This window comes from Pseudomonas sp. B10(2017), assembly GCF_002113295.1.
Classification (GTDB): Bacteria; Pseudomonadota; Gammaproteobacteria; order Pseudomonadales; family Pseudomonadaceae; genus Aquipseudomonas; species Aquipseudomonas pudica.
In genome coordinates, this window is record NZ_NEJU01000010.1 from 111652 (window position 1) to 167303 (window position 55652).

Annotated in this window: 55 protein-coding genes and 1 other RNA gene (2 of these 56 only partly in view); 42 read left to right on the forward strand and 14 right to left on the reverse strand. The window is 63.0% G+C overall.

Annotated features, from left to right (window positions below; translation table 11 throughout):
* Window positions 1–961, reverse strand: the 5' portion of a protein-coding gene (locus CAF92_RS14365) for an NADP(H)-dependent aldo-keto reductase (RefSeq protein ID WP_046616510.1). The gene continues 80 nt to the left of window position 1, outside the view; the window shows 961 of its 1041 coding nt (coding positions 1–961); it begins with the start codon at window positions 959–961; its stop codon lies beyond the left edge, outside the window.
* Window positions 962–1218: 257 nt separating this feature from the next.
* Between CAF92_RS14365 and rplM the strand changes: the two genes are divergently transcribed.
* The 7 genes from rplM (at window position 1219) to CAF92_RS14400 (ending at window position 6085) form a co-directional block, all read left to right on the forward strand.
* Window positions 1219–1647, forward strand: coding sequence for a 50S ribosomal protein L13 (gene rplM, locus CAF92_RS14370; protein WP_003260798.1), 429 nt, complete (start codon window positions 1219–1221; stop codon window positions 1645–1647).
* Between the two features lie 14 nt (window positions 1648–1661).
* Complete coding sequence (gene rpsI / locus CAF92_RS14375) at window positions 1662–2054, forward strand: 30S ribosomal protein S9 (protein ID WP_003260797.1); 393 nt, start codon at window positions 1662–1664, stop codon at window positions 2052–2054.
* Between the two features lie 264 nt (window positions 2055–2318).
* Window positions 2319–2912 (forward strand): ubiquinol-cytochrome c reductase iron-sulfur subunit, encoded by a 594-nt coding sequence (gene petA / locus CAF92_RS14380; protein WP_015271723.1) that lies wholly within the window; start codon window positions 2319–2321, stop codon window positions 2910–2912.
* Window positions 2912–4123 carry a cytochrome bc complex cytochrome b subunit gene (locus tag CAF92_RS14385; protein WP_046616511.1) on the forward strand — a complete coding sequence of 404 codons (1212 nt, stop codon included), beginning with the start codon at window positions 2912–2914 and terminating at the stop codon, window positions 4121–4123. Before petA ends, CAF92_RS14385 begins: the two co-directional genes overlap by 1 nt.
* Window positions 4123–4902: a cytochrome c1 gene (locus CAF92_RS14390; protein ID WP_046616512.1), complete on the forward strand. Its 780-nt coding sequence runs from the start codon at window positions 4123–4125 to the stop codon at window positions 4900–4902. The genes CAF92_RS14385 and CAF92_RS14390 overlap by 1 nt, the downstream gene beginning before the upstream one ends.
* Window positions 4903–5019: 117 nt before the next feature.
* On the forward strand, window positions 5020–5643 hold the full coding sequence (locus CAF92_RS14395; RefSeq protein WP_085601202.1) for a glutathione S-transferase N-terminal domain-containing protein: 624 nt from the start codon (window positions 5020–5022) through the stop codon (window positions 5641–5643).
* Window positions 5644–5653: 10 nt separating this feature from the next.
* Window positions 5654–6085 (forward strand): ClpXP protease specificity-enhancing factor, encoded by a 432-nt coding sequence (locus CAF92_RS14400; protein WP_046616515.1) that lies wholly within the window; start codon window positions 5654–5656, stop codon window positions 6083–6085.
* 51 nt (window positions 6086–6136) lie between these two features.
* Here the strand turns inward: CAF92_RS14400 and CAF92_RS14405 are convergent, their stop codons facing one another.
* The 5 genes from CAF92_RS14405 to CAF92_RS14425 all read right to left on the reverse strand — a co-directional run bounded on the left by CAF92_RS14405 (window position 6137) and on the right by CAF92_RS14425 (window position 9963).
* Window positions 6137–6355 (reverse strand): YgdI/YgdR family lipoprotein, encoded by a 219-nt coding sequence (locus CAF92_RS14405; protein WP_046616516.1) that lies wholly within the window; start codon window positions 6353–6355, stop codon window positions 6137–6139.
* Between the two features lie 165 nt (window positions 6356–6520).
* On the reverse strand, window positions 6521–7099 hold the full coding sequence (locus tag CAF92_RS14410) for a BON domain-containing protein (protein ID WP_063913315.1): 579 nt from the start codon (window positions 7097–7099) through the stop codon (window positions 6521–6523).
* On the reverse strand, window positions 7096–7689 hold the full coding sequence (locus CAF92_RS14415; RefSeq protein ID WP_012274070.1) for a phosphoheptose isomerase: 594 nt from the start codon (window positions 7687–7689) through the stop codon (window positions 7096–7098). Before CAF92_RS14415 ends, CAF92_RS14410 begins: the two co-directional genes overlap by 4 nt.
* 85 nt (window positions 7690–7774) lie before the next feature.
* Window positions 7775–8146, reverse strand: a complete 372-nt coding sequence (locus CAF92_RS14420; protein ID WP_013974121.1) for a YraN family protein — start codon at window positions 8144–8146, stop codon at window positions 7775–7777.
* A complete protein-coding gene (locus CAF92_RS14425) occupies window positions 8146–9963 on the reverse strand; it encodes a penicillin-binding protein activator (RefSeq protein WP_046616518.1) in 1818 nt (605 codons plus the stop codon). The genes CAF92_RS14420 and CAF92_RS14425 overlap by 1 nt, the downstream gene beginning before the upstream one ends.
* Window positions 9964–10149: 186 nt before the next feature.
* Between CAF92_RS14425 and rsmI the strand changes: the two genes are divergently transcribed.
* The 18 genes from rsmI to lpxC all read left to right on the forward strand — a co-directional run bounded on the left by rsmI (window position 10150) and on the right by lpxC (window position 29571).
* The gene (gene rsmI, locus CAF92_RS14430) at window positions 10150–11025 is read left to right on the forward strand and encodes a 16S rRNA (cytidine(1402)-2'-O)-methyltransferase (protein ID WP_043935900.1); all 876 of its coding nucleotides are present in this window, start codon (window positions 10150–10152) and stop codon (window positions 11023–11025) included.
* A gap of 67 nt (window positions 11026–11092) precedes the next feature.
* Window positions 11093–11453: RNase P RNA component class A (gene rnpB / locus CAF92_RS14435), an RNA gene on the forward strand.
* Between the two features lie 308 nt (window positions 11454–11761).
* Window positions 11762–12217: a division/cell wall cluster transcriptional repressor MraZ gene (gene mraZ, locus CAF92_RS14440; protein WP_004575120.1), complete on the forward strand. Its 456-nt coding sequence runs from the start codon at window positions 11762–11764 to the stop codon at window positions 12215–12217.
* Window positions 12214–13161 (forward strand): 16S rRNA (cytosine(1402)-N(4))-methyltransferase RsmH, encoded by a 948-nt coding sequence (gene rsmH / locus CAF92_RS14445; protein WP_046616520.1) that lies wholly within the window; start codon window positions 12214–12216, stop codon window positions 13159–13161. Before mraZ ends, rsmH begins: the two co-directional genes overlap by 4 nt.
* Window positions 13158–13451: a cell division protein FtsL gene (gene ftsL / locus CAF92_RS14450; protein WP_025340552.1), complete on the forward strand. Its 294-nt coding sequence runs from the start codon at window positions 13158–13160 to the stop codon at window positions 13449–13451. Before rsmH ends, ftsL begins: the two co-directional genes overlap by 4 nt.
* The gene (locus tag CAF92_RS14455) at window positions 13451–15193 is read left to right on the forward strand and encodes a penicillin-binding protein 2 (protein WP_161797638.1); all 1743 of its coding nucleotides are present in this window, start codon (window positions 13451–13453) and stop codon (window positions 15191–15193) included. Before ftsL ends, CAF92_RS14455 begins: the two co-directional genes overlap by 1 nt.
* The gene (murE, locus tag CAF92_RS14460) at window positions 15190–16680 is read left to right on the forward strand and encodes a UDP-N-acetylmuramoyl-L-alanyl-D-glutamate--2,6-diaminopimelate ligase (RefSeq protein ID WP_178081792.1); all 1491 of its coding nucleotides are present in this window, start codon (window positions 15190–15192) and stop codon (window positions 16678–16680) included. The genes CAF92_RS14455 and murE overlap by 4 nt, the downstream gene beginning before the upstream one ends.
* Complete coding sequence (gene murF, locus CAF92_RS14465) at window positions 16673–18040, forward strand: UDP-N-acetylmuramoyl-tripeptide--D-alanyl-D-alanine ligase (RefSeq protein ID WP_085601203.1); 1368 nt, start codon at window positions 16673–16675, stop codon at window positions 18038–18040. The genes murE and murF overlap by 8 nt, the downstream gene beginning before the upstream one ends.
* A complete protein-coding gene (gene mraY / locus CAF92_RS14470; RefSeq protein ID WP_025340548.1) occupies window positions 18040–19122 on the forward strand; it encodes a phospho-N-acetylmuramoyl-pentapeptide-transferase in 1083 nt (360 codons plus the stop codon). Before murF ends, mraY begins: the two co-directional genes overlap by 1 nt.
* 6 nt (window positions 19123–19128) lie before the next feature.
* Window positions 19129–20475, forward strand: a complete 1347-nt coding sequence (gene murD / locus CAF92_RS14475) for a UDP-N-acetylmuramoyl-L-alanine--D-glutamate ligase (protein ID WP_085601226.1) — start codon at window positions 19129–19131, stop codon at window positions 20473–20475.
* Complete coding sequence (gene ftsW / locus CAF92_RS14480) at window positions 20472–21686, forward strand: putative lipid II flippase FtsW (RefSeq protein WP_046616524.1); 1215 nt, start codon at window positions 20472–20474, stop codon at window positions 21684–21686. The genes murD and ftsW overlap by 4 nt, the downstream gene beginning before the upstream one ends.
* Entirely contained in the window at window positions 21676–22755 is a 1080-nt protein-coding gene (murG, locus tag CAF92_RS14485) for an undecaprenyldiphospho-muramoylpentapeptide beta-N-acetylglucosaminyltransferase (protein ID WP_046616525.1), read from the forward strand. Before ftsW ends, murG begins: the two co-directional genes overlap by 11 nt.
* Complete coding sequence (gene murC / locus CAF92_RS14490) at window positions 22748–24196, forward strand: UDP-N-acetylmuramate--L-alanine ligase (protein ID WP_046616527.1); 1449 nt, start codon at window positions 22748–22750, stop codon at window positions 24194–24196. The genes murG and murC overlap by 8 nt, the downstream gene beginning before the upstream one ends.
* Window positions 24193–25149, forward strand: coding sequence for a D-alanine--D-alanine ligase (locus CAF92_RS14495; protein ID WP_085601204.1), 957 nt, complete (start codon window positions 24193–24195; stop codon window positions 25147–25149). The genes murC and CAF92_RS14495 overlap by 4 nt, the downstream gene beginning before the upstream one ends.
* A 5-nt stretch (window positions 25150–25154) precedes the next feature.
* A complete protein-coding gene (locus CAF92_RS14500) occupies window positions 25155–26024 on the forward strand; it encodes a cell division protein FtsQ/DivIB (protein ID WP_046616529.1) in 870 nt (289 codons plus the stop codon).
* A 14-nt stretch (window positions 26025–26038) separates the two neighbouring features.
* On the forward strand, window positions 26039–27295 hold the full coding sequence (gene ftsA, locus CAF92_RS14505) for a cell division protein FtsA (protein WP_015271706.1): 1257 nt from the start codon (window positions 26039–26041) through the stop codon (window positions 27293–27295).
* 55 nt (window positions 27296–27350) lie between these two features.
* Window positions 27351–28547: a cell division protein FtsZ gene (gene ftsZ / locus CAF92_RS14510; protein WP_003251871.1), complete on the forward strand. Its 1197-nt coding sequence runs from the start codon at window positions 27351–27353 to the stop codon at window positions 28545–28547.
* Window positions 28548–28659: 112 nt separating this feature from the next.
* Window positions 28660–29571, forward strand: a complete 912-nt coding sequence (lpxC, locus tag CAF92_RS14515; protein ID WP_003260771.1) for a UDP-3-O-acyl-N-acetylglucosamine deacetylase — start codon at window positions 28660–28662, stop codon at window positions 29569–29571.
* A 47-nt stretch (window positions 29572–29618) separates the two neighbouring features.
* Here the strand turns inward: lpxC and CAF92_RS14520 are convergent, their stop codons facing one another.
* Window positions 29619–30074, reverse strand: coding sequence for a DUF721 domain-containing protein (locus CAF92_RS14520; protein WP_085601205.1), 456 nt, complete (start codon window positions 30072–30074; stop codon window positions 29619–29621).
* A gap of 388 nt (window positions 30075–30462) precedes the next feature.
* Here CAF92_RS14520 and secA point away from each other — a divergent pair, with 388 nt between their 5' ends.
* From secA to CAF92_RS14545, 4 genes are all read left to right on the forward strand, one after another.
* Complete coding sequence (secA, locus tag CAF92_RS14530) at window positions 30463–33198, forward strand: preprotein translocase subunit SecA (RefSeq protein ID WP_046616531.1); 2736 nt, start codon at window positions 30463–30465, stop codon at window positions 33196–33198.
* Between the two features lie 173 nt (window positions 33199–33371).
* Window positions 33372–34589 (forward strand): bifunctional glutamate N-acetyltransferase/amino-acid acetyltransferase ArgJ, encoded by a 1218-nt coding sequence (gene argJ / locus CAF92_RS14535; protein ID WP_046616532.1) that lies wholly within the window; start codon window positions 33372–33374, stop codon window positions 34587–34589.
* Between the two features lie 144 nt (window positions 34590–34733).
* A complete protein-coding gene (locus tag CAF92_RS14540; RefSeq protein WP_046616533.1) occupies window positions 34734–35366 on the forward strand; it encodes a glutathione S-transferase family protein in 633 nt (210 codons plus the stop codon).
* The gene (locus CAF92_RS14545) at window positions 35363–36307 is read left to right on the forward strand and encodes a Nudix family hydrolase (RefSeq protein ID WP_046616535.1); all 945 of its coding nucleotides are present in this window, start codon (window positions 35363–35365) and stop codon (window positions 36305–36307) included. Before CAF92_RS14540 ends, CAF92_RS14545 begins: the two co-directional genes overlap by 4 nt.
* 77 nt (window positions 36308–36384) lie before the next feature.
* Here CAF92_RS14545 and CAF92_RS14550 read toward each other — a convergent pair whose 3' ends face one another.
* Genes CAF92_RS14550 through CAF92_RS14560 form a run of 3 tightly spaced genes read right to left on the reverse strand, consistent with a single transcriptional unit; the run spans window position 36385 to window position 39939 of the window.
* A complete protein-coding gene (locus CAF92_RS14550) occupies window positions 36385–36951 on the reverse strand; it encodes a cob(I)yrinic acid a,c-diamide adenosyltransferase (protein ID WP_085601207.1) in 567 nt (188 codons plus the stop codon).
* A gap of 1 nt (window position 36952) precedes the next feature.
* Window positions 36953–38983 carry an ATP-binding protein gene (locus CAF92_RS14555; RefSeq protein WP_046616537.1) on the reverse strand — a complete coding sequence of 677 codons (2031 nt, stop codon included), beginning with the start codon at window positions 38981–38983 and terminating at the stop codon, window positions 36953–36955.
* A 38-nt stretch (window positions 38984–39021) separates the two neighbouring features.
* Complete coding sequence (locus tag CAF92_RS14560) at window positions 39022–39939, reverse strand: putative 2-dehydropantoate 2-reductase (RefSeq protein ID WP_046616539.1); 918 nt, start codon at window positions 39937–39939, stop codon at window positions 39022–39024.
* Window positions 39940–40039: 100 nt separating this feature from the next.
* Between CAF92_RS14560 and CAF92_RS14565 the strand changes: the two genes are divergently transcribed.
* From CAF92_RS14565 to CAF92_RS14575, 3 genes are all read left to right on the forward strand, one after another.
* Entirely contained in the window at window positions 40040–40525 is a 486-nt protein-coding gene (locus CAF92_RS14565) for a YajQ family cyclic di-GMP-binding protein (protein WP_013974099.1), read from the forward strand.
* A 113-nt stretch (window positions 40526–40638) separates the two neighbouring features.
* Window positions 40639–41481 (forward strand): mechanosensitive ion channel family protein, encoded by an 843-nt coding sequence (locus CAF92_RS14570; protein ID WP_046616540.1) that lies wholly within the window; start codon window positions 40639–40641, stop codon window positions 41479–41481.
* Window positions 41482–41695: 214 nt separating this feature from the next.
* A complete protein-coding gene (locus CAF92_RS14575; RefSeq protein WP_085601208.1) occupies window positions 41696–42940 on the forward strand; it encodes an MFS transporter in 1245 nt (414 codons plus the stop codon).
* Window positions 42941–43055: 115 nt separating this feature from the next.
* On the opposite strand, the gene CAF92_RS14580 is transcribed toward CAF92_RS14575, so the two are convergent.
* Both CAF92_RS14580 and CAF92_RS14585 read right to left on the reverse strand, forming a co-directional pair.
* Entirely contained in the window at window positions 43056–44603 is a 1548-nt protein-coding gene (locus tag CAF92_RS14580; RefSeq protein ID WP_046616544.1) for an AmpG family muropeptide MFS transporter, read from the reverse strand.
* 43 nt (window positions 44604–44646) lie between these two features.
* Window positions 44647–45000: an MGMT family protein gene (locus CAF92_RS14585; RefSeq protein ID WP_080958524.1), complete on the reverse strand. Its 354-nt coding sequence runs from the start codon at window positions 44998–45000 to the stop codon at window positions 44647–44649.
* A 166-nt stretch (window positions 45001–45166) separates the two neighbouring features.
* On the opposite strand from CAF92_RS14585, the gene CAF92_RS14590 reads away from it, so the two are divergent.
* The 5 genes from CAF92_RS14590 to groL all read left to right on the forward strand — a co-directional run bounded on the left by CAF92_RS14590 (window position 45167) and on the right by groL (window position 49919).
* The gene (locus CAF92_RS14590; RefSeq protein ID WP_085601209.1) at window positions 45167–46177 is read left to right on the forward strand and encodes a DUF481 domain-containing protein; all 1011 of its coding nucleotides are present in this window, start codon (window positions 45167–45169) and stop codon (window positions 46175–46177) included.
* Window positions 46178–46352: 175 nt separating this feature from the next.
* Window positions 46353–47084, forward strand: coding sequence for a HugZ family protein (locus CAF92_RS14595; RefSeq protein WP_085601210.1), 732 nt, complete (start codon window positions 46353–46355; stop codon window positions 47082–47084).
* A gap of 67 nt (window positions 47085–47151) precedes the next feature.
* On the forward strand, window positions 47152–47613 hold the full coding sequence (locus tag CAF92_RS14600; RefSeq protein WP_046616551.1) for an FxsA family protein: 462 nt from the start codon (window positions 47152–47154) through the stop codon (window positions 47611–47613).
* A 322-nt stretch (window positions 47614–47935) separates the two neighbouring features.
* Complete coding sequence (locus CAF92_RS14605) at window positions 47936–48229, forward strand: co-chaperone GroES (protein WP_003260750.1); 294 nt, start codon at window positions 47936–47938, stop codon at window positions 48227–48229.
* A gap of 49 nt (window positions 48230–48278) precedes the next feature.
* Window positions 48279–49919 carry a chaperonin GroEL gene (groL, locus tag CAF92_RS14610; protein ID WP_013974091.1) on the forward strand — a complete coding sequence of 547 codons (1641 nt, stop codon included), beginning with the start codon at window positions 48279–48281 and terminating at the stop codon, window positions 49917–49919.
* A gap of 436 nt (window positions 49920–50355) precedes the next feature.
* On the opposite strand, the gene CAF92_RS14615 is transcribed toward groL, so the two are convergent.
* Window positions 50356–51084, reverse strand: a complete 729-nt coding sequence (locus CAF92_RS14615; protein ID WP_046616956.1) for a phosphatase PAP2 family protein — start codon at window positions 51082–51084, stop codon at window positions 50356–50358.
* Window positions 51085–51267: 183 nt separating this feature from the next.
* Between CAF92_RS14615 and colR the strand changes: the two genes are divergently transcribed.
* The 5 genes from colR to CAF92_RS14640 all read left to right on the forward strand — a co-directional run bounded on the left by colR (window position 51268) and on the right by CAF92_RS14640 (window position 54980).
* Complete coding sequence (colR, locus tag CAF92_RS14620; RefSeq protein ID WP_003255215.1) at window positions 51268–51951, forward strand: two-component system response regulator ColR; 684 nt, start codon at window positions 51268–51270, stop codon at window positions 51949–51951.
* Window positions 51941–53251: a HAMP domain-containing sensor histidine kinase gene (locus tag CAF92_RS14625; RefSeq protein WP_046616955.1), complete on the forward strand. Its 1311-nt coding sequence runs from the start codon at window positions 51941–51943 to the stop codon at window positions 53249–53251. The genes colR and CAF92_RS14625 overlap by 11 nt, the downstream gene beginning before the upstream one ends.
* A 107-nt stretch (window positions 53252–53358) precedes the next feature.
* Entirely contained in the window at window positions 53359–54042 is a 684-nt protein-coding gene (locus CAF92_RS14630) for a class I SAM-dependent methyltransferase (protein ID WP_046616953.1), read from the forward strand.
* Window positions 54043–54048: 6 nt separating this feature from the next.
* Window positions 54049–54747, forward strand: coding sequence for a lipopolysaccharide kinase InaA family protein (locus tag CAF92_RS14635; protein ID WP_085601211.1), 699 nt, complete (start codon window positions 54049–54051; stop codon window positions 54745–54747).
* Window positions 54747–54980 (forward strand): hypothetical protein, encoded by a 234-nt coding sequence (locus CAF92_RS14640; RefSeq protein ID WP_046616951.1) that lies wholly within the window; start codon window positions 54747–54749, stop codon window positions 54978–54980. The genes CAF92_RS14635 and CAF92_RS14640 overlap by 1 nt, the downstream gene beginning before the upstream one ends.
* A 168-nt stretch (window positions 54981–55148) precedes the next feature.
* Here CAF92_RS14640 and CAF92_RS14645 read toward each other — a convergent pair whose 3' ends face one another.
* A protein-coding gene (locus tag CAF92_RS14645; protein WP_085601212.1) for a multidrug efflux RND transporter permease subunit crosses the window boundary here: on the reverse strand, window positions 55149–55652 show its final stretch. 2541 nt of this gene lie beyond the right edge of the window; only the last 504 of its 3045 coding nucleotides appear in the window; its start codon lies off the right edge, out of view; its stop codon occupies window positions 55149–55151.

Here is a 55652-nt window from a genome sequence, read left to right on the forward strand (position 1 = left end):
TGGCAAGGTTGCTGTCCAGTTGCTCGAGGCTGGTCGCACCAATGATGTTGCTGGTCACGAACGGCTGCCGGGTGACGAATGCCAGAGCCATCTGCGCCGGATCCAGGCCGTGCTCGCGGGCTAGTCGCACATAGCGGCTGCAGGCAGCCACGGTCTGTGGGTTGGAGTAGCGGGCAAAGCGGCTGAACAAGGTCAGGCGCGCGTTTTCCGGGCGTGCGCCGTTCTCGTATTTGCCGGAAAGCATGCCGAACGCCAGCGGCGAATAGGCCAGCAGGCCGCACTGTTCGCGGATGGCCACTTCTGCAAGGCCTACCTCGAAGCTGCGGTTGAGCAGGTTGTACGGGTTCTGGATCGACACCGCTCGCGGCCAGCCGCGGCTTTCGGCCAGTTGCAGGAACTTCATGGTGCCCCATGGCGTTTCGTTGGACAGGCCGATGTGGCGGATCTTGCCCGCGCGCACCTGCTCGTCGAGCACTTCGAGGGTTTCTTCCAGCGGGGTGAAGTGGTCCTGTGGCAGGTGCTGGTAGCCCAGCTTGCCGAAGAAGTTGGTGCTGCGCTCGGGCCAGTGCAGCTGGTACAGGTCGATGCGGTCGGTCTGCAGGCGCTTTAGGCTCTCGTCCAGCGCGGAGACGATGTGCTGGCGGTTGTGCTTGAGCTGGCCGTCGCGGATGTGGCTGATGCCATTGCCGGGACCGGCGACCTTGCTGGCCAGCACCCAGGCGTCGCGATCGCCATTGTCACGGAACCAGTTGCCGATGATGCGCTCGGTGGCGGCGTAGGTTTCGGGGCGGGGCGGCACCGGGTACATCTCGGCGGTGTCTATGAAGTTGACCCCGGCGGCCTTGGCTCGGGCAATCTGTTCGAAGGCCTCGGGCTGGACGTTCTGCTCGCCCCAGGTCATGGTGCCCAGGCACAGGGCGCTGACATTGAGGTCGGTACGGCCGAGCTGGCGGTATTCCATCGGATAGACACTCCTTGACAAAGAAGCCCATCAAAGCAGGTTGAAATTTTTCGCGCAATCTGGATAATTCGGCCCCTCTCCGTGTGGCGGAAGTGATGCACCACCACACAGGAAGAACCCCGTCGAACATTGGCGTGCCTGACCCGAGCCCCCAAAAGCGTCAGCGTTCGGCTGCGCGCTTGCCCTTGGCAAGCTGTGCACTATCCAGTAAGATTCGCCGTCTATTTTTCGCTGGGCGGCCTCTGAGGCTTTAGAGAATGAAAACTTTTACTGCTAAACCGGAAACAGTAAAGCGCGAGTGGTTCGTAGTCGACGCCGCTGGCCAGACCCTGGGTCGTCTGGCTACCGAAATCGCTAGCCGTCTGCGTGGCAAACACAAGCCAGAATACACCCCTCACGTTGACACCGGCGACTACATCGTCGTCATCAACGCCGAGCAGGTTCGTGTGACTGGTGCCAAGTCTTCCGACAAGATGTACTACTCCCACTCCGGTTTCCCGGGCGGTATCAAGGAAATCAACTTCGAGAAGTTGATCGCCAAGGCCCCTGAGCGTGTTATCGAAACTGCGGTCAAAGGCATGCTGCCGAAGAACCCGCTGGGTCGCGACATGTACCGCAAGCTGAAAGTGTACGCGGGTGCTGCTCACCCACACACTGCTCAGCAGCCTCAAGAACTGAAGATCTAACGGGATAGTTCATTATGTCGGCGACTCAAAACTACGGCACTGGCCGTCGCAAGACCGCAACCGCTCGCGTATTCCTGCGTCCGGGTACTGGTAACATTTCCATCAACAACCGTTCTCTGGACGTGTTCTTCGGTCGCGAAACCGCTCGCATGGTTGTTCGTCAGCCACTCGAGCTGACCGAAACCGTCGAGAAGTTCGACATCTACGTCACCGTTTCCGGTGGTGGTGTCAGCGGTCAGGCCGGTGCGATCCGTCACGGTATCACCCGCGCTCTGATGGAATACGACGAAACCCTGCGTGGCGCTCTGCGTCGTGCTGGCTACGTCACCCGCGACGCTCGTGAAGTCGAGCGTAAGAAAGTGGGTCTGCGTAAAGCGCGTAAGCGTCCTCAGTACTCCAAGCGTTAATACCGCTTCGGCAGTCGAAAAAAGCCCGGTTCCTTGGAACCGGGCTTTTTTTATGTCTTGGACTAACCTGTCAGCATGTCAGTGACCACTTGTCGCATAGACGCAGATCAAGCAAAGCGCGGGTAGTGCCCCCTGGCTGGGGTATTCACCTTGTCAGTGTGTGGATTTGTTTCTTACCATGGCGACCAATTTTTAGCGCCACTGACACAACCTAAGTACAGGGTCTGGTTCAACAGGCCAAGCAAGCTGATGGGAGAGGACTGAATGAGCAATGACGGCGTCAACGCAGGCCGGCGCCGCTTCCTCGTAGCCGCGACATCTGTAGTCGGGGCAGCGGGGGCAGTGGGGGCTGCGGTACCGTTCGTGGGGTCATGGTTTCCCAGTGCCAAGGCGAAAGCCGCGGGTGCACCGGTGAAGGTCAATATCGCCAAGGTCGAGGCCGGGCAGCAGATGGTGGCCGAGTGGCGTGGCCAGCCGGTGTTCATCGTGCGGCGAACGGACGAGATCCTCGGTAACCTGAAAAAGGTCGTTGGCGACCTGGCTGACCCCGAGTCCAAGGCCTCGGTACAGCCCACCTACGTCGATCCGCAGGTTCGTTCGATCAAGCCGGAAATCCTCATTCTCGTCGGCCTGTGCACACACCTGGGTTGCTCGCCCACCTTCCGCCCGGAAGTCGCACCTGCCGATCTTGGCCCGAAATGGGTCGGTGGCTATTTCTGCCCGTGCCACGGCTCCCACTATGATCTGGCCGGCCGTGTCTACAAGTCGCAGCCGGCGCCTCTCAACCTGCCCGTGCCACCGCACTCTTACGAGTCGGACGAGATCGTCGTCATCGGCGTTGACCAGGAGAACGCATGATGAGCAAGTTCATGGACTGGATTGATGCTCGCTTCCCCGCCACCAAGATGTGGGAAGACCACCTGAGCAAGTATTACGCGCCCAAGAACTTCAACTTCCTCTACTTCTTCGGCTCCCTGGCGCTGCTGGTGCTGGTCAATCAGATCGTCACCGGTGTTTGGCTGACCATGAGCTTCACGCCCTCGGCGGAAGAGGCGTTCGCCTCGGTCGAGTACATCATGCGTGACGTGGAATACGGCTGGATCCTGCGCTACCTGCACTCCACCGGTGCATCGGCGTTCTTCATCGTGGTCTACCTGCACATGTTCCGCGGCCTGCTCTACGGCTCCTACCAGAAGCCGCGTGAACTGGTGTGGCTGTTCGGCATGCTGATCTACCTGGCGCTGATGGCCGAAGCCTTCATGGGCTACCTGCTGCCGTGGGGCCAGATGTCGTACTGGGGAGCCCAGGTGATCATCTCGCTGTTCGGCGCCATTCCGGTGATCGGTGGCGACCTCACCCAGTGGATTCGCGGTGACTACCTGATCTCGGGCATCACCCTGAACCGCTTCTTCGCCCTGCACGTGGTCGCCCTGCCGATCGTGATTCTCGGCCTGGTGGTGCTGCACATCCTCGCCCTGCACGAAGTGGGTTCGAACAACCCCGATGGCATCGACATCAAGAAGAAAAAGGACGAAAACGGTATCCCGCTGGATGGCATCCCGTTCCACCCGTACTACACCGTCAAGGACATTGTCGGCGTGGTGGTATTCCTGTTCGTGTTCTGCGCCGTGGTGTTCTTCTTCCCGGAAATGGGTGGCTACTTCCTGGAGAAGCCTAACTTCGAGCAGGCCAACGCCTTCAAGACCCCGGAGCACATTGCGCCTGTGTGGTACTTCACACCGTTTTACGCGATCCTGCGTGCGGTGCCTGACAAGCTGATGGGCGTCATCGCCATGGGTGCGGCCATTGCCGTGCTGTTCGTACTGCCCTGGCTCGACCGCAGCCCGGTGCGTTCCATGCGCTACAAGGGCTGGATCAGCAAGCTCTTCCTGCTGGTGTTCTGCGTGGCCTTCGTCATCCTCGGCGTGCTGGGCGTACTGGCACCGACACCTGGGCGTACCTTGCTTTCGCAGGTGTGCACGGTGTTGTACTTCGCCTACTTCCTGCTTATGCCGTTCTACACAAGGCTCGAGAAGACCAAACCGGTTCCGGAAAGGGTGACTGGCTGATGAAAAAGTTGATTGCAGTATTTTTGCTGGCAGTGATGCCTGCCTTTTCCTTTGCGGCCGAAACGGGCCTGGAGCTGGACAAGGTCGACATCGACCTAACCGACAAGGCCGCCATGCAGGACGGTGCGCGTACTTTTGCCAACTATTGCATGGGCTGCCACAGTGCTAAGTTCCAGCGTTACGAGCGGGTGGCTGATGACCTGGGCATCCCCCACGAGCTGATGCTCGAGAAGCTGGTGTTCACCGGTGCCAAGATCGGTGACCACATGCAAATCGGCATGAAACCCAGTGACGCCAAGACCTGGTTCGGCGCTGCACCACCCGACCTGACCCTGGTAGCCCGGGTGCGTGGCACCGACTGGCTGTACACATACCTGCGCAGTTTCTATGAGGACCCATCGCGGCCTTATGGGGTAAACAACAAGGTGTTCCCGAACGTCGGCATGCCCAACGTACTGGTTGGCCTGCAGGGCAACCAGCACATCGGCTGCAAACAGGTGCAGACCGTGGCCGATGGCAAGAAGCAATTCGACCCATTGACCGGCACCCCGATCACCCATGAAGCGTGCGACCAGCTGACCATTACACCGAATTCCGGTACCCTGACGACCGAGCAGTTCGACGAGAAGGTCAAGAACCTGGTGACCTTCCTGGCCTATTCGGCCAACCCGGTCAAACTGGAAAGCCAGCGCATCGGTACCTACGTGTTGCTGTATCTGGCTTTCTTCTTCGTATTCGCCTACTTGCTCAAGCGTGAATACTGGAAGGACGTGCACTGATCACGCAGTAGTTTCTGGTTGTTGAACGCGCCCGTGGTGGCCTGGCAGATCTGCCAGGTCACCACGGGCGCGTTTTCATTTACAGTTTCACAAGCATCCCGTGCGAGGAGGCGCTACATGGGCGCAACCAACAGGTTAGCCTGCTATTCCGACCCCGCTGATCACTATTCTCATCGGGTACGCCTTGTGCTGGCCGAGAAGGGTATCAGCGTGCAGGTCATCGATGTCGACCCCAGCCGCCTGCCGCCCAAGCTGGCCGAGGTGAACCCTTACGGCAGCGTGCCGACCCTGGTCGACCGTGACTTGGCGCTGTATGAATCGACCGTGGTGATGGAATACCTCGAGGAGCGTTATCCGCATCCGCCGCTGATGCCGGTGTACCCGGTTGCGCGGGGCAACAGCCGCTTGCTGATGCATCGCATCCAGCGTGACTGGTGCTCCCTGGCCGATACCGTGCTCGACTCGCGCAGCAGCGAGGCTGCCCGAGCCGAAGCGCGCAAGGAATTGCGTGAGAGCCTGACCGGGGTTTCGCCGTTGTTCGGCGAATTCGCCTGCTTCATGAGTGAGGAGCAAAGCCTGGTCGATTGTTGTCTATTGCCCATACTCTGGCGGTTGCCAGTGTTGGGCATCGAGCTGCCGCGGCAAGCCAAGCCGCTGCTGGATTACATGGAGCGGCAGTTCGCCCGCGAGCCTTTCCAGGCGAGCCTGTCCTCCGTAGAACGTGAAATGCGCAAGCTTTAAGGAGCCGTTGATGAACTCCAGTCGCCCCTATCTGGTTCGAGCACTGTACGAGTGGATCGTCGACAACGATTGCACGCCCCATATGCTGGTCAATGCCGAATTCCCAAAGGTACAGGTGCCGGACGGTTTCGCCAGTGATGGCCAGATCGTGTTGAACATCTCGCCAAGCGCCGTGCGCAGCCTGCACATGGACAACGACGCGGTCAGCTTCGAGGGCCGCTTCGGTGGCGTGGCTCACTCGCTGTTCGTGCCGGTTGGCGCCATTCTGGGTATCTACGCCCGCGAAAATGGCCAAGGTATGGTCTTCGAACTGGAGCCGCCCGTGATGGATGACGATGAGCCGGAAGATGATGATGTGCAGCCGGACGACAATGGCCCGCCAGAAGGTGGTGGCCAGCCGCCACGCCCGACTGGTCGACCAAGCCTGAAAGTGGTCAAGTAACAAAAAAGGCGATCCAACCGGATCGCCTTTTTTGTTGCTGCCAACCCTGGCTTACAGGTCGCTGATGGTGCGTACCTGATCCTTGTTGATGCGGGTACGCTTGCCGTCGAGTTGCTGGAACTCGTAGAAGCCGGCGTCGCGGTCGAACTTCGGTGCGTCGACGGCCTGGATTTCACGGCCATCGTTGAGGGTGATCAGGCTTGGGGTGGAGCAGCCGGCCAAGGTGGCGAAAGTGCCGAACAGCAGGGCGGGCAGCAGAAGCTTTTTCATGCGGTGTTTCCTGGATTTCTGAAAGGTGGGGCAGTGTTGTCGCCTGTGCTGGCCTTTTCGCGGGTAAAGCCGCTCCCACACAGGAATACAACAAGCCTTGAAAGCTGTGAGATCCCTGTGGGGGCGGGTTTACCCGCGAAGAGGCCGACGCAGGCAATCAGTGAATCAGTCGATGTACTCGAACAGCTTGACGATCTTCTGCACACCCGACACGCCCTGTACCACGGCCGTGGCCGAGTTGGCCTCCTGCTGGGTCACCAGGCCGAGCAGGTAGACGATGCCGTTCTCGGTAATCACCTTGATACGCGAGCTTGGCACGGCATTGTCGGTCAGCATCTGGGCTTTGATCTTGGTAGTCAGCCAGGCGTCGTTGTTGCGGGCCAGGATGGAGGAGGGCTGCATTACCTGCAGCTCGTTGTGCACTTTCTTGACCCGCTGTACCTGGCTGGCAGTCTGCTCGGCAAGGCTCTTGAGGTCGGCGCGCGGGGTCTGGCCGGCCAGCAGAACGATGCCGTTGTAGCTGCTGACAACGATGTGCGAACCTTTGTCCAGGTCAGGGCTGGCTTTGGCGATGTTGACCGAGGCCTTGGTTTCGATCAGCGAGTCGTCGATCTTGCTGCCGATGGTGCGAGTGCCGCGATCGTCCTCGATCGGCGAATTGCGGGTAGAGGTCAGTACCGAGCTGCAACCAGTGACGCTCAGGCACAGGGTCAGGGCCATAAGGCCGAGGCGCATAGGGGTCATTCTTCACTCCCGAACAGTTGGCTGTCGATCAGATCACACAGGCAGTGGATCGCCAGCAGGTGGACTTCCTGGATACGCGCGGTAACCGTCGAAGGCACGCGGATTTCCACGTCTTCGGGCAGCAGCAACGAAGCCATGCCGCCGCCGTCGCGACCAGTCAATGCTACGACAATCATTTCACGGTCATGTGCGGCCTGGATCGCCTGGATCACGTTGGCCGAGTTGCCGCTGGTAGAGATCGCCAGCAGAACGTCACCGGGCTGGCCCAGCGCGCGGATCTGCTTGGAAAAGACTTCGTTGTAGCTGTAGTCATTGGCGATCGAGGTCAGGGTGGAGCTGTCGGTAGTCAGCGCAATGGCCGGCAGGCTCGGGCGTTCGCGCTCGAAGCGGTTGAGCAGCTCCGAGGAAAAGTGCTGGGCATCGCCAGCCGAGCCGCCGTTGCCGCAGGCGAGCATCTTGCCCTCGTTGAGCAGTGCATTGACCATGACCAGGCTGGCCTGCTCGATGTGCGGTGCCAGGATGTCCATTGCCTGTTGCTTGGTATCGATGCTGGCCTGGAACAGCCGGCGAATTCGGGATTGCATGTCCATCTGGTGACCTTAAGTGGGGCGGTGGCCTTTGCTACGCGCAACAACGACCAGCCCGCGAAACATAGAGCAAAAAAACGGAGTGGGTTCAGCATTCGAAGGCGTTTTTCAGCCATTGAAGCGGTCTGCCTGCATGGTGGCTGCCCTGCAGGGCGACTACGTCGAAGCGGCAAGGGTGGTTGCCCCAGTGGGGCTCCTTCTGCAAGAACAGGCTGGCGGCAAGCACCAACCGTTTCTGCTTGCGCCCGTCGATACTGCCGAGGGCGCCACCGAAGCCGGCGTGCAACCGGTAGCGGACTTCGACGAATACTACTGTATCGGCGTCGAGCATGACCAGATCAAGCTCACCGCCTTTGCATCGCCAGTTGCGCGCCAGCAGTTGCAGGCCCTGCCCTTGAAGGTACTCAAGGGCCTGGGTTTCCGCTGCCTGGCCGGCGCTGGTAGGCGACGCTGCTGCCATCAGCGAGCGGTATCAGGCAGGCGCTGGACCTGGCCGCCGACGAACTCGGCCCAAGGCAGCTGGCGCTCGACACGCTGGTTGGCGTTCATGCTCAGGCTGCCCGAAAGGCCCAGTACGCGATTGTCCGGCAGCGCTTTCAGCTGGCCCAGGCGCGGCGCCAGGCTGTAAGCGTCGACGCCCATGGCATACAAGCGGCCCAGGCTGCCGGCGGCTTGCGGCCACTGCTGCACGACCTGCTGGCGCAGGCTGTTGCTGGTATCGAGCAGCCACGGGGTTTCGCAGAAGCGGATACCGTTCATGTCTTTGTACTGGTTGACGTCACCACTGGCACTGTACAGGTTGGAGGTGGCGTAGACCGGTACGTCACCGGCGTATTGGAAGTTCAGGGTCGGCTTGATCTGCTGCGCCTGTTGCGGGGTCGAGGCGAGGAAGATGAAGTCGATGTCCTGGCGGCGCGACGGCTGCGCGGCGATGCTGCCGCCTACCGTGCTCTGCAAGCTCTTGGCGCGGCCTTCGCTCTGGCGCAGCTGGAACAGGTCGGCAATCTGCTGTGCCAGTGCAACCGGCTGGGCGATGCGCTCGGCGGCGAGCAGGGTGCCACCGTTGCCTTCCCAGTCCTGGCGGAAGGCGGCAAGCACGCGGTCGCCCCATTCGCCGCTCGGCACCAGGGCCACGGCGCGGACCATGCCATCGGCGCGGGCGCGGCGGGCCACTTCACGGGCTTCGTCTTCGGCAGCCAGGCCGAACTGGAACAGTTGCGGTGGCGCCTTCTGGCCGGCGTCGGCGTAATTCAGGGCCAGGGTGGTGATCGGTAGTTGTGGCTTGGCAGCCAGTTGCTTGACCAGCGGTTTCTCCAGCGGGCCGATGACCAGCTGTACGCCTGCGGCCTGTGCCTGGCGATAGAAGTCGTCGAGCGAGCCGATGCGCGAACTGTCGAATACCTGCACGGCTGGCGCCTGCTGGCCGGCTTGCTGAGCCTGGAAGTGCGCAGCCATGAAGCCGTCACGCAGGGCGCGGGCAACACCTGCCAGTGGGCCTTCCTGGGGCAGCAGCAGGGCAATCTTGGTCAGCGGCTGGCTGGCCAGTTCCTTGAGCTTGGTCAGTGCCAGCGGCAGTTGCTGGGCGGCCGGGTGGTCAGGGTGCTGTTTGACCCAGGCGTCGATAGCCGCTTGCTGCTGCTCCAGGGTGCCGGCGCTTTTTACCGCGAAGGCCAGGCTGGTCCAGCCGGCCAGGGTCTGGTCGTTGCCAGGCTGCTGCAATTGCTCTGCCGGCAGCGAGGCGACCAAGGCCCAGATGGCGTCATTGTTGGCGCTGGCGGCCTGGCCGCTGAGCAGCGGAGCCAGCAGCACGCGCTGTTGCGCGGCGGCCAGGGTCTGGCCATCGGCTTCGAGGGCGGCCGCGTGCACGCTGTAGGTGCGCGCTTGTTGGTCTTCCGGCAGTTCGGCGACGCGCTGCAGGCTGGGGTGGGCCAGGGCGGTCAGGGCAGCCTTGGGCTGGTTGCGGCTCATGGCCAGCTCGGCACCGAGGGTGCTGGCGAACACTTGCTGGGCCGGCTTGAGCGTTTCCAGCGGCACCAGCTCGAGGATGCGTGCGGCGCGTGGGAAGTCCTTCTGCTTGTAGGCCAGGTCGGCTGCGCTCAGGCGCAGCAGCGCGGCGTCTTCCGCGGACTTGCTGGACGCCGCCTTTTCGAGCAGTTGCTCGATGCTGGCGTCCGGGGTGCGCGGCAGCTCGCCCAGGCTGGATGAGGGCGAGCTGGCGCAGGCTGCCAGCAGGGCGGCAAGGCAGAGGGCTGTGAACAGCCGCAGGCAAGCGATCATGTAAAGGTCCTGTTACTCGATCAAGTTGGCCGGCAATTGTACCCAAGCGCTGGCCGGGGCGCGATGTTGCCGTGTCGATCCTTCACTATAGGTGGCCTGCCATCGGTCGTCGGCGAAGTTCTTTGCGCCCTGTTGCAGGCGCTCGGGCTACAATGGCGCCTTTGATCCGAACGACAGGTGTGCGCAGTGACTGATGTGGCAGGGGCTTCGAAATCCACCGTGGGGACGCTGTATGTGGTCGCAACCCCCATCGGCAACCTCGACGACATGAGTGCCCGGGCGCTGAAGGTGCTGGCGGACGTGGCCCTGATCGCGGCGGAAGATACTCGTCACTCGATCCGCCTGTTGCAGCACTTCGGCATCGACACGCCGCTGGCAGCCTGCCATGAGCACAACGAGCGTGATGAGGGCGGTCGTTTTCTCACCAAGTTGCTGGCGGGCGAAAATGTGGCGTTGGTCTCCGATGCCGGCACGCCGCTGATTTCCGACCCGGGGTACCATCTGGTTCGCCAGGCGCGGGCTGCGGGTGTGAACGTGGTGCCGGTGCCGGGCGCCTGCGCTCTGATCGCCGCGCTGTCGGCGGCCGGCCTGCCTTCGGACCGCTTCATCTTCGAAGGCTTCCTGCCGGCCAAGGCAGCGGGGCGCCGGGCGCGCCTGGAGCAAGTAAAGGAAGAGCCGCGCACGCTGATCTTCTATGAGGCCCCGCACCGTATTCTGGAATGCCTCGAGGACATGGAGGCGGTGTTCGGTGGAGAGCGCCCGGCGCTTTTGGCGCGCGAGCTGACCAAGACCTTCGAGACCCTCAAGGGCCTGCCCCTGGCCGAGCTGCGCGCGTTCGTTGCCGGTGACAGCAATCAGCAGCGTGGTGAGTGCGTGGTGCTGGTCGGTGGCTGGAGTGCGCCGGAGGGCGAGCAGGCAATCAGTGCCGAAGCGCAGCGGGTGCTCGACCTGCTGCTGGCCGAGTTGCCGCTCAAGCGGGCAGCGGCGCTGGCTGCGGAAATTACCGGGGTTCGCAAGAACCTGCTCTATCAACTTGCTCTGGAAAAGCAGAAAGCCGAGTAGTGGCAAATTGATATAGATGTCGGTAATGCTTGTTCTCGGGCGCGCGTGCCGTTAATCTTGGCGGCGGAGAGTCGATCGGACAGTCGCTGCCTGCTTTTGTTCCGCAACAGCAGGGGGAGGAAAGTCCGGGCTCCATAGGGCAGAGTGCCAGGTAACGCCTGGGAGGCGCGAGCCTACGGAAAGTGCCACAGAAAATAACCGCCTAAGCACTTCGGGTGCCGGTAAGGGTGAAAAGGTGCGGTAAGAGCGCACCGCACGGCTGGCAACAGTTCGTGGCTAGGTAAACCCCACTCGGAGCAAGACCAAATAGGGTTCCATCAGGCGTGGCCCGCGTCGGAACCGGGTAGGTTGCTAGAGGCGTCCAGCGATGGCCGTCGTAGAGGAATGACTGTCCTCGACAAAACCCGGCTTACAGATCGACTCTCCACCTTTCCCTCCCTGCTTTATTCGATAGCAGATGCCCTCTGGTAATACCGAAAAAATCTTACTCTTAATAAATCACTTTAACTTTGAACTCCATCCGCTTGCGTGGGTTTGATTTTTCTCGTGTTTTTTTCCCCTCGGTAGTCCTTCCGCATTCCTTTATTGCGCTAAATCTCGGTCCTGTAAGGCTTTTCCTTCCGAACGTGCCTTGACGGTGCTGCGGGCGGATTCCTATAGTGTGCGCAAGTGGCAGAAAGTGGGATGAAGTGGGTTTTCTGGCACAAAAAAGCTAACATTGTGGGGAATCGCAGCCGTGTTCCGCGGAGCCAACGCCGTCAGCCTCGATGCCAAGGGCCGTCTCGCCATGCCGAGCCGGTACCGTGACGAGCTCGATTCGCGTTGCAATGGTCAGCTGATCGTGACCATCGACGCCGTTGACCCCTGCTTGTGTGTTTATCCCCTCGATGAGTGGGAACAGATAGAAGCCAAGTTGCGTGCCTTGCCATCGTTGCGTGAGGAAAACCGCCGCCTGCAGCGTTTGCTGATCGGTAATGCGGTTGACCTGGAGCTCGATGGCAGCGGGCGTTTCCTGGTGCCGCCCCGTCTGCGTGAGTACGCCAAGCTCGACAAGAAGGCGATGCTGGTGGGGCAACTGAACAAATTCCAGCTGTGGGATGAAGATGCCTGGAACGCGGTTTCGGCAGCCGACCTTGCAGCTATTCAACAACCGGGCGCCATGCCCGACGAATTGCGTGACCTGATCCTGTGACCATAGATAGCGGCTTCAACCACATTACCGTCCTGCTCGACGAAGCTGTCGAGGCATTGGCCCTGCGCGCCGACGGTTGCTATCTGGACGGCACTTTCGGCCGTGGCGGGCACAGCCGGCTGATTCTCAGCAAACTCGGGCCGCAAGGGCGGCTGCTGGGTTTCGACAAAGATCCACAGGCGATTGCCACGGGGCAAGCGCTGGCGGCCGAAGACGGCCGCTTTGTCATTGTGCAGCGCAGCTTTGCCGAGCTGGGCTCGGAAGTGGCTGAGCGCGGCCTGGATGGCAAGGTCAGCGGCGTATTGCTGGACCTGGGCGTTTCCTCGCCGCAGCTGGATGACCCCGAGCGTGGCTTCAGCTTCCTCAATGATGGCCCGCTGGACATGCGCATGAACCCGGATCAGGGCATCAGCGCCGCCGAGTTCATCGCCACTGCACCTGAAGAAGAAATCGCCCGCGTGTTCAAGGAATACGGCGAAGAACGTTTCGCCAAGCGCATGGCCCGCGCCGTGGTGCAGCGCCGTGAACAGCAACCGTTCACCCGCACCAGCGACCTCGCCGAGGTGCTGAAGGTGGCCAACCCGGCATGGGAGAAGGGCAAGAACCCAGCGACCCGCGCCTTCCAGGGGCTGCGCATCCACGTCAACAACGAACTCGGTGATCTGGAGGCAGGCCTCGAGGCCGCGATCAATGCGCTGGAAGTGGGTGGCCGCCTGGCAGTCATCAGTTTCCACTCGCTGGAAGACCGTATCGTCAAGCTGTTCATGCGCAAGCTGGTCAAGGGCGAGGCCGACAACCTGCCACGCAACCTGCCGGTTCAGCACAAGGCCTTCGAGCCGAAAATCAAGCTCATCGGCAAGGCCCAGTTCGCCTCCGAAGCTGAGCTCAAGGCCAATCCGCGGGCGCGCAGCGCCGTGATGCGGGTGGCGGAGAAGCTGCGGTGAGCAGGCTGTTTGCCAAACCCTTGCCAGGCGGAAGCTTCCTGATGCTTCTGCTGTTCGTTGCCGTGCTGATTTCGGCCATCGCCGTATCCTACAGCGCGCACTGGAACCGTCAGTTGCTCAACACCCTTTACGGCGAGTTGAACGAGCGCGACAAGGCCCAGGCCGAGTGGGGCCGGCTGATCCTCGAGCAAAGCACCTGGACCGCCGCCAGCCGCATCGAAAACCTGGCCTCCGAGCAACTGAAGATGCGCGTACCTTCGGCTGACGAAGTACGGATGGTGGCGCCATGATGAAGCTCGAAGGCGCACTCTACCCATGGCGCTTCCGCGTGGTGATCGGCTTGCTGGCGCTGATGGTCGGTGCCATCTGCTGGCGCATCATCGACCTGCAGGTGGTCGACCGTGACTTCCTCAAGGGCCAGGGCGATGCGCGCAGTCTGCGTCACATCCCTATTCCGGCTCACCGCGGGCTGATCACCGACCGTAATGGTGAACCGCTGGCAGTCAGTACCCCGGTCACCACCTTGTGGGCCAACCCAAAGGAAATGCAGGCCTCCAAAGACCGCTGGCCACAGCTGGCCGCAGCACTGGGGCAGAACCCGCAGCAGTTGGCCGAGCGCCTGACCCAGCAGGCCAACAAGGAGTTCATCTACCTGGTTCGCGGCCTGACCCCGGAGCAGGGCCAGCATGTACTCGACCTGAAGGTGCCGGGCGTTTACGGCCTGGAAGAGTTCCGTCGCTTCTATCCGGCCGGTGATGTCACCGCGCACATGGTCGGCTTCACCGACCTCGACGATCACGGTCGCGAAGGAGTGGAGCTGGCCTATGACGAGTGGCTGGCCGGCGTACCCGGCAAGCGGCAGGTGATCAAGGACCGGCGCGGTCGGCTGATCAAGGACATCCAGGTAACCAAGAACGCCAAGGCCGGGAAGACCTTGGCGTTGTCGATAGACCTGCGCCTGCAGTACCTGGCCACCCGCGAGCTGCGCAACGCCATTGCCGAACAGGACGCCAAGGCCGGTAGCCTGGTGATCATGGACGTCAAGACCGGTGAGGTCCTGGCCATGGTCAACCAGCCGACCTACAACCCCAACAACCGCCGCAGCATGTTCCCGGCCGCCATGCGTAACCGCGCGATCATCGACGTGTTCGAGCCGGGCTCCACGGTCAAGCCGATCTCCATGAGCGCGGCGCTGGAAAGTGGCCGCTGGAAGCCGACCGACAAGGTCGAGGTGTATCCGGGCAGCCTGCAGATCGGACGCTACACCATCAAGGACGTGTCCCGGAGCGAGGGGCCGATCCTCGACCTGACCGGCATCCTGATCAACTCCAGTAACGTGGGCATGAGCAAGATCGCCTTCGACATCGGCGGCGAGGCCATCTACCGGGTCATGTCCCAGGTCGGCCTGGGCCAGTACACCGGCCTTGGCTTCCCCGGCGAGCGTGTCGGCAACCTGCCCAACCACCGCGAGTGGCGCAAGGCCGAGACCGCGACCCTGTCCTATGGCTATGGCGTGTCGGTGACCGCCCTGCAGCTGGTGCATGCCTACGCGGCGCTGGCCAACGACGGCAAGATGGTGCCGTTGTCGATCCTCAAGGTCGACAAGGCCCCGGAAGCCGTGCAGGCCATTCCGAAGGAAACCGCCGAAACCGTCCAGGGCATGCTGCAACAGGTGATTGAAGCGCCACGTGGCGTGTTCCGCGCCCAGGTGCCGTTCTACCACGTGGCCGGCAAGTCCGGTACCGCGCGTAAAGCCACCGTGGGCTCCAAGGGCTACACCGAAAACGCCTACCGCTCGCTGTTCGCCGGCTTCGGGCCGATGAGCGACCCGCGCTACGCCATCGTCGTGGTCATCGACGAACCAGGCAAGGGCGGCTACTTCGGTGGCCTGGTTTCGGCGCCGGTGTTCAGCAAGGTCATGTCCGGCACCCTGCGCCTGATGAACGTGCCGCCAGACAACCTGCCGCCACCAGCACCCGTCGAACAATCGCAAGTCAATGCAGCAGCAACAGCCAAGGGAGGGCGTGGATGATGACAATGCCATTGAGCAAGCTTTTCGCTCACGCCAGCCGTGACCCGCTGATCCGTGAACTGACCCTGGACAGCCGCAATGTGCGCCCGGGTGATCTGTTCCTGGCCGTGCCGGGCGCCAAGGTCGATGGCCGCGAGCATATCGCCGATGCCCTGGCCCGTGGCGCCGCCGCCGTGGCCTACGAAGAGCAGGGCGCCAGGGTCCTGCCGATCACCGATGTGCCGCTCATCCCGGTCAAGGGCCTGATCGCCCAGCTTTCGGATATCGCAGGTCGCTTCTATGGCGAACCGAGCCGCCAGCTGAACCTGGTGGGCGTGACCGGTACCAACGGCAAGACCAGCGTTACCCAGCTGGTGGCCCAGGCGCTGGACTTGCTTGGCCAGCGTTGCGGCCTGATCGGCACCCTGGGTACCGGCTTTTATGGTGAGCTGCAGAGTGGCCGCCTGACCACGCCCGACCCGATCGCCGTGCAGTCGACCCTCAACGACCTCAAGAAAGGTGGCGCCAAGGCCGTGGCCATGGAGGTTTCCTCCCATGCCCTGGAGCAGGGCCGGGTCGCCGCGCTGGAATTCGACATCGCGGTCATGACCAACCTGTCCCGCGACCACCTGGACTACCACGGCAGCATGGAGGCCTACGAGGCCGCCAAGGCCAAGCTGTTCGCCTGGCCGAGCCTGCGCTGCCAGGTGGTCAACCTGGATGACGATTTCGGCCGCCGCCTGGCCGCCGATTTTGCCCGCCGCCCGAGTGTCGACCATATCGAGACCCGGTTGCTCAGCTACAGCCTGGAGAACTCGGAGGCCTCGCTGTACTGTCGTGAAGCCGTGTTCAATGACGATGGCGTGCGCGCCACCCTGGTCACCGCCCAGGGCGAACGTACTCTGCGCAGCCAGTTGTTGGGCCGCTTCAACCTGAGCAACATGCTCGCCGCCGTGGCGACCCTGTTGGCGCTGGACTATGCGCTGGACGAAATCCTGAAGGTCACCCCGCAGCTGAAGGGGCCGATCGGCCGCATGCAGCGCCTGGGTGGGGGCGACAAGCCGCTGGTGGTGGTCGACTACGCGCATACTCCGGACGCCCTGGAGAAAGTGCTCGAAGCCCTGCGCCCGCACGCGCACGGCAAGCTGCTGTGCCTGTTCGGCTGCGGCGGCGACCGAGATCGCGGCAAGCGCCCGCTGATGGCCGAAGTGGCCGAGCGCCTTGCCGATCGCGTGCTGGTCACCGACGACAACCCTCGTACCGAAGACCCGCTGCGCATTTTCGATGACATCCGTCCCGGTTTCGCCAGGCCTGCCGAGGTCGAGTTCGTTGCCGGTCGTGGCGAAGCCATCGCACACCTGATCGCCACTGCCGCTGCCAATGATGTGATCGTGCTGGCCGGCAAGGGGCACGAGGATTACCAGGAGATCAATGGCGAGCGCCATGACTTCTCCGATTTGACCGAGGCCGAAAAGGCACTTGCAGCCTGGGAGGCTCCACATGCTTAAGCCGATGTCACTCAGCCAGCTGACCAGAACGCTGGGTGGTCAACAAGTCGGTGCCGATGCCACCTTTACTGGCGTCAGTATCGACAGCCGCAGCGTTGGCGCCGGGCAACTGTTCGTCGCCCTGGCCGGCCCGCGCTTCGATGGCCACGACTACCTTGCCGACGTTAAGGCCAAGGGCGCTGTCGCGGCCCTGGTCGAGCGTGAAGTGGCCGATGTCGACCTGCCGCAGTTGCTGGTCGCCGATTGCCGCCTGGCCCTCGGCCAGCTTGGCGCGCTGAACCGTGCTGCCTTCGACAAGCCGGTGGTGGCCATCACCGGTTCCAGCGGCAAGACCACGGTCAAGGAAATGCTCGCCAGCATTCTGCGCACCCGTGGCCTTGTGCACGCCACCCGCGGCAACCTGAACAACGACCTCGGTGCGCCGCTGACCCTGCTGGAGATCGCCCCCGAGCACAGCGCCGCGGTGATCGAGCTGGGTGCCTCGCGCATTGGCGAGATCCGCTACACCGTCGGCCTGACCCAGCCCCAGGTGGTCATCATCAACAACGCCGGTACCGCCCATGTTGGCGAGTTCGGCGGCCCAGAAAAGATCGTCGAAGCCAAGGGCGAGATCCTCGAAGGCCTGGGCGAGGGTGGTATCGCCATCCTCAACCTGGACGACAAGGCCTTTGATATCTGGAAGGCACGCGCCGGCACGCACAAGGTCTTCAGCTTCGCCCGCAGCAATGCAAAGGCCGATTTCCATGCCAGCGACATCGGTCGCGATGCGCGTGGTTGCCCGTCGTTCAAGCTGCATGGCGCTGGTGGAGTGGTAGACGTGCAGCTCAATGTGCTTGGTGAGCACAACGTCAGCAACGCCCTTGCTGCCGCCGCTGCTGCCCATGCCGTTGGTCTGACCCTGAGCGGCATCGCTGCCGGCCTGGCTGCCGTGCAGCCGGTCAAGGGCCGTACCGTGGCGCAGATCGCGCCGAACGGCGTGCGTGTGATCGACGACAGTTACAACGCAAATCCCACCTCCATGTGCGCGGCCATTGATATACTCGCCGGCTTTTCCGGACGCACCGTCCTGGTGCTTGGAGATATCGGCGAACTGGGGCAATGGGCGGAAGAAGGCCACCGTCAGGTGGGTGACTACGCGCGTGGCAAGGTCGACGCCCTGTATGCAGTGGGTTCCAACATGACATACGCGGTCAAGGCGTTCGGCGCCAATGGTCGCCATTTCGCTACTCAAGCTGAGCTTATCGACGCGGTTGGCGCCGAGAATGCCAGCGACACCACTATCTTGATCAAGGGCTCGCGCAGCGCTGCGATGGAAAACGTCGTGGCGGCATTGTGCGGTGCCAGCGGGGAGAAACATTAATGCTGCTGCTGTTGGCCGAGTATCTGCAACAGTTCCACAAAGGCTTCGCGGTCTTCCAGTACCTGTCCCTGCGCGGGATTCTGGGTGTGCTGACCGCGTTGTCCCTGGCGCTGTGGCTGGGGCCGTGGATGATCCGTACCCTGCAAATCCGCCAGATCGGCCAGGCCGTACGTAACGACGGCCCGCAATCGCACCTGTCCAAGTCCGGCACCCCGACCATGGGTGGGGCGCTGATCCTGTCCGCCATTGCCGTCAGCACCCTGCTGTGGGCCGACCTGACCAACCGCTACGTGTGGGTGGTGCTGATCGTTACCCTGGCATTCGGTGCCATCGGCTGGGTCGATGACTACCGCAAGGTGATCGAAAAGAATTCGCGCGGCCTTCCAAGCCGCTGGAAGTACTTCTGGCAGTCGGTGTTCGGCCTGGCTGCAGCCATCTTCCTGTACAAGACCGCGCCGACCAGCGTCGAAACCACGCTGATCCTGCCGTTCATCAAGGATGTCACCATTCCGCTGGGCATCGGCTTCGTCGTGCTGACCTACTTCGTCATTGTCGGTTCGAGCAACGCGGTCAACCTCACCGACGGCCTCGACGGCCTGGCGATCATGCCGACGGTGATGGTCGGCGGCGCCCTGGGCATCTTCTGCTACCTGTCGGGCAACGTGAAGTTCGCCGAATACCTGCTGATCCCTTATGTGCCGGGTTCGGGCGAGCTGATCGTGTTCTGCGGCGCGCTGATCGGTGCCGGGCTGGGCTTCCTGTGGTTCAACACCTACCCGGCGCAGGTATTCATGGGTGACGTCGGCGCGCTGGCCCTGGGCGCCGCGCTGGGCACCATCGCCGTGATCGTCCGCCAGGAAATCGTGCTGTTCATTATGGGTGGCGTGTTCGTCATGGAAACCCTGTCGGTGGTGATCCAGGTTGCCTCCTTCAAGCTGACCGGCAAGCGCGTGTTCCGCATGGCGCCGATCCACCACCACTTTGAACTCAAGGGCTGGCCAGAGCCACGGGTGATCGTCCGCTTCTGGATCATCACCGTGATCCTGGTGCTGGTCGGCCTTGCCACCCTGAAACTGAGGTAGATGAGCGTGTCCCTGATCGCTTCCGACCAATTCCGCATCGTTGTCGGCCTCGGCAAGAGCGGCATGTCCCTGGTTCGCTTCCTGGCGAGCCGGGGCATTGCCTTTGCGGTCGCCGACACCCGCGAGCAACCGCCGGAACTGGACACCCTGCGCCGTGATTACCCGCAGGTGGAAGTGCGCTGTGGTGAACTGGACGTGGACTTCCTGTGCCGCGCCAACGAGCTGTACGTCAGCCCTGGCCTGGCCCTGGCCACCCCGGCCTTGCAGCAGGCGGCCGCACGTGGCGTGAAGCTGTCCGGTGACATCGAACTGTTCGCCCGCAACGCCAAGGCCCCGATCATCGCTATCAGCGGCTCCAACGCCAAGAGCACGGTAACCACCCTGGTCGGCGAAATGGCCGCCAAGGCTGGCAAGCGCGTGGCGGTGGGCGGCAACCTCGGTACCCCGGCGCTGGACCTGCTGGCCGATGACGTCGAGCTGTACGTGCTGGAACTGTCCAGCTTCCAGCTGGAAACCACCGACCAGCTCAACGCCGAAGTGGCCACCGTGTTGAACATCAGCGAAGACCACATGGACCGCTACAGCGGCCTGCCGGCCTACCACCTGGCCAAGCACCGGATCTTCCGTGGTGCCCGCCAGGTCGTGGTCAACCGCCAGGACGCCCTGAGCCGACCGCTGCCGGTGGAAGGCCGCCCATGCTGGACCTTCGGCCTGAATCAGCCGGACTTCAAGGCCTTCGGCCTGCGCGAAGTCGACGGCGAGAAATACCTGGCGTTCGAGTTCGAGACGCTGATGCCTGCACGTGAGCTGAAGATTCGCGGTGCCCACAACCAGAGCAACGCCTTGGCGGCGCTGGCCCTGGGGCATGCTGCCGGCCTGGCGTTCGAGCCGATGCTCGAGGCGCTGCGCGAGTTCGGCGGCCTGGCCCACCGTTGCCAGTGGGTGCGCGAGCGCAATGGTGTGAACTGGTACGACGATTCCAAGGCCACCAACGTCGGTGCTGCCCTGGCCGCCATCGAAGGCCTGGGTGCCGACATCGAAGGCAAGCTGGTGCTGATCGCCGGTGGCGATGGCAAGGGCGCCGACTTCGCCGCGCTGCGCGAACCGGTCAAGCGCTTCTGTCGCGCCGTGGTGCTGCTCGGTCGTGATGCCGAGCGCCTGGCCAAAGCCCTGGGCGATGGCGTGCAACTGGTCCGCGTCAAGACCCTCGACGACGCCGTGCAGCAATGCGCCGAACTGGCCCAGGCGGGTGATGCAGTACTGCTGTCGCCGGCGTGCGCCAGCCTCGACATGTTCAAGAACTTCGAAGAACGCGGGCGCCTGTTCGCCCAGGCAGCGGGAGGCCTTGCATGATCTTTGGCATCCTCAAGCCCTATCCGTCGCCGCTGATCAGCGGCCGTGGCATCGATCTGGACTTCGCGATGCTCGCTGGCTGCCTGGCATTGCTGGGCCTGGGCCTGGTGATGATCACCTCGGCGTCTTCGGAGGTGGCTGCGGTGCAGTCGGGCAACCCTCTTTACCACATGTTCCGCCACCTGGTGTACGTGTTCCTCGGCCTGGTCGCCTGTGGCGCCACCATGCTGGTGCCGATCGCCACCTGGCAGCGCATGGGCTTCCTGATGTTGCTGGGTGCCTTCGGCCTGTTGGTACTGGTGCTGGTACCGGGTATCGGCCGCGAAGTGAACGGGTCCATGCGCTGGATCGGCTTCAGCTTCTTCAACGTGCAGCCTTCGGAAATCGCCAAGGTGTTCGTGGTCATCTACCTGGCCGGCTACCTGGTGCGCCGACAGACCGAGGTACGCGAAACCTGGATGGGCTTCTTCAAGCCGTTCATCGTACTGCTGCCCATGGCCGCCCTGCTGCTGATGGAGCCGGACTTCGGTGCCACCGTGGTAATGATGGGCGCGGCGGCGGCCATGCTGTTCCTCGGCGGCGTGGGGCTGTTCCGCTTCAGCCTGATGGTGGTGCTGGCGGTGGTCGCGGTGTTCGTCCTGGTACAGGCGCAGCCTTACCGGATGGCGCGCCTGATTACCTTTACCGACCCGTGGTCCGACCAGTTCGGCTCGGGCTACCAGCTGACCCAGGCGCTGATTGCCTTCGGCCGTGGCGAGTGGCTGGGCGTTGGCCTTGGCAACAGCGTGCAGAAGCAGTTCTACCTGCCTGAAGCGCACACCGACTTCGTGTTTTCGGTACTGGCCGAAGAACTCGGCGTGGTCGGCTCGCTGCTGACTATCGCGCTGTTCGTATTCGTGACTGTGCGTGCCCTGTACATCGGCCTGTGGGCCGAAAAAGCCAAGCAGTTCTTTGCCGCTTATGTTGCCTTCGGCCTGGCCTTCCTCTGGATCGGCCAGTTCCTGATCAACATCGGTGTGAACGTCGGCCTGCTGCCGACCAAGGGCCTGACCCTGCCGTTCCTCAGCTACGGGGGCAGCTCGCTGGTGATCTGCTGTGCCTGCGTGGGCCTGTTGCTGCGAATCGAGTGGGAAAGCCGCACGCACCTGGGCAGTGAGGAACACGAATTCAGCGAAAGCGATTTTGCCGAGGAGACCAATCATGGCCGCTGACGGCAAGAACGTACTGATCATGGCGGGCGGTACCGGGGGCCACGTGTTCCCGGCCCTGGCCTGCGCCCGTGAATTCCAGGCGCGCGGTTACAGCGTGCACTGGCTGGGCACCCCGCGTGGTATCGAGAACGAACTGGTGCCCCAGGCCGGCCTGCCGCTGCACCTGATCCAGGTCAGCGGCCTGCGCGGCAAGAGCAAGCTGTCTTTGCTCAAGGCGCCGTTCACCCTGGTCAAGGCCGTACTGCAGGCGCGGCGTATCGTGCGTGAGCTCAAGCCGGTATGCGTGGTCGGCTTCGGTGGCTATGTGACCGGCCCCGGCGGCGTGGCCGCACGCCTGTGCGGTGTACCGCTGGTGATCCACGAGCAGAACGCCCGCGCCGGTACCACCAACCGCCTGCTGTTGCCGCTGGCTGCGCGTGTGTGCGAAGCCTTCCCGGCCACCTTCGCCGCCAGCGACAAACTGCGCACCACCGGTAACCCGGTGCGCCCGGAATTGTTCATGGATACCCTGCGCGCGCCCCTGGCCGAGCGCCGTGCGCGACTGCTGGTGATGGGCGGCAGCCTGGGTTCGGAACCATTGAACAAATTGTTGCCTAAGGCCTTGTCCGAAGTGCCCGCTGCGCTGCGGCCAGAGGTATTCCACCAAGCCGGCAAGCAACATGCGCCGGTCACCGCCGAGCGTTATCGCGAGGCGGGCGTCGAAGCTCAGGTAGAGCCCTTCATCAAGGACATGGCCCAGGCCTATGGCTGGGCCGACATTGTCGTGTGCCGGGCCGGCGCCTTGACCGTCAGCGAGCTGGCGGCAGCGGGCCTGCCTTCGATGCTGGTGCCGTTGCCCCATGCGATCGACGACCACCAGACCCACAATGCCCAATATCTGGCCCGGGAAGGCGCAGCCTTCCTGATGCCACAAGCGACAACTGGCGCAGCGCAGCTCGCTGAACGCCTGAACGAGGTGCTGATGCAACCCGAGAAACTCAACGTCATGGCAGGCACCGCACGGCGCCTGGCCAAACCTGCCGCAACCAGCACCGTGGTCGATATCTGCCTGGAGGTGGCCCATGGTTGAGAGCCAGAAAGCCATGCCCCAGCCGAAGATGGGCCGTATCCGCCGTATCCACTTCGTCGGTATCGGCGGCGTGGGCATGTGCGGCATTGCCGAAGTGTTGCTGAACCTGGGCTATGAAGTGTCCGGCTCCGACCTGAAGGCCTCGCCGGTCACCGAGCGCCTGGAATCGTTCGGCGCCGAGATATTCGTCGGCCACCGCGCCGAGAACGCCGCCACCGCCGATGTGCTGGTGGTGTCCAGCGCCATCAACCCGGCCAACCCGGAAGTCGCCACCGCCCTCGAGCGGCGCATTCCGGTGGTGCCGCGTGCCGAGATGCTCGCCGAACTGATGCGCTACCGCCATGGCGTGGCCGTTGCCGGCACCCACGGCAAGACCACCACCACCAGCCTGCTGGCCTCGGTGTTCGCCGCAGGCGGCCTGGACCCGACCTTCGTCATCGGTGGGCGCCTGACCGCTGCCGGCACCAATGCCCAGCTGGGTACCAGCCGCTACCTGATTGCCGAAGCGGACGAGAGCGATGCCAGCTTCCTGCACTTGCAGCCAATGGTTGCCGTGGTCACCAACATCGACGCCGACCACATGGCGACCTACGAAGGTGACTTCAACAAGCTGAAGAAGACCTTCGTCGAGTTCCTGCACAACCTGCCGTTCTACGGCCTGGCCGTGATGTGCCTGGATGACCCGGTAGTGCGCGAGATCCTGCCACAGGTCAAGCGCCCGACCGTGACCTATGGCTTCAGCGACGAGGCCGACATCCGCGCCATCAACGTGCGCCAGATGGGCATGCAGACCCACTTCACCGTGCTGCGCCGCGACCGCGAGCCGCTGGAGGTGTCGGTGAACATGCCCGGCAACCACAACGTGCTCAACGCCTTGGCCACCATTGCCATCGCCACCGACGAAGGCATCACTGACGAAGCCATCGTTCAGGGCCTGTCCGGCTTCCAGGGCGTCGGCCGCCGCTTCCAGGTGTACGGCGAACTGCCGGTCGAAGGCGGCAGCGTGATGCTGGTCGACGATTACGGCCACCACCCGACCGAAGTGGCTGCGGTGATCCAGGCCGTGCGCGGCGGTTGGCCAAGCCGTCGCCTGGTGATCGTCTACCAGCCGCACCGCTACAGCCGTACCCGCGACCTGTACGACGATTTCGTCCAGGTGCTGGGCGATGCCAACGTGCTGCTGCTGATGGAAGTCTACCCGGCCGGAGAAGAGCCGATCCCCGGTGCCGACAGCCGCCAGCTGTGCCATAGCATCCGCCAGCGCGGCAAGCTGGACCCGATCTACATCGAGCGTGGCGTCGACCTGGCGCCAGTGGTCAAGCCACTGCTGCGCGCTGGCGACATCCTGATCTGCCAGGGTGCCGGTGATGTCGGCGGCCTGGCCCCTCAATTGATGAAAAGCCCGCTGTTCGCTGGCGCCAAGCAGGAGAAGTCGAAATGACCAGCGCCTACGACAAGCTGCACTCGAGCCTGGACGTCAAGGCGTTCGGCCGCGTCGCAGTGCTGTACGGCGGCAAAAGCGCCGAGCGCGAAGTGTCGCTCAAGTCCGGTGCCGCAGTGATCGACGCGCTGACCACCGCCGGTGTCGACGTGGTCGCCATCGACGTGGGTGACGACCTGCTCGATCGCCTGCAAAGCGAGAAGATCGACCGCGCCTTCATCATCCTCCACGGCCGTGGCGGCGAGGACGGCAGCATGCAGGGCCTGTTGGAGTGCCTGGGTATCCCCTACACCGGCAGTGGCATCCTTGCCTCGGCACTGGCCATGGACAAGCTGCGTACCAAGCAGGTGTGGCAGAGCCTGGGCATTCCGACCCCGCGCCACGCGGTGCTGGCCAGCGAAAGCGATTGTTTGCAGGCCAGTACGGAACTGGGCTTCCCGCTTATCGTCAAACCCGCCCATGAAGGTTCCAGCATCGGCATGGCCAAGGTGAACAGCGCCCAGGAACTGGTCGCCGCCTGGCAGGACGCAGCTAAATACGATTCCCAGGTACTGGTGGAGCAGTGGATCCACGGGCCGGAGTTCACCGTCGCGGTATTGCGCGGACAGGTGCTGCCGCCGATCGCCCTGGGTACGCCACACGTGTTCTACGACTACGACGCCAAGTACATCGCCAACGATACCCAGTATCGCATTCCGTGCGGCCTGGACAGCGTCAAGGAACAGGAACTGATCGACCTGACCGCGCGTGCCTGCGATGCCATCGGTATCGAAGGTTGGGGGCGGCTGGACGTGATGCAGGACGAGCAGGGCCGGTTCTGGCTGCTCGAAGTCAACACCGCACCCGGCATGACCGACCATAGCCTGGTGCCCATGGCGGCCCGCGCGGCCGGCCTGGACTTCCAGCAACTGGTGCTGGCGATCCTGGCCGAGAGCGTGGCGACGCGAGGTTAACGACCATGCAAGGCGCGATGATACGTCAGCAGCAACCCGTTACCGGCCGAAGCAAGCCGGTACCGCGTGGTGCCAGCCGGCTGGTGGCCGACGAGCCCGTATCGGCGCGCCTGCCGCGGCCAAGCTTGGGTGGCCTGAAGCGTCTGCTGTGGCCGGTGGTCCTGGTGGCAGCCGGGTTCGGCGCCTACGAGGGCGCCATTCGCCTGATGCCGTACGCCGACCGGCCGATCACCAAGATCGATGTGCAGGGCGATCTCAGCTACATCAGCCAACAGTCGGTGCAGCAGCGTATCGCGCCCTACGTGGCAGCGAGCTTCTTCAGCGTCGACCTGCCGGCGATGCGCGCAGAGCTCGAGCAGATGCCGTGGATTGCCCATGCCGAAGTGCGCCGGGTGTGGCCCGATGAGGTGGTGATCCGCCTGGAAGAACAGTTGCCGGTGGCGCGCTGGGGTGACGAAGCCTTGCTCAACAACCAGGGCCAGGCTTTCACCCCGCGCGAACTGGCCAACTACGAGCACCTGCCGCAGCTGGCCGGGCCGCAGCGTGCTCAGCAACAAGTGATGCAGCAGTATCAGGTATTGAGCCAGATGCTGCGCCCCCTGGGCTTTTCCATCGCTCGCCTGGAGCTGCGCGAGCGAGGCAGCTGGTTCCTGACCACGGGCGCGAGCAGCGCCGGGCCGGGCATCGAGCTGCTGCTGGGGCGCGACCATCTGGTGGAGAAGATGCGCCGTTTCATTGCCATTTACGACAAGACACTCAAAGACCAGATCAGCACTATCGCCCGCATTGATCTGCGTTACTCCAACGGACTTGCCGTTGGTTGGCGGGAACCGATTGCACCGACGACGGCCCAACCCGCCGTTGCGAAGAATTAGAGAGAGGCAGGACCATGGCAAACGCGCATAGCGGCAAAATGATCGTCGGGCTGGACATCGGCACCTCCAAGGTGGTGGCGCTGGTGGGTGAAGTGGGCGAGGACGGCACCCTGGAAATCGTCGGGATCGGTACCCATCCGTCCCGCGGCCTGAAAAAAGGCGTGGTGGTGAACATCGAGTCCACCGTGCAGTCGATCCAGCGCGCCGTGGAAGAAGCGCAGCTGATGGCCGGCTGCCGCATCCACTCGGCCTTCGTCGGCGTGGCCGGCAATCACATTCGCAGCCTGAACTCCCACGGCATCGTCGCCATCCGCGACCGCGAGGTCAGCCTGGCCGACCTGGAGCGCGTACTCGACGCCGCCCAGGCCGTGGCCATCCCGGCCGACCAGCGCGTGCTGCACACCCTGCCGCAGGATTACGTGATCGACAACCAGGAAGGCGTGCGCGAGCCGCTGGGCATGTCTGGCGTGCGTCTGGAAGCCAAGGTCCACGTGGTCACTTGCGCGGTCAACGCGGCGCAGAACATCGAGAAATGCGTACGCCGCTGCGGCCTGGAAATCGACGACATCATCCTCGAGCAGCTGGCCTCGGCCTACTCGGTACTGACCGACGATGAAAAAGAGCTGGGCGTGTGCCTGGTGGACATCGGTGGTGGCACTACCGACATCGCCATCTTCACCGAGGGCGCGATTCGTCACACCGCGGTGATCCCGATTGCCGGCGACCAGGTGACCAACGACATCGCCATGGCCCTGCGTACCCCGACCCAGTACGCCGAAGAAATCAAGATCCGCTACGCCTGCGCCCTGGCCAAACTGGCTGGCGCCGGCGAGACCATCAAGGTGCCGAGCGTGGGTGATCGCCCACCGCGCGAGCTGTCGCGCCAGGCCCTGGCCGAGGTGGTGGAGCCACGTTACGACGAGCTCTTTACCCTGATCCAGGCCGAACTGCGCCGCAGCGGCTACGAGGACCTGGTGCCGGCCGGCATCGTCCTTACCGGTGGCACCGCCAAGATGGAAGGCGCCGTGGAACTGGCCGAGGAAATCTTCCACATGCCGGTACGCCTGGGCGTGCCGCACAGCGTTCGGGGGCTCAGCGACGTGGTTCGCAACCCGATCTATTCCACCGGTGTGGGCTTGCTCACCTACGGCCTGCAGAAGCAGACCGAAGACCTGCCCCTGACCGGCAACAGCAGCAACAACAGCTATGGCGATGAACCGAAGGCTCCAGTGCTTGAACGCTTCAAGCGCTGGGTCCAGGGCAATTTCTAAGTTTCAAAGCAGTAGTGGTAGGCGCGACAACTAGAGAACTGTAAGGAGAGGGAAAATGTTCGAGCTCGTAGACAACGTCCCGCAAAGCCCGGTCATCAAAGTGATCGGTGTTGGCGGTGGTGGCGGCAACGCCGTGAACCACATGGTCAAGAGCAGCATCGAGGGCGTGGAATTCATCTGCGCCAACACCGATGCCCAGGCGCTGAAAAACATTGGCGCGCGCACCATCCTGCAATTGGGCACTGGCGTGACCAAGGGCCTGGGTGCTGGTGCCAATCCGGAAGTCGGCCGCCAGGCCGCGCTGGAAGACCGTGAGCGCATCGCTGAAGTGCTGCAGGGCACCAACATGGTGTTCATCACCACTGGCATGGGCGGCGGTACCGGTACCGGTGCAGCGCCGATCATCGCCGAAGTGGCCAAGGAAATGGGCATTCTCACCGTTGCCGTGGTGACCCGTCCGTTCCCGTTCGAAGGCCGCAAGCGCATGCAGATCGCCGATGAAGGCATCCGCATGCTGGCCGAAAGCGTCGACTCGTTGATCACCATCCCCAACGAGAAGCTGCTGACCATCCTGGGCAAGGATGCCAGCCTGCTGTCCGCCTTCGCCAAGGCTGACGACGTACTGGCCGGTGCCGTGCGCGGTATCTCCGATATCATCAAGCGTCCGGGCATGATCAACGTCGACTTCGCCGACGTGCGTACCGTGATGGGTGAAATGGGCATGGCCATGATGGGTACTGGTTGCGCCAGCGGCCCGAACCGTGCGCGTGAAGCCACCGAAGCAGCGATCCGCAACCCACTGCTGGAAGACGTCAACCTGCAGGGCGCCCGCGGCATTCTGGTGAACATCACCGCAGGCCCTGACCTGTCGCTGGGCGAGTACTCCGACGTGGGTAGCATCATCGAAGCCTTCGCCTCCGACCACGCCATGGTCAAGGTCGGCACCGTGATCGACCCGGACATGCGTGACGAGTTGCACGTGACCGTAGTGGCTACCGGCCTGGGCGCGCGCATCGAGAAGCCTGTGAAGGTGGTCGACAACACCCTGCAGACTGCGCAGCAGGCATACGAGGCTTCCAACCCGGCGCCGGTACGCCAGGAGCAGCCTGCGGTCAACTACCGTGACCTGGAGCGCCCGACCGTAATGCGCAACCAGGCCCATGCAGGTGCCGCTGCGGCCGCTAAACTGAACCCTCAGGATGACCTGGACTACCTCGATATCCCGGCATTCCTGCGTCGTCAGGCTGATTAATGGAATTTATCAGGGGTATAAAGGTGATTGGTATTCATCAAAGGTTGGGTCTGTTATCATCCCCAGCCTTTGTTGATACCTGTTCGCAATTTGCGCTGAAGCGGCCAATGCCATGATTAAACAACGCACCCTGAAGAATACCATCCGTGCCACAGGTGTCGGTCTGCACTCCGGGGAGAAGGTTTACCTGACCCTCAAGCCTGCACCTGTTGACACCGGCATCGTCTTCCGCCGCGCCGACCTCGACCCTGTGGTCGAAATCCCGGCGCGTGCGGCCAACGTCGGCGAGACAACCATGTCGACGACGCTGGTCAACGGTGACGTCAAGGTCGATACGGTCGAGCACCTGCTCTCCGCCATGGCGGGCCTGGGCATCGATAACGCCTACGTCGAGCTCTCCGCCTCGGAAGTGCCGATCATGGATGGCAGCGCCGGACCCTTTGTATTCCTGATTCAGTCTGCCGGCCTGGAAGAACAGGACGCAGCCAAGAAGTTCATCCGCATCCTGCGTGAGGTAACCGTGGAAGAGGGCGACAAGCGCGCCACTTTCCTGCCTTTCGACGGTTTCAAGGTGAGCTTCGAGATCGACTTCGATCATCCGGTCCTCAAGGGCCAGACCCAGAGTGCGGTCGTCGATTTTTCCAGCACCTCGTTCGTGAAGGAAGTCAGCCGCGCCCGTACTTTCGGCTTCATGCGTGACATCGAGTACCTGCGCAAGCACAACCTTGCGCTGGGTGGCAGTGTCGAGAACGCCATCGTGGTCGACGAGACCGGTGTGCTCAACGAAGACGGCCTTCGTTCCGATGACGAATTCGTCAAGCACAAGATCCTCGACGCCATTGGCGACCTTTATCTGCTGGGCAACAGCCTGATCGGCGAGTTCAAGGGCTACAAGTCCGGCCACGCGCTGAACAACCAGCTGCTGCGCAAGCTGATTGCCGAAACCGATGCCTGGGAAGTGGTCACCTTCGAAGATGCCAGTACGGCACCGATCTCGTACATGCGCCCTGTTGCGGCCGTGTAAGTTCGAACACTCTCTAGTTCATTGAGGCCACCTTCGGGTGGCCTTTTTTATGGTTTGTCCCGGGCGTGGGCGGCCAATCGTTCCAGTGCTGCGCGCAGCCTTGGGTCAGTGATGCCCTCGGCCGTATCGAGCAGGCTTTCGGCTGCGTTATTGGACAGTTCCGCAGCATGGCCACCACGCTTGGCTGGCACCAGCGGGGGCTGGACCTTGTACAGGATGCGCCTGAGGTTGGCGAACGCTTCCATGGCCTGTAATGCCGACATCAGGCGTTTCTGCTGATAGCGCAGGCGGGTTGCCCAGTGGCCGTCGGTTACCACCAGCAACAATGTGCCATCGCGCCACGACGCCACATGGCAGTGCTCGCGGGCAGCCGGTTGCAACTGGCTTTCCAGCAGACGCTGCAGGTGTTCCAGGCGTTCGGCCTGGTTCAGCAGCAGGCGCAGCGGGCGTACCTGGCGAAGCAGGGCCGAGGGCGGCTGGGCGGGGGAGGGTTTGTAGGCCATGGGGGTACGCATGAGATTACATGGTCCGCAGTCTAACATCCCACAGCCTGCACTGGCCTCTTCGCGGGTGAACCCGCTCCCACAGGTACGGCACTGCCTTAGTGTGTAGATGATCCTGTGGAAGCGGGTTTACCCGCGAAGAGGTCGGCACAGATAACAAAAGACAAGACTCATTCTCGATACGTTTCATCTTCCCGAACCTTGAACTCAAGGAGAATGCCCCTATCTAAAACAAGCCCCCGCCAAAACGCTGTACAAGCATCGTGGAAATCCACCACTTTCCTCACCATCGTTTCCGGGTAGAATGCTCGTTCGCATGCGGCCTCAGGGCTGCACGGGCGACTCATGGGGCCGCCCTCCATCCCTACGTGTGGAAGATCCTGCCGATATGTTTGCGCCTTTGTTAAAGAAACTTTTTGGAAGCAAGAACGAGCGTGAAGTCAAACGCATGCTCAAGACGGTGAACATCGTCAATGCTCTCGAAGAGAAGATGGTGGCCCTCTCCGACGAGCAACTGCGGGGCAAGACCGCAGAGTTCAAGGAGCGCCTGGCCAAAGGCGAGACACTGGACCAGTTGCTGCCTGAAGCCTTCGCCGTGGCCCGTGAGGCCGGCAAGCGCGTGATGGGCATGCGCCACTTCGACGTGCAGCTGATCGGTGGCATGACCCTGCACGAGGGCATGATCGCAGAAATGCGTACCGGTGAAGGCAAGACCTTGGTCGGTACCCTGGCCGTGTACCTCAATGCATTGTCCGGCAAGGGCGTGCACGTGGTCACCGTCAACGACTACCTGGCCCGCCGCGACGCCAACTGGATGCGCCCGCTTTACGAGTTCCTCGGCCTGTCGGTCGGCATCGTCTCGGCCTTCCAGCCGCCGGAAGAAAAGCGCGCCGCCTACGCGGCCGACATCACCTACGGCACCAACAACGAATTCGGTTTCGACTACCTGCGCGACAACATGGCGTTCAGCCAGGACGAGAAGTTCCAGCGTGAACTGAACTTCGCCGTGATCGACGAAGTCGACTCCATCCTCATCGACGAAGCGCGTACCCCGCTGATCATCTCCGGTCAGGCCGAGGACAGCTCCAAGCTGTACATCGAGATCAACCGTCTGATCCCGCGCCTTACCCAGCACATCGAAGAGGTCGAAGGCCAGGTTACCCAGGAAGGCCACTTCACCATCGACGAGAAGAGCCGTCAGGTCGAGCTGAACGAAGCCGGTCACCAGTTCATCGAAGAGATGCTCACCCAGTCCGGCCTGCTGGCCGAGGGCGAGAGCCTGTACTCGGCGCATAACCTGAGCCTGCTGACCCACGTCTACGCCGGCCTGCGCGCGCACAAGCTGTTCCACCGCAACATCGAATACATTGTCCAGGACGGCCAGGTGCTGCTGATCGACGAGCACACCGGCCGTACCATGCCGGGCCGTCGTCTGTCCGAAGGCCTGCACCAGGCCATCGAAGCCAAAGAGAACCTGAACATCCAGGCCGAGAGCCAGACCCTGGCTTCGACCACCTTCCAGAACTACTTCCGCCTTTATACCAAGCTGTCCGGCATGACCGGTACCGCCGACACCGAAGCGTTCGAGTTCCAGTCGATCTACGGGCTCAACGTGATGGTCATTCCGCCGAACAAGCCGTTGGCGCGTAAAGACTTCAACGACCTGGTGTACCTGACCGCCGACGAGAAATACGCCGCGATCATCGCCGACATCAAGGAAAGCATGAAGCAGGGCCGCCCGGTGCTGGTGGGTACTGCGACCATCGAAACCTCCGAGCACATGTCCAACCTCCTGAAGAAGGAAGGTATCGACCACAAGGTGCTCAACGCGAAGTATCACGAGAAGGAAGCCGAGATCATCGCGCAAGCCGGTGCGCCAGGTGCCCTGACCATCGCCACCAACATGGCCGGCCGTGGTACCGACATCCTGCTGGGCGGTAACTGGGAAGCCGAAGTGGCTGCCCTTGAAAACCCCACCGCCGAGCAGATCGCCCAGATCAAGGCCGACTGGCAGAAGCGTCACCAGCAGGTGATCGAGACGGGTGGCCTGCATGTGATCGCTTCCGAGCGCCACGAGTCGCGTCGTATCGACAACCAGCTGCGTGGCCGTTCCGGCCGCCAGGGCGACCCGGGCTCCAGCCGCTTCTACCTGTCGCTGGAAGACAGCCTGATGCGTATCTTCGCCTCTGACCGGGTGAAGAACTTCATGAAGGCGCTGGGCATGCAGTCCGGCGAGGCCATCGAGCACCGCATGGTCACCAACGCCATCGAGAAGGCCCAGCGCAAGGTCGAAGGCCGCAACTTCGACATCCGCAAGCAGTTGCTGGAATACGACGACGTGGCCAACGAGCAGCGCAAGGTGATCTACCACATGCGCAACAGCCTGCTGGCCGCCGAGAACATTGGCGACACCATTGTCGAATTCCGCAAGGAAGTACTGGACGCTACCATCAGCCAGCACATTCCGCCGCAGTCGCTGCCAGAGCAGTGGGACGTGGCCGGTCTGGAAGCTTCGCTTGCCAGCGATTTCGCCATGAAGCTGCCGATCCAGCAGTGGCTCGACGAGGACGATCACCTCTACGAAGAGACCCTGCGCGAGAAGCTGCTGAACGAAATCACCACCGCGTACACCGAGAAGGAAGACCAGGCCGGTATCGAAGCCCTGCGTACCTTCGAGAAGCAGATCCTGCTGCGCGTGCTGGATGACCTGTGGAAAGACCACCTGTCGACCATGGACCACCTGCGTCACGGTATCCACCTGCGTGGTTATGCGCAGAAGAACCCGAAGCAGGAGTACAAGCGCGAATCCTTCAGCCTGTTCCAGGAGCTGCTCGAGTCGATCAAGCGCGACACCATCCGTGTGCTGTCGCACGTTCAGGTACGCCGCGAAGACCCGGTCGAAGAGGAAGCCCGCCTGCGCCGCGAGGCCGAGGAACTGGCCAGCCGCATGCAGTTCCAGCACGCCGCTGCTCCGGGCCTGGAAAGCGAGCAGCTGAACGAGGAGGGCGCAGAAGTGGCCGTTGCCTCGGCACCGGTGCGCAACGAGCAGAAGCTGGGCCGCAACGAGCCGTGCTGGTGTGGTTCGGGCAAGAAGTTCAAGCATTGCCACGGGCAGATCGAGTGATCTGACCTGAATTGGGGCCGCGGTGCGGCCCTATCGCGACACAAGGCCGCTCCTACAGGGATAGCGCACAGCCGCAACGCTGCGCCGTCCTATGTGGGAGCGGCCTTGTGTCGCGATGGGGCGCGAAGCGGCCCCGTTTTTCGATATCAACCGTATTTTCTAGGAGCGCTCTAATGGCTGTTGGTCTTGGTCCTTTGCCCACCCTGCACCCGGTTCCGGGTTTTGAACTCGGCATCGCTTCCGCCGGCATCAAGCGCCCGGGGCGCAAGGATGTGGTGGTCATGCGCTGCGCCGAAGGCTCCAGCGTGGCTGGCGTGTTCACCCTCAACGCCTTCTGCGCAGCGCCGGTGATCCTGTCCAAGCAGCGTGTGCAGGGCACCGTGCGCTATCTGCTGACCAACACCGGTAACGCCAACGCCGGCACCGGCGCGCCAGGCCTGGCCGCCGCCGAGCGCACCTGCGCCAAGTTGGCCGAACTGGCCGGCGTACCGGCCGAATCGGTACTGCCGTTCTCCACCGGCGTAATCGGTGAGCCGCTGCCGGTCGAGAAGATCGAAGGCGCGCTGCAGGCCGCCCTCGACAACCTGTCGGAAAACCACTGGGCCGAAGCCGCCACCGGCATCATGACCACCGACACCCTGCCCAAGGGTGCCAGCCGCCAGTTCCAGCACGATGGCGTGACCATTACCGTCACCGGCATCAGCAAGGGTGCAGGCATGATCCGCCCGAACATGGCTACCATGCTCGGCTACATCGCCACCGACGCCAAGGTTGCCCCAGCGGTACTCAAGGACCTGATGCTGGACGGCGCCAACAAGTCGTTCAACCGCATCACCATCGATGGCGACACCTCGACCAACGACTGCTGCATGCTGATCGCCACCGGCAAGGCCAACCTGCCGGAAGTTACCGAAGCCAGCGGCGCATTGTTCGAAGCGCTGAAGAAGGCGGTGTTCGAGGTGTGCATGGAAGTAGCCCAGGCCATCGTCCGTGATGGCGAAGGCGCCACCAAGTTCGTTACCGTGCAGGTCAACGGCGGTGGTAACCACCAGGAGTGCCTGGACGTCGGCTACGCCGTGGCCCACTCGCCGCTGATCAAGACCGCGCTGTTCGCTTCAGACCCCAACTGGGGCCGTATCCTCGCTGCCGTCGGCCGTGCCGGCGTACCGGAGCTGGATGTGAGCCTGATTGATGTGTACCTGGACAACGTGTGCATTGCCAGCAAAGGCGGCCGCAGCCCGAGCTACACCGAAGACCAGGGCGCCAAGGTAATGGCCCAGGAAGAGATCACCATCCGCATCGAACTGGGCCGTGGCCAGTGCAGCGAAACCATCTGGACCACCGACCTGTCCCACGAGTACGTGAAGATCAACGCCGAGTACCGTACCTGATGTAATTGGGGCCGCACTGCGGCCCTTTCGCGACACAAGGCCGTTCCCACAAGGACCTGCGTACACCGCCGCATGTGGGAGCGGCCTTGTGTCGCGAAAGGGCTGCAGAGCAGCCCCAAAATTCCTGAACGATGGAGCCGAACCATGAGCTATCACCTGATCATCGGCGACAAGCTGTATTCCTCCTGGTCGCTGCGTGGCGCCCTGGCCCTCGAGCTGGCTGGCGTGCCTTACGAAGAAACACTGATCAAACTCAACCAGCCTGACACTCGTCAGCGCATCCTCGCCTTCTCTGCCACCGGCAAGGTACCGCTGCTCAAGACCGAGCACGGTGTGATCGCCGACTCGCTGGCCATTGCCGAATACCTCAACGAACGCCACCCCGACGCCCAGCTGTGGCCTGCCGACGTGGCGGCCCGGGCACAGGCCCGTTCGGCCTGCGCACAAATGCACAGCGGCTTCTTCGCCTTGCGCGGTGCCATGCCGTTCGACCTGTCGCGCGACCAGGCGCTGGAGAGCGTGCCGTTGGAGGTTCAGATCGATATCGACCGTATCGTTGCACTGTGGTCCGAGTGCCGGCTGGTGGCCAAGGACAGCGGCCCGTTCCTGTTCGGCAAGCCGAGCCTGGCCGATGTCTTCTTCGCCCCGGTGGCCGTGCGTCTGCGCACTTACCGCGTGGAAGTGCCTGCGGAGGCGGCGGCCTATATCGAAACCATTTACCAGTGGCCGGCCTTCCAGGCCTGGCAGAAGGCTGGCCTGGCGGAGCGTGAAGGGTGAAACGGATTCATGTTGTAGCCGCTGTCATCCGCGGTACTGACGGCCGCATTCTGATCGCGCGGCGTGCTGATACCCAGCACCAGGGCGGCCTGTGGGAATTCCCGGGCGGCAAGGTGGAAGAGGGTGAGGGCGTCGAGGCGGCGCTGGCCCGCGAGCTGCGCGAGGAGCTGGGCATCGAGGTGAGCCGTTCGCGCGCGCTGATCAAGGTCAGCCACGACTACCCGGACAAGCAGGTGCTGCTGGACGTGCGCGAAGTCCAGGCGTTCACCGGCGAGCCGCATGGCGCCGAGGGCCAACCCCTGGAATGGGTTGCCCCACGTGATTTGCCGCAGTACGAATTCCCCGAGGCCAACAAGCCGATCGTTGCAGCCGCGCGCCTGCCGGACCAGTACCTGATCACCCCAGATGGCCTGGAAGTGCCGCAGATGCTCAAGGGCATCCAGAAGGCGGTGGCCAGCGGAATTCGCCTGATCCAGTTGCGTGCCCCGGACATGTACGACCCCAAGTACCGCGATGTGGCGGTGGATGCGGTCGGCCTGTGCGCGGGCAAGGCGCAGCTGATGCTCAAGGGGCCGCTGGAGTGGCTGGGTGACTTCCCTGCCGCGGGTTGGCACCTGACGGCTGCACAACTGCGCAAATATGCCGCCAACGGCCGGCCGTTCCCCAAGGAGCGCTGGCTGGCGGCGTCCTGCCACAGTGCCGAAGAGCTGGCGCTGGCGGAGCAGATGGGCGTGGACTTCGTCACCTTGTCACCGGTGCAGGCAACCCGGACACACCCTGAGGCGGTGCCGCTGGGGTGGGACGAGGCACAGCGGTTGATCGCCGGCTTCAACAAGCCGGTCTACCTGCTGGGTGGGGTTGGGCCGGGCGAGCGTGAGCAGGCCTGGGAAGCGGGGGCGCAGGGTGTTGCCGGGATCCGGGCGTTCTGGCCCGAGATCTGAGTCGCCTGTAATTGGGGCCGCTTTGCGGCCCATTCGCGGGCAAGCCCGCGAAGGGCTGCACAGCAGCCCCGGCAATCTCAAGCCTCCGGCTTTGGTGCAGGCTGCCACAAAACCTCAGCCACCCCCTGCCGCCGTCCGATGATCCGCGCCGCCACAAACAGCAGGTCCGAAAGCCGGTTGATATACGCCAACCCAACCCCCGCCAACGGCTCCAGCGCATTCAGCTGCTGGCACCGCCGCTCCGCACTGCGCGCCAGGCTACGGCACACATGCGCCTGCGCCACCAGCGCCGAGCCGCTGGGCAAGATGAAGTTCTTCAACGGCCCCAGCTCTTCATTCCACACATCGATCGCTGCTTCCAGGCGTTCCACTTCCGCCAGGTTCAGCGCCTGATAACTGGGCATCGCCAACTCACCGCCAAGGTCGAACAGGCGGTGCTGACATGGCGCCAACACTGCGCTCACTTCACTCAATCCTTGTTCGGCCAGCCCCGCCAGCAACAAACCCAGCTGGCTGTTCAGGCTGTCCACCTCGCCAATCGCTTCGATCCGTGGGTGGTCCTTGGGTACCCGGCGCCCGTCGCCCAGGGCGGTTTCGCCTTTGTCGCCGGTGCGGGTGTAGATCTTCGACAGGCGGTAGCCCATGTCATTTCTCCGTTTTGGCCGGCGCTACCGCTGCCGGCTGGCCGAGGGGCAGGCGCAGGGTGAAGCAGGTACCTTGGCCGGGCGTGGATTGCACTTCCATTTGCCCCTTGTGGTTGTTGGTGATGATGAAGTACGAGACCGACAGGCCCAGCCCGGTGCCCTGGCCGATTTCCTTGGTGGTGAAGAACGGTTCGAAGGTGCGTTTGCGCACCCCCTCGGGCATGCCGACGCCGTTGTCCTCGACCTGGATTTCCGCCCATGGCGGGCTCAAGCGGGTGCGCAGGATGATGCGCCCAGGCTCGCTCGGCTGTGGTCGCTGGTGAATAGCCTGGGCGGCGTTTTTCAGCAGGTTGAGCAGCACCTGCTCCAGTTCGTTGGCAGTGCACGGCACCGGCCCCAGTTCGGGGTCGAACTGGCGCACGATGGCCTGGCCCTTGAAGTCGAAGCCGATGGCCAGGTCGAAGTCGTTGCCTGCAATCTCCACCGCCTGGTCGATCAGCGCTGGCAGGTCGCACGGCGCCAGTTGGCGGTTGCTGCGTCGGCTGAAACTGAGCATGTGGGTGACGATCTTTGCCGCCCGGGCACCGGCCTGCTGGATGCCGTCGAGCAATTGCGGCACTTCGCGGCTCTCCAGGTAGCGGTTGACCGTGGGCAGGTCGATGCCCAGTTCTTCGGCCTGCTCCTGGTTGCGCGGCAGCTCTGGTGACAGGCGCCGGCGAATGTTCTGCACGTTGTGCAGGATCGCGCCTAGCGGGTTGTTGATCTCATGGGCCATGCCGGCGGCCAGGCCTCCGACCGAAAGCATCTTCTCCGATTGCACCATCATTTCTTCCAACGACAGGCGTTGGGTGATGTCGTCGATGCGGATGACCACGCCACGGCCGCCTCCACCGGTCAGCGGGTAGAAGGTCAGGGCGTAGTGGCGCAGGTCTTCGCCCTTGGGCCAGGTGACCCGCTCGATCTTTGCAACGCGGTGTTTCTCCACAGTTTCCTTCAACTGCGGCAAGAACGGCTTGAGCGGTTCGAAGGCGATGAAGATCGGCTGGTTCAGCGCTTCGTCCAGTGGCGTGCCGGATAGCACCGTGGCTTCGTGGTTCCATTGGGTCACGTAGAGCTGCTCATCGAGGGCGATCAGCGCCGAGGGCATCGAGTCGATGATGCTGTTGAGGTAGTTCTGGAAACCGGTGAGTTTCTTCTCGATCTTGCTGCGCACCTGGACTTCCAGTTCCAGCTTGCGGTTGGTGTGGCGGGTTTCCTCGGCCAGGCCCTGGGCCTGGTCATAGGCTTCCTGGAACTCGTCGCGGGTGCGCTTGAGCTGCTGTTCGCGAGCCTCGATGCGCGAGAGCATGGTGTTGAACGCTTCGGCCAGGCTGCCGATTTCGTCGTCGTTGCCGCGCTGCGCACGCAGGGCATAGCTCTCTTCGCGGGTGACCTGGCGGCTGAGCTCTTCGAGTTGGTTGATCGGCTGGGTGATCAGGCGTTTGATCTGCCGGGCGATGATTATCCACAGCAGGATGCTGAATACCAGGATGCCCAGGCTTGCGCTGAGGGTGCCGGTGTAAAAGGCCGTGGGCAGTTCGCTGCTGGCCACCAGCAACAGGTGCGCGGGTGGGTTGGCGTCACGTGGCATGCGGATCAGCTGGGTGCTGCGAAACTCCATCAGGCGCCAGCCGTCGATGTCGCGAAAACGCCTGGGCAGCGCCAGCGGCTCGCCGTGCTGCAGTTGCGCCAGTATACGGCCGTCACCCCCGTAGACGGCGGCGGCGCGCAGCGGCGTGTAGCTGTCCAGTTCCTTGAGCAGGGCGCTGGCGGTGTCCGGGCTATCGCCGGCGCGGGCCGCCAGCTGCGGGTTGGCCACCAGCCGGCCGATGGTGTGCAGCGCCTGTGGCGCCATGCTTTCCTGGGTGATCCAGTAGGCGGCACTGATGAAGGTGAGGTTGGCCACCAGCAGGATGGTCACCAGCAACACCAGCAGGGCTGCCAGCAGCTTCTGCCCGACCGGGAGGTTTTCCAGGCGTTGGCGCAAGGTCATGGGCTAGGCAATGTCCGTATCCGGTTGAAAGGGCCGCGTCAGTCGCAGGGCAAACCACGCCCGCGCAGGTTATCGACCAGGCGCCGCAGCAGGCGTTCCAGCTCTGGCAACTGCAGGCCGTGGCGGTCGGCGGCGCGGCAGGCGTGGCCAAGCAGGTAGTGCACTTCGGTGCGCCGGCCAGCGCGTACATCCTGGTACATGGAAGAGTAGTTGGCAGCCGTGGCGAGGATAACCCGCTGTACTTCTTCGTCCAGCCCATCCGCCGCCTCTGGCTGGCCACAGCGGCGCAGCAGTTGGGCCAGCTCGGCGCAGAGGGCGTCAACTTCGCCCAGGTGCCCCAGCAGCCCGCCGTTCTGGCAGTCGTGCAGCACGGTCAGCGGGTTGATGGCGCAATTGAGTGCCAGCTTGCGCCACAGGCGAGTGAGGATATCCACCGTCCACTCGGCGGGGATGCCGGCCTCGTGCAGGTCATCGAACCAGGTCGGGATCGTCGGGTTGCGTGGGTCACCCAGCCAGTTGAAGCCGTGGCCGGCAAAGCGTACCTGCCAGTCACCCTCGCGGAACGCCCCTTCGGTACTGGAGGCGAAGATGCAGCGCGCGTGGGGCACCAGGTCGGCGACTTCGTCCTGGCTGCCCAGGCCGTTCTGCAGCAGCACCACTTCGGCGCCCTCGGCCAGGCGCGCTGCGACGCCTGCAATGGCCGGGGCGGCGTCGTAGGCCTTGCAGGCCACCAGCAGGCGATGGATCGGGCCGTGTGCCTGCGCGGTTTCGGCGGGGATGGCGTAGTGGCGGGGCTGGTCCTGTTCGACCACGGTAAGGCCGCCGGCCTGCTGATAGGCCTGCAGCCGTTGCCCGTCACGCAGGATCAGGCGTACTGCCTTGCCCGCGCGCGCCAGGCGGCAAGCCCACAGGCTGCCCAGGCTACCGGCGCCGAGAATATGCCAGGTGCTGCTCATATGCGTTTCGCAACCCGTTATAATGAGCCCGCATTTTAACCGTCAAACCCAGCGCGCTCCATCTTCAGCCTGAGCGCGCTTTTATTTTGGGAGAACAACCATGCCTTCGTTCGACGTGGTATCGGAACTGGACAAGCACGAAGTGCAGAACGCGGTCGACAACGCCATCAAGGACCTGGACCGCCGCTACGACCTCAAGGGCAAGGGTACCTTCGAGTTCAAGGACAAAGAGCAGACCGTGATGCTCACCGCCGAGGAAGAGTTCCAGCTCGAAGCGATGCTGGAAATCCTGCGCCTGGCGCTGGTCAAGCGCAAGATCGACGTGAAGTGCCTGGAAACCAAGGACCCGTACGCCTCGGGCAAGGAAAAGAAACAGGAAGCCAAGTTCCGCGAAGGCATCGACAAGGACCTGGCGAAGAAGATTGTCGCCACCATCAAGGATGCCAAGCTGAAAGTGCAGGCCGCCATCCAGGGCGAGCAGGTACGCGTTACCGGTAAAAAGCGTGACGACCTGCAGGAGGCCATTGCCCTGCTGCGTACCAAGGAATTCGACATGCCGCTGCAGTTCAACAACTTCCGCGACTGATCGCAGGGTTGTCCGGAACCCCGATGGCGTAATGATGTCCATGGGGGTCATGGCCGCCGAACCTACGGCGGCCTGCTATACGTGTACATGCCGTGCGGCATCAGGAGATGAATATGGATTTGAACGCTGAAGTCGATCAGCTGGTCCGCCAATCGCAGACCTGGGTCCCCTTGATCATGGAATACGGCAGCCGCCTGCTGCTGGCACTGCTGACCTTGGCGATCGGCTGGTGGCTTACCAACGTGGTCAGTGATCGACTCGCCAGGCTGGTGGGTTTGCGCGTACAAGACCCGGCACTGCAGGGCTTCATCCGCACCCTGGCTAACATCATCCTCAAGGTCATGCTGGCGATCAGCGTTGCCTCCATGATCGGCATTGAGACCACTTCGTTCGTGGCTGCGATTGGTGGTGCCACGCTGGCCATCGGTCTGGCGTTGCAGGGCAGCCTGGCAAACTTCGCCGGTGGTGTGCTGATCCTGCTCTTCCGCCCGTTCCGCATCGGTGACTGGATCGAGGCGCAAGGCGTGGCCGGCACCGTCGACAGCATCCAGATCTTCCACACCGTGCTGCGCACCGGTGACAACAAGACCGTGATCATGCCCAACGGCAGCCTGTCCAACGGCATCATCACCAACACCAACCGCCAGCCGACGCGCAAGGTGGTGTTCGATGTGGGCGTGGACTACGAGGCCGACCTGCAGAAGGCCCGTAACGTGCTGCTGGAGCTGGCGCAGGACCCGCGTGTGCTGCCCGACCCGGCGCCGCAGGCGGTGGTCGCGACCCTGGGCGACAGCTCTATCACCGTATCGTTGCGCTTGTGGACCAAGACCGCCGATTACTGGGATGTGATGTTCATGCTCAACGAGCATGCGCGTGACCGGTTGAAGGCCGAAGGGATCGACATTCCGTTCCCACAGCGGGTGATTCGTGTGGTGCAGGAGACTGCAGCGCAGTAATACCGCGTTGAAGCCGGGGCCGCTTCGCGCCCCATCGCCGGCAAGCCAGCTCCCACAGGTACAACACAGGCCTGAAGACTGTGATAACCCTGTGGGAGCTGGCTTGCCGGCGATGGGGCGCGAAGCGGCCCCGGTTTTTTACACTTGTTCACAGCAATACCCCGCCATTTCTGGCATATAGCCTGACCCCAGCTGCCACACCCGATACGCCATCATGAAACCACTGCTGTACATCACCCCACTGCGCGCCTTGCTGTTCGGCCTGACCCTGGCCCTGTTCGAGCTGCTCACCTACCTGGCCAGCGATGCCGTCATGCCGGCCATGCCGGTGGTGGTCGGCGATCTGAACGCCAGCCCCGAATACATTCCCCACGCCCTCAACCTGTACCTGCTGGGGGGCGTGGTGCTGCAATGGCTGATCGGCCCGCTGGCCGACCGCTATGGCCGGCGCCCGTTGCTGCTGATTGGTTGCGCGTTCTTCGGCCTGGCCTGCATGGCCACCTTCTGGGTCCACGACATTGGCCTGTTCAACTTGCTGCGCCTGCTGCAGGGCATCGGCCTGGGCTTCGTGGTCACGGTCAGCTACCCGGCCCTGAACGAAGCCTTCAGCGAAGCCGACGCCGTGCGCATGATGGCGCTGCTGGCCAATATCGCCTTGCTTTCGCCACTGCTCGGGCCGCTGGTGGGCACCTTGCTGCTGCAGTGGCTGGACTGGCGCTGGCTGTTCGTGGCCTTTGCCATTGGCGCGGTTCTGGCGTGGCTGCTGCTGTACCGGCTGATGCCGGAAACCCTTGGCGTGGAGCGCCGCGATGGCTCGCGCCTGGCATTCACGCCGATCCATCTGCTGCCGCTGCTGGCCGGTTACGGCCAGTTGCTGGCCAACCGCCGCTTTGTCGCTGGTAGCGCGGCCCTGGGCTTGGTCGGTCTGCCGCTGATTGGCTGGATCGGCCTGTCGCCGGTGCTGCTGATCCACGACGAGGGGCTGAGCACCATGGAGTACGCGCTGTGGCAGTTGCCGGTGTTTGGCGGGCTGATTCTGGGCAACCTGATCATCAACCGCATAGCCGACCGTTATCCGCTGTCGGCGCTGGTGCGGGGTGCGTTGTGGCCATACCTGGCCGGCCTTTGCCTGATGGTGCTGGCGACCTGGCACTGGCCGAGCGTGACCAGCGTGGTGGCGGGCATGTCGCTGTACGCGCTGGGCTTGGGCGTGGCCAACGCGGTGCTGTATCGCATGACGCTGTTCGCCAGCGAGCAGAGCAAGGGGCTGGTCTCGGCCATGCTGGGGATGATCACCATCGCCTTGCTGGGGCTGGGTGGGGCGGTGCTGGCAATGATTGGCGCCGGGGCCAGCTTGTTGCACTTTGCCCTGGCGGCGGGTGTGGCGGGGGCCTTGGCGCTGTGGCCACTGTGGTTTGTGGTGGGTAGACGGCCTGGTGAGGGGGCTGTTGCTCAGTAAACTTCATTGCCTGTACCGGCCTCTTCGCAGCACAAGGCTGCTCCTACAGAGCTGTTGTGTATCTGCAGGAGCAGCCTAGTACTGCGAAGAGGCCGGTACAGGCAATACAAACCTGTCAGGGCCGCTCGGCCGCCGAACCTTCCTCTGCCACCGGTTTGCCCGGCCCGGCCTCCTGGCGCCACTGCAGGGCAATCAGGATCAGGGTCGGTACGCCCAGCAGGGCAGTGATCAGGAAGAAGTCGTGGTAGCCGAACTTCTCCACCATGACCCCCGAATACCCGCCGATCAGCCTTGGTAACAGCAGCATGATCGAGCTGAGCAACGCGTACTGGGTAGCCGAGAACTTCAGGTTGGTCAGGCTCGACAGGTAGGCGACGAAGGCCGAGGTGGCCATGCCTGAGCTGAAGTTGTCCAGCGAGATGGTCACCACCAGCATCTGCAGGTTCGGGCCCATGTCGGCCAGCATCAGGAACAGGATGTTGGTACCCGCCGAGGCCGCACCACCGATGAACAGGATCGGCATGATGCCGAAGCGCACGATCAGCAGGCCACCAACCCCGGCGCCGACCAGGGTCATGATCAGGCCGAAAATCTTGCTGACGCTGGCGATCTGGTCCTTGGTGAAGCCCATGTCGATGTAGAACACGTTGGCCATCACACCCATCACCGTGTCCGACATGCGATAGGTGGCGATCAGGCCGAGCAGCAGCAAGGCCTGCCAGCGGTAGCGGGCAATGAAATCGTTGACCGGGGTCAGCACTGGCGCCAGGCCGCGACGGCCCAGGCTCGACAGGCACGCCCAGGTCAGCAGCACATAGAGGATCAGGCGCAGGAAGGCGCGGTCTTCCAGCAGCAGGTCCAGTGGCGTGGCATCACCGGAGATGACGCTGGACCAGCCGGTATTGAACATCTGGGTGAAGCTGGCCGGTACCGACACCAGCAGGATGATCAGCACGAACACCGAGGCCAGTTGGTGCACCAGCCCATAACGCGCTGCCGACAGCTGGGTACGCATGGGTACGGGCGGTTCGCGCATGATCAGGGTGGTGAACACGGCGGGCAGCATCATCACCGCGAACATGACGTAGGTGCCGGCCCAGGCCTTGTGCAGGTAGCTGAAACCGGTGGAGCCGAACCACTCGGCGAAGAACAGTGCGCCTGCCGTGGCCAGCAGGGCCGCCACGCGGTAGCCGGCCATGTAGCTGGCGGCGAGCGCTGCCTGGCGCTGGTCGTCGGCGATTTCCAGGCGGTAGGCATCGACGGCGATGTCCTGGGTGGCCGAAGCGAAGGCCACCAGCACCGCCAGGGCGATCAGCCATGACAGGTGCTGCTGCGGGTCGCACAGGCTCATGCCGACCAGCCCGACCACCACCAGTGCCTGCGACAGCAGCAGCCACGAACGCCGACGCCCCAGGCTGCCAAGCAGCGGCAGGCGCCATTGGTCGAGCAGCGGTGACCATACCCACTTGAAGGCGTAGGCCAGGCCGATCAGGCTGGCGTAACCGATGGTCTCGCGGGCCACGCCGGCTTCGCGCAACCACACCGAAAGGGTGGAAAACACCAGCATGTAGGGCAGACCGGCAGCGAAGCCGAGCAGCAAAAGTACCAAGGTTGACGGGCTGGCATAGGCAGCAAGCGCAGCGCGCCAGGTTTTACGGGGCATGGGCCAACATCTGCCTCAAGTTTGCGAAAACAAAGCGCGCACTCTAACCGCTGTGCTCCATCGGGCGCCAGCCATGGCGCGTCATATCCACACGATTGTTGGTTACATTGACACCCTCCGCGCGCAGTCGCGCCCGTTGTTCATCCCCCGATGGGGTACCCAGTGCCAGGCTCAGCCGGCCACCAGCGCCAAGCACCCGGTGCCAGGGCAGGCGAGTGTCCGTGGGCAGTTGCCCGAGGGTGCGCCCGACCCAGCGTGCCGCCCGCCCAAGCCCCGCCAGCTCGGCCAGCTGGCCATAGCTGACCACCTTGCCGGCGGGCACTTGGCCGAGTACCGAATACAGCGCCGTTCGTCGGCCCTCGGCGGAGTCGAGGGCGTGCTCATATCCGTCAGACATCAGGCACCCACTGGGCTGCAGATGAAACCGGACCGGCGGTCTGGCAAATGAGAGTTGAACTCAACGGCATGCTCCCGGTCTTTCCTTGCTCTGGTCGTGGTTATCTGGATAATGCCCGGCTTTTTTCGTCAAATCGAACCCGTACTCCGCAAATCATAGCCCGCTTATGAATTCTAGATCCTTGTTGTGCCTGCTTGCTGCTTCCCTGTGCGCCTCCCCGGTGTTCGCCGACACCGTGTGGATGAAGAACGGTGATCGGCTAAGCGGCAAGATCAAAGTATTCGATGGCGGCAAGCTGCTGCTGGAAACCCCCTATGGCGGTTCCATCGCCCTGGACTGGAAAGAGGTCCAGACCCTGGAGAGCGACCAGGAGATGCTGGTCAAGCAGGACGCCTACAGCGGTGAGCGCGCCAAGTCGCTGAAGGCCGCCGAGCCCGGCAAGGTGACCCTGGCCAATGGCGAGGCGCCGAAGACCGTGGAGCTGGCCAGCATCGAGCAGATCATGAAGCCCAAGCCACTGGTCGAGGATTTCGTGTGGAAGGGCAACGTCGACGTGGCCCTGGACTACAAGCGCGCCGAGAACGACACCGACGACTACGACGTCGGCTTCAAGACCAGTGCCCGCCATGGCCGCTGGCGGCACAACGCCGAAGGCGAATACAACCGCGAGACCAAGGACGACATCACCACCACCGACAACTGGAGTGCCGAGTACGCCCTGGACCGCTTCCTCACCGAGAAGTGGTTCTGGCAGGGGCGCGTGGAGTACAAGCGCGACCGCATCGAAGACCTCGCCCGCCAGCGCACCGTGGGTACCGGCCCGGGTTACCAGTTCTGGGACAACGAACTGGGCGCGTTCTCGCTGGGTTCGCTGATCAACCGTACCGACTTCGAATACCAGGATGGCGCCAAGGACAACTTCTATTCCGCGGCGGTGAAGTGGGACTACACCCGCTACCTGATTGGCAAGAACGTGCAACTGTTCACCAACGGCGAGTTCGCCAAGCCGCTGGGGGGCGTGGCCGACTACGCGCTGGATGCCGAGGTTGGCCTGCGCTACAAAGTCACCGAGTGGGCCTCGCTGAACCTCAAGGCGGAAAAGGACATAATCACTGGTACGCGGGACAGTGACCTGGACAAGACCCGTTACACCGCAGGCTTCGGCGTTACCTGGTGAACCGCCGGGGGCGCGTAGCGCCCCTTTCGCGACACAAGGCCGCTCCTGCAGGATGTACGCGATCCCTTGCAGGAGCGGCCTTGCGTCGCGATGGGCTGCAAAGCAGGCCCATTGGCACTGGATCTGATAATGCTTATCTTGTCTCATCCAGTCCGATATCAGGAGCCGCCCCCAAGTGAGTACCAATGCCATCCGCCCCGCCCGGGAGCTGCTACTCAAGGAATACCGCGGCGTACTCTCGACCCATTCCAAGTCGATGCCCGGCTACCCCTTCGGCTCTGTTGTACCGTATTGCCTGGACGCCCAGGGCAACCCGCTGATCCTCATCAGCCGCATCGCCCAGCACACCCACAACCTGCTGAAGGACCCCAAGTGCTCGCTGCTGGTGGGCGAACGCGAAGCCGAGGACGTACAGGCCGTGGGGCGGCTGACGGTGATGGCCGAGGCCCACAAGCTGGTGGATGAAGCCGTCATCGAGGCTGCCGCCGAGCGCTACTACCGCTATTTCCCGGACGCGGCCAACTACCACAAGGCCCACGACTTCGACTTCTGGGTGTTGCAGCCGGTACGTCACCGCTACATTGGCGGCTTCGGCGCCATCCACTGGCTCGACCAGGTGACGTTGGCCAACCCGTTCGCCGGCAGGGCCGAGACGAGCATGGTCGAGCACATGAACAACGACCACGCCAACGCGATAGCCCATTATGTGGAGCTGAGCGATTTGCCACGCCATGCACCCGCGCAGATGGTCGGTGTAGACAGCGAAGGCATGCACCTGCGTATCGGCCAGGCGGTGTACTGGTTGCCTTTCCCAAGTAACTGCAACACGCCGACACAAGTCCGCGAAGCCCTGGTTTTGCTGGCTCGCGCCGACAAGTGGCCGGTTGCCACGGGAGTCGAGGGTTGAAAAGCCGAGCTCACGCATCCATTTGTTGGTCTTACAGGAAGGTTGTCTTCCAACGAGGATTGCTTTGATGCGTGCTTTTCTACTGCTGTTTCTCCTGTTTCCCGTGCTGGAGCTGTTCGTCTTCGTGAAGGTCAGTGCCGCCATCGGTTTCTTCCCGGCGCTGCTGCTGATCATCGCCGGCTCCGCCCTGGGTGTGCTGGTGATGCGCGTGGCCGGGCTGGCTACCGCACTGCGCGCCCGTGAAAGCCTGCAGCGTGGCGAACTGCCCGCCGAGGACATGTTCCAGGGCATGATGCTGGCCGTTGGTGGGGGCCTGCTGTTGCTGCCAGGTTTCATCAGCGACGTTCTGGGCCTGCTGTGCCTGCTGCCATTCACCCGTCACCTGGCCGCGCGCAAGATGCGCGAGCGTGCCGAGGCTCAGGCCATGCGCCAGCGTGCCTTCCAGGACGACCCGTTCCAGGCACGGCCGCACGATGGCGGGCATCGCCCGAACGTGATCGAAGGCGAGTACGAGCGCCGCGACAAGTAATAGCCGGGGGCCGCTTCGCGCCCCTATCGCGACACAAGGCCGCTCCTACAGAGTATGCGAACCCCTGTAGGAGCGGCCTTGTGTCGCGATAGGGCTGCGAAGCGGCCCCAAGCTTTTCAGGCTAATGAAAAATTTTCTGAAGCAAGCCTTGTAATTGAATATGACGGCCTCATGTAGTGGTCACCGCAAGGTTTCTGGTGGCGACACCAGACATTACACAGGTGCTTCGCCCATTGCGGATCACCCCCGGCAACGCCGGACTGCATCAAACCGCCGGTGTCGACACCGGCCGATGAAAACCACTATTTGGGAGAGATCGACAATGAAGCTTCGTCCTCTGCATGACCGCGTCGTCATCCGTCGCAGCGAAGAAGAATCGAAAACCGCTGGCGGTATCGTCCTGCCGGGTTCGGCCGCTGAAAAACCAAACCGCGGCGAAGTCGTCGCCGTCGGCACCGGTCGCATCCTGGACAACGGCGAAGTTCGCGCGCTGGCCGTGAAAGTGGGTGACAAAGTGGTTTTCGGCCCTTACTCGGGCAGCAACACCGTGAAAGTCGATGGCGAAGACCTGCTGGTCATGGCCGAGAACGAAATCCTCGCCGTTATCGAAGGCTGATTTCCACGACTTCCCGTTACTCCAAAGAAATTCCAAGGATTAAACGATCATGGCTGCTAAAGACGTAAAATTCGGCGATTCCGCTCGTAAGAAAATGCTGGTAGGTGTCAACGTTCTGGCTGACGCGGTAAAAGCGACACTGGGCCCGAAAGGCCGTAACGTGGTGCTGGCCAAGAGCTTCGGCGCGCCGACCATCACCAAGGACGGCGTTTCCGTTGCCAAGGAAATCGAGCTGAAAGACGCCTTCGAGAACATGGGCGCCCAGTTGGTCAAGGAAGTTGCTTCCAAGGCCAACGACGCAGCCGGTGACGGCACCACCACCGCTACCGTCCTGGCTCAGGCCATCGTCAACGAAGGCCTGAAAGCCGTTGCTGCCGGCATGAACCCTATGGACCTGAAGCGCGGCATCGACAAGGCCACCGCTGCCGTCGTCGCCGAGCTGAAGAACCTGTCCAAGCCATGCGCCGACTCCAAGGCCATCGCCCAGGTAGGTACCATCTCTGCCAACTCCGACAACTCCATCGGTGAAATCATCGCCGAAGCCATGGAAAAAGTCGGTAAAGAAGGCGTGATCACCGTTGAAGAAGGCTCGGGCCTGGAGAACGAACTGTCTGTCGTGGAAGGCATGCAGTTCGACCGTGGTTACCTGTCGCCGTACTTCGTAAACAAGCCGGACACCATGGTTGCCGAGCTGGAAGGCCCGCTGCTGCTGCTGGTCGACAAGAAGATCTCCAACATCCGTGAGCTGCTGCCAGTTCTGGAAGCCGTTGCCAAGGCCGGCCGCCCACTGCTGATCGTTGCCGAAGACGTTGAAGGCGAAGCCCTGGCTACCCTGGTAGTCAACAACATGCGCGGCATCGTCAAGGTTGCTGCGGTCAAGGCTCCGGGCTTCGGCGACCGCCGCAAGGCCATGCTGCAGGACATCGCGGTCCTGACTGGCGGCCAGGTCATCTCCGAAGAAATCGGCCTGTCCCTGGAAACCGCTACCCTGGAGCACCTGGGCAACGCCAAGCGCGTCATCCTGTCCAAGGAAAACACCACCATCATCGACGGCGCTGGCGCCGACACCGAGATCGAAGCACGCGTCAAGCAGATCCGTGCCCAGATCGAAGAGACTTCCTCGGACTACGACCGTGAGAAGCTGCAAGAGCGTCTGGCCAAGCTGGCCGGCGGTGTTGCCGTGATCAAGGTCGGTGCCGGCACCGAAGTTGAAATGAAAGAGAAGAAAGCCCGCGTTGAAGACGCCCTGCACGCTACCCGTGCAGCCGTTGAAGAAGGCGTGGTGCCTGGCGGTGGTGTAGCTCTGGTTCGCTCCCTGGCGGCCATTGCCAACCTCAAAGGCGACAACGAAGACCAGAACGTCGGTATCGCCCTGCTGCGTCGCGCCGTTGAAGCGCCGCTGCGCCAGATCACTGCCAACGCCGGCGACGAGCCAAGCGTTGTCGCTGACAAGGTCAAGCAAGGTTCGGGTAACTTCGGTTACAACGCTGCTACCGGCGAATACGGCGACATGATCGAGATGGGCATCCTGGACCCAGCCAAGGTCACCCGCTCGGCGCTGCAAGCTGCTGCTTCGATCGGCGGTCTGATGATCACCACCGAAGCCATGGTTGCCGACCTGCCGGAAGACAAGCCAGCTGCTGGCATGCCTGACATGGGCGGCATGGGTGGCATGGGCGGCATGATGTAAGCCAGCCTTACCCCCTGCACCATGAAAGCCCCGGTTCGCGAGAACCGGGGCTTTTTTGTTTTTCCTGTTGGGGCCATTGGGGCTGCTGCGCAGCCCATCGCCGGCTAGCCAGCTCCCACAGGATTGTGCCAACACTGGGACTTGCGCTGTACCTGTGGGAGCTGGCTTGCCGGCGAAAGGGCCGCAAAGCGGCCCCTGGTTCAGGCGATGCTGCAGGCATGCTGGCATGCCGTAAGCCAGCCTTACCCCCTGCACCACCAGAAAGCCCCGGTTCGCGAGAGTCGGGGCTTTTTCGTTTGCCTTGTGAGGGCCATTGGGGTTGCTGCGCAGCCCATCGCCGGCAAGCCAGCTCCCACAGGATTGCGCCAACACTGGACTTGCGCTGTACCTGTGGGAGCTGGCTTGCCGGCGAAAGGGCCGCAAAGCGGCCCCTGGGTCAGGCGACGCTACGCTCGGCAGCAGGCACCTCAGCCATTCCCCGACGGTACAGAATCAGGTAATACGACCCCAACCCGATCAACCAGCAGAACACCGCCGTCCACACGTTGTGCGAAAGGAAGTGCGCCCCCTGCATCATCCTGCCCAGCGACAACACCGACCCGGCGACGAAGGCAACCGTCAATGCCACCCGCGCCAGGCGCGGCTTGCGATCACGCAACATGAAGAACAGGCCGAACAGGCAGAACCCGGTCGCGGCATGCCCGCCCGGCCAGCACAGCCCGGGCTTGTCGGTCGCCGGCCGCGGCTCCAGCAGCTTGCTGTAGGTTTCCTTCCCGCCAAACTGGGTCAGGCTCCATGGGCATTGCACCTGGGTCACTTTCTTCAGCGGCGTGACAAATGCCGTGGACAGGCCCAGCGCCAGCACCAGGCAGCCCAGCTCACGGCGCCAGCCGAACAGGCGCTTCCAGAAGAAGCTGGCAGCAAAAGTCACCAGCGACATCACCCCCAGCAGGATCACCCCCTGCTTGACCCGGTCATGCAGGATGTTCTCCAGCAAATAGCTGTGGCGGCCGATGAATTGCCCGGCAGCAGGGTCGAAGAACAGGTTGGCAATGTCCATGTCGACCGAGGTCAGTTCCAGCAGAATCAGGCCCAGCGCGGTCGCCAGGGGTAGCCCCAGGTACAGCCAGAAATTGATCGGGCGAGGGCGGGTTGGTTGCTGCATGACGGCTCCAGGGCGCGAAAAAGATCGGGCATTGTCGGCCGCCCGCTATCCTGTGTCCGTGAAGGATCAGTGAAAAAACCGTCAAGTGCGCTGAATTTTCCCTGGGGCTGGCACCCTGCAGGCATAGGCCTTAAGCTGCGCCTGCCGCGCACCACAGCGAGAAGCGCCGCACAGGAGAAACCGATGCGCATTCTTTTGGTTGAAGACAACCGCGATATCCTGGCCAACCTGGCCGACTACCTGGGCATGAAGGGCTACACCGTCGACTGTGCCCAGGATGGCCTGTCCGGCCTGCACCTGGCTGCCACCGAGCACTACGACCTGATCGTGCTCGACATCATGTTGCCGGGCATCGACGGCTACACCCTGTGCAAGCGCCTGCGCGAAGACGCCCGCCGCGATACGCCGGTGATCATGCTCACCGCCCGCGACCAACTGGACGACCGCCTGCAGGGCTTCCGCTCCGGTGCCGACGATTACCTGCTCAAGCCCTTCGCCCTGTCGGAGCTGGCCGCCCGCATCGAAGCGGTGCTGCGCCGGGCCCAGGGCGGCGGGCGCCGCACCTTGCAGGTGGCCGACCTCAGCTATGACCTCGACACCCTCGAAGTCACCCGCCAGGGCCGCCTGCTCAAGCTCAACCCGGTCGGCCTCAAGCTGCTGGCGGTGCTAATGCAGAAGAGCCCGCACGTATTGCGTCGCGAAGTGCTGGAAGAAGCCCTGTGGGGCGATGACTGCCCTGACAGCGACAGCCTGCGCAGTCACGTGCACCAGCTGCGCCAGGTGATCGACAAACCGTTCGAAAAACCGCTGCTGCATACCGTCCATGGCGTCGGCTATCGCCTCGCCGAGGGCCGTGATGGAGTTTAAGCAAAGCCTTGCCCAGCGCATCATCATTGCCTTTGCCCTGATGAGCGCGCTGGTGGCCGGGGCCTTCGCCTTCGGCATCGTCGGCACCGTGCACCTGGTCGAAGAGCGGCTGATTTCCTCGGTGCTGGGTGGTGACCTGCAACGCCTGCTGCGCATGGACAGCGTCAGCGACTGGAGCCACCGGCCGCGCCCCGACCAGCTTTTCTACTTCAGCGGCGGGCGTGACGACTTCGAACTGCCCAAGGACCTGCGCCACCTTGACCGCGGCTTCCACGAGGTATTCCGCGATCAGCTGTCGTACCACGCCATGGTCGAGATCGTTGATGGCCGCCGTTATGTGCTGCTGCAGGACCAGAGCGACTTCGAGGAACGCGAGCGTGTGCTGTTCGCGGTGGTGGTGGTGGGCTTCCTGCTCAGCCTGGTGCTGGCAGTCATTCTCGGCTGGCTGGTGGCGCGCCGGGTGATGGCGCCGGTAATTCGCCTGGCACGCCAGGTACGCCACCGTGACCAGTTGCTGGGCCTGGCCCCGCCGCTGGCGCCGGACTATGCCGCAGACGAAGTCGGCCAGTTGGCGGTAGCCTTCGACGACACCCTGGGCCGCCTGCGCGATGCGCTGACCCGTGAACGGTTGTTCACCAGCGACGTCAGCCACGAACTGCGCACCCCCTTGATGGTGCTGGCTACCTCGTGCGAACTGCTGATGGAGAACCCGGCCCTGGATGCCCGTTCGCGCAGCCAGGTGGAGCGTGTGGCGCGGGCCACCGAAGAGATGCGCGAGCTAGTCAAGACCTTCCTGATGCTGGCCCGGGCACAGCGCGACGAGGGCGCAGTGGCTTCGCGCGCCACCCTGCGGGAGGTGGCCGACGAACTGGTCGGGGTGTGGCGCGACACCATCGAGCAGAAGGGCCTGGCCTTGTATTACGATGGCCGCGTCAGTGCCAGCCCTGTGCTGTACAACGCTACTTTCCTGCAATCGGTAATGGGCAACCTGCTGCGCAACGCCGCGCACTACACCGACAGCGGCTATATCCGCCTGAGCCTGGAAGCCAACGGTTTCAGCGTGGAGGACAGTGGCGTGGGTATCCCGGAGGAGCAGCGCGAAGCGATGTTCCGGCCGTTCGTACGCGGCGACGAGCGGCGCGGCGAGGGGCTGGGCCTTGGCCTGTCGCTGGTGCAGCGGATCTGCGACGACCAAGGCTGGCATGTCACCCTGACCTCGACCTTGCCGCATGGCTGCCGTTTCGTCGTAGACCTGAGCAATACTGCGGCAAAAGGCGATCCGGACACGTTGGCCGAGTAATCTGTTGTAACAGGTCACTCGGCGCTCAACATATTTTTCACATCAGCATGACCTGATTCCTACGCTTGCTTACCTAATGTGGGCGGAATGGAGTCAGGAGATGCCCAATGCGTAGCCCCATCAAGCTTGAATTTTCCGAGAAGTACGACAAAGAACATGCGCGCGAGTACTTTCTCAAGCACCAGGATGGCCTGGCGCGACGCCTTTCCCACAAGCGTGATGAGCAGTTGGCGCGTCGCGCCTTGGCATTGGCTGGTGAGCCTGGCCTGGTCCTCGACCTGCCATGCGGCGCCGGCCGCTTCTGGCCGTTGCTGGCAGAAAAGCCCAACCGGGTGATCATCGGCGCCGATAACTCCGAAGCGATGATCGAGACAGCCTGTACCGCGCAAGCGCCAGAGGTGGTGGCACGGGTACGGCCTTTGCAGACTTCGGCATTTGCCATCGACTTGCCGGACAACTCGGTGGACAGCATTTTCTGCATGCGCTTGTTCCACCACATTGGCGAAGCGGCGCACAGAAAGACCATTCTTTCGGAATTTCAACGGGTTAGCCGTGATAGTGTGATCCTGTCCTTGTGGGTGGATGGTAACTTCAAGGCCTGGCGCCGGAAAAAGCTGGAACAACGTCGCAACGCCCGAAAGGGCGACCAGGACAATTACCAGAACCGTTTTGTGTTACCGGCCGACACGGTCGAAGAAGAATTCCGAGCCGCCGGCTTCAGAATCCAGGAACGCCTCGACTTCCTGCCGTTCTATGCCATGTGGCGGGTCTATGTATTGCGTAAGGGGTAGTGTTTGATGGCTGTAGCCCAGAAAGGGGAGTCGCGGTTCGATTTTTACTGGCGCCAGCAGGGCGAGTGGGTCGAGGAGCCGAACCAGCGCCGTGGTGGCGAGAGCGGTGTTCAACGCCTCGACGATGGCAATGGCAAGCTGCTGTATGCAAAGCGCCAGGTCGGGCATATCTACCGTAGCCTGCTGCACCCTTTCGGCCGGCCGACTGTATTGCGTGAGCTGGATGCGTTGAACAGCTTCGAGCAACTGGGTGTGCGTGTACCGCGCATCGTCTTCTGTGGCGCCGAGCGGGGTGCCGACCAGCAGTGGCGTGCGCTGCTGGTGAGCGAAGCACTCGACGGCTTCGTCGAACTCGACACCTGGCATGCCGAAGGTGCCCGCGAGCGTTATCCGCAGGTGGTGCATGAGCGTATGCTCAAGGACCTGGCAGACAACCTGGCGCGCATGCATCTGGGGCACTGGCAGCACGGCTGCCTGTATGGCAAGCACGTGTTCGTCAAGGTGACTGGCGAGGGCGAGCAGGCCCGGGTCGAAGTCGCCCTGCTGGACCTGGAAAAATGCCGGCGGCGCATCAGCTGCCAGCGCGCGGCGGGCAATGACCTGCGCCAGTTGCGCCGCCATTCGTCGCTCAATGACGCGGAATGGCAAACACTGCTCTACTTTTACCAGATGGCGTTTGGCAGCGCTGTCAAAGGGTTAGGGTAATGAAACTAGAAATAGCTCGAGCTTTGTTCCTGGTGGCTGGCCTGGCGGTGACCACCGTGGCGGTGGCTGCCTGGGAAGAGCCGAGGCCGACTGTGTTCAGCAAGGCCGAGCTGGCCGACCAATGCGCGTTGCCGCGGGAAGTGAAACCGCAGCAACAAGCCGAGGCCGCGCCAGATCAGGACCTGCTGCTGTTCCTGTTCGGCCTGCGCCAGGGGTTGCGGCCGTTCGGTTGAACCCGGTGTAGATGGAAATGCCAGAGGCCTCGCGATTGCGGGGCCTCTGGCATTTTTGCATCTGCCTTACCGGCCTCTTCGCGGGCTTGCCCGCTCCCACAGGTATGGCACCGGTCCTGAAACTGGTGCCGCACCTGTGGGAGCGGGCAAGCCCGCGAAGAGGCCGGATCAGGCTACAGCGGGTTCCCTGGCTTTCGCCTTGTGCGCCAGCAGGGTGTAGATACAAGGCAACACGAACAGGGTGAACAGCGTGCCGATCGACATCCCGGTGGCAATCACCGTCCCGATGTCGAAGCGGCTGACCGCCCCCGCGCCGGTCGCCAGGATAAGCGGCACCATGCCGAACACCATTGCCGCCGTGGTCATCAGCACCGGACGCAGGCGAATCGCAGCGGCTTCCTCGATTGCCTCGCGCACGCTCAGGCCGCGTTCCTCTCGCAACTGGTTGGCGAATTCGACAATGAGGATGCCGTGCTTGCTGATCAGCCCGATCAGCGTCACCAGCCCGACCTGGGTGTAGATGTTCATGCTCGATACGCCCAGGAACAGCGGCAGCAGCGCGCCACAGATGGACAACGGCACCGTCACCAGAATCACCAGCGGGTCACGGAAGCTTTCGAACTGCGCCGCCAGCACCAGGAAGATGATCGCCAATGCCAGGCCGAAGGTCAC

Bases quoted from the DNA above. Each gene is read 5' to 3' on its own strand.
- CAF92_RS14395 (WP_085601202.1), top strand. From the start codon at position 5,020: ATGGGCGCAACCAACAGGTTAGCCTGCTATTCCGACCCCGCTGATCAC.
- CAF92_RS14575 (WP_085601208.1), top strand. From the start codon at position 41,696: ATGAAACCACTGCTGTACATCACCCCACTGCGCGCCTTGCTGTTCGGC.
- CAF92_RS14385 (WP_046616511.1), top strand. From the start codon at position 2,912: ATGAGCAAGTTCATGGACTGGATTGATGCTCGCTTCCCCGCCACCAAG.
- CAF92_RS14405 (WP_046616516.1), bottom strand. From the start codon at position 6,355: ATGAAAAAGCTTCTGCTGCCCGCCCTGCTGTTCGGCACTTTCGCCACC.
- murF (WP_085601203.1), top strand. From the start codon at position 16,673: ATGCTTAAGCCGATGTCACTCAGCCAGCTGACCAGAACGCTGGGTGGT.
- CAF92_RS14560 (WP_046616539.1), bottom strand. From the start codon at position 39,939: ATGAGCAGCACCTGGCATATTCTCGGCGCCGGTAGCCTGGGCAGCCTG.
- ftsZ (WP_003251871.1), top strand. From the start codon at position 27,351: ATGTTCGAGCTCGTAGACAACGTCCCGCAAAGCCCGGTCATCAAAGTG.
- murG (WP_046616525.1), top strand. From the start codon at position 21,676: ATGGCCGCTGACGGCAAGAACGTACTGATCATGGCGGGCGGTACCGGG.
- murE (WP_178081792.1), top strand. From the start codon at position 15,190: ATGATGACAATGCCATTGAGCAAGCTTTTCGCTCACGCCAGCCGTGAC.
- CAF92_RS14580 (WP_046616544.1), bottom strand. From the start codon at position 44,603: ATGCCCCGTAAAACCTGGCGCGCTGCGCTTGCTGCCTATGCCAGCCCG.
- secA (WP_046616531.1), top strand. From the start codon at position 30,463: ATGTTTGCGCCTTTGTTAAAGAAACTTTTTGGAAGCAAGAACGAGCGT.
- mraY (WP_025340548.1), top strand. From the start codon at position 18,040: ATGCTGCTGCTGTTGGCCGAGTATCTGCAACAGTTCCACAAAGGCTTC.
- CAF92_RS14615 (WP_046616956.1), bottom strand. From the start codon at position 51,084: ATGCAGCAACCAACCCGCCCTCGCCCGATCAATTTCTGGCTGTACCTG.
- CAF92_RS14420 (WP_013974121.1), bottom strand. From the start codon at position 8,146: ATGGCAGCAGCGTCGCCTACCAGCGCCGGCCAGGCAGCGGAAACCCAG.
- CAF92_RS14590 (WP_085601209.1), top strand. From the start codon at position 45,167: ATGAATTCTAGATCCTTGTTGTGCCTGCTTGCTGCTTCCCTGTGCGCC.
- CAF92_RS14630 (WP_046616953.1), top strand. From the start codon at position 53,359: ATGCGTAGCCCCATCAAGCTTGAATTTTCCGAGAAGTACGACAAAGAA.
- CAF92_RS14550 (WP_085601207.1), bottom strand. From the start codon at position 36,951: ATGGGCTACCGCCTGTCGAAGATCTACACCCGCACCGGCGACAAAGGC.
- CAF92_RS14605 (WP_003260750.1), top strand. From the start codon at position 47,936: ATGAAGCTTCGTCCTCTGCATGACCGCGTCGTCATCCGTCGCAGCGAA.
- CAF92_RS14600 (WP_046616551.1), top strand. From the start codon at position 47,152: ATGCGTGCTTTTCTACTGCTGTTTCTCCTGTTTCCCGTGCTGGAGCTG.
- CAF92_RS14585 (WP_080958524.1), bottom strand. From the start codon at position 45,000: ATGTCTGACGGATATGAGCACGCCCTCGACTCCGCCGAGGGCCGACGA.
- argJ (WP_046616532.1), top strand. From the start codon at position 33,372: ATGGCTGTTGGTCTTGGTCCTTTGCCCACCCTGCACCCGGTTCCGGGT.
- CAF92_RS14495 (WP_085601204.1), top strand. From the start codon at position 24,193: ATGACCAGCGCCTACGACAAGCTGCACTCGAGCCTGGACGTCAAGGCG.
- rplM (WP_003260798.1), top strand. From the start codon at position 1,219: ATGAAAACTTTTACTGCTAAACCGGAAACAGTAAAGCGCGAGTGGTTC.
- petA (WP_015271723.1), top strand. From the start codon at position 2,319: ATGAGCAATGACGGCGTCAACGCAGGCCGGCGCCGCTTCCTCGTAGCC.
- lpxC (WP_003260771.1), top strand. From the start codon at position 28,660: ATGATTAAACAACGCACCCTGAAGAATACCATCCGTGCCACAGGTGTC.
- CAF92_RS14415 (WP_012274070.1), bottom strand. From the start codon at position 7,689: ATGGACATGCAATCCCGAATTCGCCGGCTGTTCCAGGCCAGCATCGAT.
- CAF92_RS14520 (WP_085601205.1), bottom strand. From the start codon at position 30,074: ATGGCCTACAAACCCTCCCCCGCCCAGCCGCCCTCGGCCCTGCTTCGC.
- rpsI (WP_003260797.1), top strand. From the start codon at position 1,662: ATGTCGGCGACTCAAAACTACGGCACTGGCCGTCGCAAGACCGCAACC.
- CAF92_RS14390 (WP_046616512.1), top strand. From the start codon at position 4,123: ATGAAAAAGTTGATTGCAGTATTTTTGCTGGCAGTGATGCCTGCCTTT.
- CAF92_RS14555 (WP_046616537.1), bottom strand. From the start codon at position 38,983: ATGACCTTGCGCCAACGCCTGGAAAACCTCCCGGTCGGGCAGAAGCTG.
- CAF92_RS14540 (WP_046616533.1), top strand. From the start codon at position 34,734: ATGAGCTATCACCTGATCATCGGCGACAAGCTGTATTCCTCCTGGTCG.
- CAF92_RS14400 (WP_046616515.1), top strand. From the start codon at position 5,654: ATGAACTCCAGTCGCCCCTATCTGGTTCGAGCACTGTACGAGTGGATC.
- CAF92_RS14635 (WP_085601211.1), top strand. From the start codon at position 54,049: ATGGCTGTAGCCCAGAAAGGGGAGTCGCGGTTCGATTTTTACTGGCGC.
- CAF92_RS14640 (WP_046616951.1), top strand. From the start codon at position 54,747: ATGAAACTAGAAATAGCTCGAGCTTTGTTCCTGGTGGCTGGCCTGGCG.
- ftsW (WP_046616524.1), top strand. From the start codon at position 20,472: ATGATCTTTGGCATCCTCAAGCCCTATCCGTCGCCGCTGATCAGCGGC.
- CAF92_RS14625 (WP_046616955.1), top strand. From the start codon at position 51,941: ATGGAGTTTAAGCAAAGCCTTGCCCAGCGCATCATCATTGCCTTTGCC.
- CAF92_RS14570 (WP_046616540.1), top strand. From the start codon at position 40,639: ATGGATTTGAACGCTGAAGTCGATCAGCTGGTCCGCCAATCGCAGACC.
- ftsA (WP_015271706.1), top strand. From the start codon at position 26,039: ATGGCAAACGCGCATAGCGGCAAAATGATCGTCGGGCTGGACATCGGC.
- CAF92_RS14410 (WP_063913315.1), bottom strand. From the start codon at position 7,099: ATGACCCCTATGCGCCTCGGCCTTATGGCCCTGACCCTGTGCCTGAGC.
- groL (WP_013974091.1), top strand. From the start codon at position 48,279: ATGGCTGCTAAAGACGTAAAATTCGGCGATTCCGCTCGTAAGAAAATG.
- CAF92_RS14500 (WP_046616529.1), top strand. From the start codon at position 25,155: ATGCAAGGCGCGATGATACGTCAGCAGCAACCCGTTACCGGCCGAAGC.
- colR (WP_003255215.1), top strand. From the start codon at position 51,268: ATGCGCATTCTTTTGGTTGAAGACAACCGCGATATCCTGGCCAACCTG.
- CAF92_RS14565 (WP_013974099.1), top strand. From the start codon at position 40,040: ATGCCTTCGTTCGACGTGGTATCGGAACTGGACAAGCACGAAGTGCAG.
- CAF92_RS14455 (WP_161797638.1), top strand. From the start codon at position 13,451: ATGAAGCTCGAAGGCGCACTCTACCCATGGCGCTTCCGCGTGGTGATC.
- CAF92_RS14425 (WP_046616518.1), bottom strand. From the start codon at position 9,963: ATGATCGCTTGCCTGCGGCTGTTCACAGCCCTCTGCCTTGCCGCCCTG.
- murC (WP_046616527.1), top strand. From the start codon at position 22,748: ATGGTTGAGAGCCAGAAAGCCATGCCCCAGCCGAAGATGGGCCGTATC.